The sequence below is a fragment of the Marinomonas gallaica genome (assembly GCF_049821165.1).
Classification (GTDB): Bacteria; Pseudomonadota; Gammaproteobacteria; order Pseudomonadales; family Marinomonadaceae; genus Marinomonas; species Marinomonas gallaica.
This window is the reverse complement of sequence record NZ_CP187511.1, coordinates 3,986,543-4,041,465: the sequence shown is the minus strand read 5'-3', so window position 1 is coordinate 4,041,465 and position 54,923 is coordinate 3,986,543. Positions and strand designations below refer to the sequence as shown.

The window sequence follows — 54,923 nt, the reverse complement described above, 5'->3', positions numbered from 1 at the left end:
GGGATTAGGCGTGTTACTGATCTGGTTGGGCTGGATTGGTTTTAACGGAGGTAGCACGTTACAGCTGAGCGAAGCCGTTCCACATATTTTATTGAATACTTTTATGTCGGCAGTATGGGGCGGGATTGGGGCGACGGCCTTATTCTATACATTAAGGCGTTATATTAATGTTTCTCAGTTGCTCAATGGTGTGATTGCCGGTTTGGTTGGTATCACGGCTGGCTGTCATGTCGTTACGGTCAATGGCGCAATTTTTATTGGTTTTACCAGCGGATTGATTACTGTGCTTGGCAGTATGTTGATGGAGCGTTGGAAGTTAGACGACGCCTTAGATGTGGTGCCGGCACATTTATTTGCAGGGATTTGGGGGACTTTAGCCGTCTCATTGTTTGGTGATCTAGATAAGATTGGTACTGGCTTAAGTCGCTGGGAACAGTTTGAAGTTCAAGCGTTGGGCATTGTTTCGATTGGTCTTTACTGTGTTGTTATAGCGAGTATCGCATTGTATCTATTGCAAAAGGTGATGGTTCTACGTGTGACTCAAGAGGAAGAAGAGCAGGGTCTTAATATTGCTGAACATAGGGCCACCACAGAGCTGATTGATCTTTTGAATTCAATGCACGATCAAGAAGATGAGGCTGACTTTTCCAATCATGTGCCAGAAGAGCCGTTCACAGAAGTTGGTCAGATTGCGAAACAATATAATCGGGTGCTTGATAAAGTTAGCCAAGAAATTAGCGAGCGTGACCAAGCTCTGTTCTGGTTTAAAGAAAGTGAAATGCGAAAGTCTGCGATTCTTGATGCTTCAATGGATTGCATTGTCACGATAGACGGTGATGGCCATATCATTGAATATAACCCTGCTTCAGAGCGTACGTTTGGCGTGTTAAAGCGCCAAATTAAGGGAAAAAGCTTTATTGACAGTTTTGTCCCAATTAAAGAAAGACAAAACATTCGAAGTAGCTTGGCCACTGGTTTTTCCAATTCTGGAGGTTGGCTGATTAATCGACGCAATCATTTTCAGCTACAGCGAGGCGACAACCAGATTTTCCCAGTGGAAATATCAATTACCAAGGCACTGAATGACCAGGGAAGCTTTCAAGAGTTTACGCTCCATATCCGTGATGTAACGCGCCATGTAAAGCTCCAGCAGCGTTTACGCTTGCTTGCTTACAATGATCCACTTACCAATCTCTATAATCGCGCCTACATGTCAGAGCAGCTTGAGCGTGCACTGGTGTATGCGGAGGAACATCATCAGGCTGTGGCGTTGTTATTTCTCGACTTGGATAAGTTTAAAGTGATCAACGACTCTTTAGGCCACAAAGCTGGTGATGAGTTGCTGTGCGAAGTGTCCGTTCGGCTTAATGATGTTGTCTTAGCGTCCGATATCATCGCGCGCTGGGGCGGCGATGAGTTTCTGATTATGTTGACAGAGAGTGTCTCTCCAGAACGTGCAATGACGCTTGCACAGAAAATTTTAGCGAGCATGGTGGAGCCAATGTTGCTTGCGAATAAGCCTGTTAAAGTAGGGACGAGTATCGGTATCGCTATTACGGAACATCTTTATGATGCTGAGCAGCTGATTCAGCAAGCTGATATGGCCATGTATTGGGCCAAAGAAAATGGTCGAGACCATGCTCGGTTTTTTGAGACTCATATGGCCAATGAGATAACCGATCGTTTTCGATTGGAACAAGAAATCAAAGATGCCATTGGGGCTCAGCAATTTTATTTAATGTACCAGCCACAAATGAATACGCTAACGCAGTCGATCATTGGGTTTGAGGCCCTGATTCGTTGGGAACATCCAGAAAGAGGTTTTGTGTCTCCGGTGGAGTTTATTCCGTTAGCGGAAGAGTCGAATGTAATTTGTCGTATTGGCGAATGGGTGTTAGAGCAAAGTATCGCCAAGCTTCACCAGTGGCGAAATCAAGAGCTCAAAGTGTTACCAGTCGCTGTTAATATCTCCGGTAGGCATTTTGTTTCAGAGGGTTTCAGTCAGCATATTGAGACGCTGTTAGAACGTTATAAAGTGCCGGGTGATTTACTCAAGATAGAGATCACAGAAGGTGTGTTTATCCACGATATGAACCAATGTATCGAGATCATGGAAGGATTAAAAGCGCTCGATGTCGAGATTTCAGTCGATGACTTTGGTACAGGGTATTCGTCGCTGCATTATCTTAAAAAACTACCGCTGGATATTCTAAAGATAGATAAATCGTTCGTTTGCGAGATTGGTGATCATGCGGAAGGTGACAAAATTTGTGAGGCTGTGATACAGCTGGCGCAGAATTTAGATTTACAGGTAATCGCGGAGGGAGTAGAAACAGCGGAGCAAGCCAGTGTATTGAATGCGCTTGGTTGTTATCTGCATCAAGGCTACTTCTATGCTAGACCGTTACCAGAATCGGAAGTCATCGCACTGTTGCACCATGAGCTTCCGATTCTATCGAACTAGCTAGTCTTCTTCTTGCGCATCAGCCGGCTGGCGTGTACGAATCTTACTCATCAATGATTGTCCAGTCGTTCTAGGAATGGCCGGGTTGTCACGATGCAGGGCCGTTTTAGCAATCATATTGGCCGCTACCGGAGCGGTGATTAACAAGAACAAAGTGATTAATAACTCTGAAACCGAAAAACGGCTTTGAGTAATCGTTTGATAAATAAGTGATGATAGCAAGATACCTGTAATGCCCAACGTAGTGGCCTTTGTCGGGCCATGCAGGCGAGTAAAGATATCAGGTAAACGTGCCAAACCAATAGATCCGACCAGCAAGAAAACCCCACCAATAACGAGTAATACCGTAATCAATAGCTCGGTGTAAAATGACATGTTGCTCTCCTATTACTCGATGATATCGCCGCGAAGTAAGTACTTACAAAGAGCGGACGTACTAACAAAGCCTAACATTGCAATCAATAAAGCCGCTTCGAAGTACAGACTGGTTTGCATATAAATACCGTAAAGCATCAACAATGCAATCGCATTAATGTACATGGTATCCAATGCCATGATTCGGTCCGAAATATGTGGTCCAACCAACAACCGCCATAAGTTGAGAAATAAAGCGATACAAATACAAATAGTGACGAAGAATAACGCCCAGCTTAGCATCCTAAGATCTCCTTAATTGGGCGCTCATAGCGCTGTTTAATTTCATCAATCAAGTCTTGTTCATTATCCAAGTGTAGGGCGTGAACATACAGCCATTGCTTATCTTCTGAAATCTCTACACTGACGGTACCTGGGGTTAATGACACCGTGCTTGCCAAAAGCGTAATGCCAACATCCGACGTGATATCTAGCGGAATGGCGACAAAGCCTGGATTAAGATTTTTGATGGGACCAAGCACTAAGACAGCGACTTGGATATTGGCCACCAAGATGTCTTTTAGCACCATAAAGAAATAGCGAATCGCAAGCCAAGGCTTTTTGATTTTGGGCTGCTCGTTGCGCATGCTGTTTACCAGCAAGGGAATACTGATCGCAAAGAATGCAGCGAGTAAAATGTGCCCTGGGCTGATGGAACTGTTCAGCAGTAGCCAAACAACAAACAGTAGAAGGCTATGGAATGGCATAGGCAAAAATGACATTAAAAGCCTCCTTTAGATAGCGGTGCAGTCAGTAGCGCATCGACCGATAAACTTGGGTTAAATAAATAAGCAGCGGCTTCGTTGGTTAACTCTGTCAGCGGGCCTGCAAACAATGCCAAGATAGGTGAGGCAGACAGTAGCAATACGATGCCCAGCCACTCACCCAAATGAATAGGCTGACTGTCTTCGTTTGACTGCTTGTTGGTAGAGTAGCGCCAGAACAGTGTAGTGCCTGCACGAGACAACGCTATCAAAGAGCCTAGACTGCTTAGCAGTACAATCGGCCATACCCACATTTGCTCGGTCGCTGATTGCACAGACTGAAGAATCATAATTTTACCGATAAAGCCTGAGAACGGTGGCATACCGATAACAGCAACAGCGGCGATTGAGAAGAATATAGCTAAGAAAACAGGGTTATCCATGGCTTTCGCCATGACAAACCGATCTTCGGCTTTACCACGTTGGCGACCGATTAAATCGGCTAACAGGAACATACCGCCCGCCACCAATGTACTGTGTATCATGTAGTACAAAGCCGCACTCGTTGCCGCTTCATTTTGCAATGCAGCACACACTAATAAAGTACCGGCCGATAGCACAACAAGATTGGCAGTAACCAGTTTGAGGCTAGGGCTGGCCAACACGCCGATGGTACCGACGACGATCGTCATTAACGCTAACGGCCACAACCAAGATTGAGCAATATGGGCTAGCTCACCCGCCTCATCGCCGAATACTACACCATGAATACGCAAGATACTGTAGATACCTACTTTGGTCATAACAGCAAAAATAGCCGCTACCGGCGCACTCGCGCTTGAGTAAGTCTTTGGTAACCAGAAGTGCAGCGGCAACATGGCAGATTTCATGCCAAATACCACCAGCAGCATCAATGCACCGATCTTCGTCAGAATCACCACACTGCCGTCTAGCTCAGATACCTTTTGTGCCATGTCAGCAATATTGAGTGTGCCTAATGTACCGTACAAAATCCCTAAGCCGAATAGAAACACACTCGAACCAGCTAAGTTTAAGATGACATAATGAACGGTTGCCTGTGTCTTTTGTTTGCCACCGCCGTGTACGAGTAACGCGTAGGACGCGATCAGTAGAATTTCGAAGAATACGAATAAGTTAAACGCATCACCGGTTAGAAATGCACCGTTGATCCCCATCACTTGGAACATAAAGAGAGGGTAGAAGTAGCCACCGGCGCGGTCATAAGACCCTGTCGCGTAGCATAACGCTCCAAAGGCCAAGAAGTTCGTTACGGCCACCATCACCGTAGACATCGAGTCAGCAACAAGCACGATACCGAAAGGTGGACGCCAATCGCCTAGAATGTATTGCGTTACGCCTTCCGTTTGAACGTGTGTAACCAAAGCAAAACCAACGACGACTTGCGCAAACATTGATAACAGCGTGGCAATACGCTGGCGTTTAATATTCTTTGACAGCGGCGGTAGTAATAACAGCGCCCCGGTAATCAACGGCAACAGAATGGGTAAAATACTAAGATGTTGCATTTAGCGTTGGCCTCCGGCTTTCTGGCGAGCTGATTCCTTGGTCTGTGGAATTCGACCATCCACATGATCATTGCCTAAATCGGCACGGGCACGCATAGCCAAGATAACGGCAAAGGCCGTCATGGCAAAGCCGATTACAATCGCCGTCAACACCAAAGCTTGAGGCAAAGGGTCACCATATTCTTCAGACATCCCTAGAACCGCAGCGGCATCCAGTTTCAAGCGTCCGCTTGCAAACAGGAATAAGTTCACGGCGTAAGACAGCAGTGTTAAACCAACCACAACCGAAAAGGTACGGCCGCGAAGAGTTAAGAAAATACCGCAGGCCGTCATTAAGCCCACACAAAAAGCGTAGATGCCTTCCATTATGCTTCCTCCTCATACACAGCACGTTCACTCGTGGTCAACTGACCAAGATTTGCCAAGATCAACATGGTTGCCCCTACGACAGTTAAAAACACGCCTAAATCAAACAACATGGCGCTGGCCAACTCAAATTTACCGATGACCGGTAAATAGAAGTAGTCGAACCAAGACGTTAAGAACGGACGGCCAAACAGCCAGCTGCCTAAGCCCGTCAATGTAGCAATACCGATACCAGAGCCAATCATAATTTGGTAATCCAGTTTCAAACGGTCTTTAATCCAATCGACACCATGCGCCACGTACTGCTGAATAATGGCAACCGACGTAATCAAGCCCGCGATAAAACCACCCCCAGGCATGTTATGACCGCGCAGGAAGATGTAAGCGGATACTAATAATGCCAATGGCAGCAAACTTTGAGAAACCACAGACAACATAAGTGGATGGCGATCACTCGACCAAGGTCGACCTTGTTCGTTGCTGGATGGCATGTACAGGCGCATACGAGCAATCAGCTTAAAGATACCCAGAGCGGCGATGCCCAATACCGTAATCTCACCTAACGTATCAAAGCCACGGAAGTCGACAAGAATCACATTGACCACGTTCGTACCACCGCCACCGGTTTTACTGTTTTCGGTGAAGAAGTCAGAAATTGTATCCAGCGGACGCGTCATCAAGGCAAAGATTACGGTACCTACGATACCGCCAATCATGGCCGAGATGCCTAAGTCACGCACAACGCGACGAGGGCTCGACTCTTTCGGGGTTTTCTGGGGTAAGAAGAACAACGCCAGCATCAGCAAGATGATGGTCACGACTTCAACCGATAACTGAGTCAATGCCAAATCTGGTGCCGAAAAACGAGCAAAGGCGAGGGTGACAATCAAGCCGACAACAGACAATGTTAACAAAGCAACCATACGGCGGCGATGCCAGATAACGGTAGCGAGTGATGCCAAAGACAACAGTACCGCGCCCGTAATGGATAACGCATCCAGAGGAATCTCCGGGCGATGACCAGCAGTGGCATCAAGATCTAACAACGGATACGCACTGACGACGATCGTCAGCATCATTAAAAAGTACATATAACGCTGCAACGAGCCGTTCTCAGTGAACCCTATAAACCATGTTGCTTTACTCACCAATTGTTGAATTGCACGTTCAAACAAAATTTTAGGATCGTTAGTCGGGAACTGAGCTTGGAATTTGAATAAGTGTTGGCGGTTGTAATACACCACCAGACCACCGACTAAGGCGATCGCACTCATCAGAAGAGGAATGTTAAAACCGTGCCAAATGGCCAAACTATAGCTAGGCACATCGCCATTCAGGGCCGCATTCGACGCACTGTACAACAGATCGCCAACAATAAAGCTTGGGAAAATACCCACGGCCAAACACAGCGCCACAAGCACCTCTACCGGTACACGCATATAGCGAGGTGGTTCATGAGGCGTTTTCGGCAAATTAATCGGCTCACCGTTAAAGAATACATCGTGAATAAAGCGAAGCGAGTAAGCGACGGACAGGACACCGCCCAGTGTGGCCAGTACAGGTACCATCCAAGATATGGAGCCTAATGAGTTCTGATGCAGCGTTTCATTAAAGAACATTTCCTTGGATAAGAAACCGTTTAGCAGGGGCACACCCGCCATCGCCATCGATGCGACCATCGCTAGCGTGGCGGTATACGGCATGTATTTCCATAGACCGTTGAGCTGACGCATATCTCGGGAACCAGACTCGTGGTCAATGATACCCGCCGCCATAAACAGAGACGCTTTAAAAGTAGCGTGGTTGATAATGTGGAAAATGGCGGCAACCAAGGCCAGATCAGAACCCATACCCAGTAGGAGAGTGATCAAACCTAAATGACTGATAGTGGAGTTAGCCAGCAAGCCTTTTAAGTCGTGCTGGAACAAGGCTAAATAGCCGCCCAATAGGAATGTCGCTAGCCCCGTCATGCTGACCATTAAGAACCAAAGATCGGTGCCGGCCAAAGACGGGTAAAAACGCGCCATCAAAAAGATACCCGCTTTTACCATAGTGGCTGAGTGTAAGTAAGCACTTACTGGAGTCGGCGCCGCCATGGCATTCGGTAACCAGAAATGAAACGGAAATTGTGCGGATTTAGTGAACGCACCGATTAGAATCAACACAGTGATAATTGGGTAGGTACTGCTCGCACGAATCATGTCGCCGCTGTCTAAAACGGTTTGCAGCTCAAAGCTGCCGACCACATTACCCAGCATGAGTAGGCCTGCTAACAAGAACAAGCCGCCTGTGCCGGTAATGGTTAGCGCCATTCGTGCCCCTTTACGAGCATCGCTTTTGTGGCCCCAGAAACTGATCAACAAGAATGAGCTAATACTGGTTAACTCCCAGAACACCCACATCTGGATCAAGTTATCAGACATGACCACGCCAAGCATGGCAAACATAAACAGAATCAGGTAACAGAAAAACTTACCGATGTTGTCATTGCTTGAAAGATAGTAGCGGGCATAGAGAATGACCAAGAGGCCAATGCCTAAGATCAGCAAGCTAAACAGTAGAGACAGACCATCCAATCGAAAGGCTAAACTCAGTCCGAGACTGGGGACCCACTCAATGGCGGTTTGAAAACGCTGCCCATCTAAAATGGCGGGTGCTAATTGCAGTACTAAAAATAAGGCCACTGCAGGTAAAGCAGCCGTTAAAAATGCACATGCGGTTCGGCTATAGCGGGTACTACATAAGGGGACTAAGGTTCCCAGTAATACTAATAGGGGAATGCATAGTAGAGTATTCAACGGATCTGCTCCTTCATAGCATTTTTAACAGTTAGCCCTACTAAAGGCATGACTGTTTCCATTTATTCGGCATCATATGTGAACAAATCGATGCTTATTCATCTGTATCCTGTAAGGATAGCGTGATAGAACAACATTTTCTTTAAAAAATTGACGAAAAAAAGTAACAAAAATAACGTCTTGCACCCTCATCAAAAAAAAGCGCCGAATTCAATTCAGCGCTTCTTAATAGACTCAAATCAATCGATTAAGTTCATTGACTCTTAATTTCTTCCATCAACGACTCGATGCTCACCACCACATGTAAGCTAGCGGTTTCCATCTTATCTAGATGATGCAACATATCGGCAGACTTGCCTTGCTCAGCAGCGGCAACGGCCGCACGACCAGAGTCATGAACGGTCTTATGTGGCGCTTCAATCGCACGGAAATTATGCGAATGCTGAAAATGCTTCTGTCCGTAACCCTGATAGTACCATTTACCAAGGCGACATTCCGTATGTGCGTTAACCGCTTCACGGAAGTCTTTTTTATCGATCTTGTTATACACCTGATTTTTCCAAACGGAATGGTCAAGTTTAACCGTATCAAGGAAGGCTTGTGTTGCCGCCATTTTGATTACGTTCTGCATTTTCTGAGACGTTGTAATCACGGTTCCAACAATGCTGTCGATTTGTCCTGCCGAGGTCGCAACATCTTCGGCGCTGGATTGGTTTTTGTCCACCATGCCTTTAATTTTTTGTGTTTGATCTAGAACTTTTCGCACTAAGTCTTCTACTTGCTCACTGGCGGCATGGGTTTTACTGGCAAGATTACGGACTTCGTCTGCAACCACAGCGAACCCACGCCCCGCTTCACCTGCACGAGCCGCTTCAATCGCTGCATTCAAAGCCAATAAGTTAGTTTGATCTGAGATTTCTTGGATGCTGGAAACCAATTGACTGATGCCACTGGCGGTTTTATCCAGCACAACAGCGGCGTCCATACTGGAGCTGGCTTCTTGATTGATGATTTCAGCACGATCGTTTAAACGAGACAGTGCGGTACGCGTATCAGCAAAAAGCGTGTCGACTTCTTTTAGTTGCATACGTTCATGGATTAATGTCTCGGCACTCTCGGCTAAGCCTTGTCGAATAGAATTGAGCATGTCGCCACCACGCAGCTGGTAGCTTAATAGCTCTGAGCAGTAATCGTCGGCCGTATTGATAGCGGCGTCTTGCTTTGCTTGGAGTAGTTCAGTCTCAAGTGCTGAAATACGTTGCTGGCTTTGCGAACGTTCTTGTTCTATTTGTTGCTCTAGATCGGCAATACGGTTTTTATGTGAAGAGAAAAACATCGTCTAAGCGGGCTCCGCAATGGCTTTTTTATAAATAACACAACGATATAGTGTGCTTAATGCGGTCAGGATAAAAGATATTTATCTGTAGAGTGTATGAAATTTGTAAGCGACATTAAAAAGCCTGCTTCGGATCAATAACCAAGGGCTATTTGAAGCAGGCTAATGTAACGAGACTGTTCATTGACGAGTATTTATCCGAAGAATGCCCATAGTGGACTGTGTTCAGAGCCCATGCTCCACAACAGCACCACGACGGCTAACAAGAACTCAAGAATCAGAACACCAATACCAAGTGTCCCCGTGGATAGAATAAAACCTTCCTTATGACTGATGCCTAAGAATCGTGGCGTTCCTTTATAAAGTAGGTAGCCTGAATAAACGACCCCCAAACACACGGCTAACACGCAAAGCCAAGCAATAGGATAAATCGCAAATAAACCACTCAAAAACATGGGTGTTGCAATATAACCTGCAAAGACAATGCTTTCAGCACGGCTAGGGCGATGAGAGTACTGGCGCGACAGTGCATGAATCGCCGACCCTACACCTGCAACCGCTAATAAGATCAAACCGTAAAATAACACCCCCAGACCTAGAGCCGTCATCAAACTAAGCTTCACGCCTTCTTCACCGTTCAACGTCCAACCCACTTGCGTCGTACCGATGAAACTACTAACGACAGGAATCGCCGCCATGATCAGCACATGATGTGCATACATATGACTGACAGATTCGTGTTCTCTATTGATTTCTCGCCATTCTCGATCAGGATGGTGTAACAACCCCCAAACATGATTAATCATGCTGTCCTCCTCGTTATCGACTATATGAGTTAGAGTTTACTTAAACGTTTAATTACGTACACAAGTAACGTCTACAACGTTCAGTATAGATGCATACGAGCAAGTAGTCGGACCGGATGATAATGATTTCTTATAAGCAGGTGATTTAATAGACGGTTACGCTATATTAAAACGCACGAGCGTAGGGTCAACGGCTTAGTTGAAGCTGTCCGTGCATTGATACGTTTCTGGCATTTCGATATGAAATGGCTGGTCAAGTGGTGCCTTGTGATCCAGTCTCTGAAGACTGTTTGACACCAAAAACTCATACAACTTCCATCGAGAACAGTCTTTATTTTCCACAGTACTGGTGCTGTGCAGTACGACCTGATTGTCTTGATTTACCAGCTCTAAACGAAAAGTCGCTTCTAACAATGAGTACGGAATTGTTTCGTAACCCACCACGTAAGGCATGACGTGATAATCGGTGTCACAGTAATGATCACCGTCTTTATTTTTATAGCAATGTGTGCTGCGCCCCGTTCGTACATCTTTATAAATAGGCGCTTTTTCTTCACGCTTAACCGTTTGACTACTTAGAGTAAAGCGTGCAATCAGATCAGGATTATTTAACTGCGGACCAACGTAATGAAAGCCATTGGCTTGAAAGGCCTGCACCACTTGAGGCAGATAGCGTTTCTGGGTTAACGCATCGCCTGATGGCATGGCCTCCACACGGATACGAGACTCAGAAGTGATCACAGCCGTTGGGTCCACATTGCTGACTTGGCGACCTGACATCACCACATTTGAGGAACAGCCGGTGACGGTTAACAGTATAACTATACTCAAAAGCGATTTCATGGCTCCTCCTTAACGTTGGTTTCGTTTTATTATTCTAATCGAAAACCCAAGTAATGCGGGTTATTAGAGATATGACACATTCGTCAAACGTTCTGATAAAAAGGCTCGATTATTGTGTCGCCTGAGAAGCAATCATCTGTGCTGAGCGTTCAAGGGACATCGAAATGCGCTCAAAGCTACCGCGAATAAGCTCTAACTGTTCCTCAGAAAGCGCAGACTGTGGCAATTGCGTTAGAAAGTGCTGTGCCGCTTGATCAAAGATCTCTGTTTTTTGGCCGTGATAACTGCTTACAAAGCCTTTCGCCAAAGCCTGCTGTAGAGTATGAAGTTCGGTGTTCAGTTGTTCGCCACAACGACTTCTGACCAAGCTGTGTAAATGCAATGAAACATGACCTAAATTTAACCCTGTTAGCGCAAGATCGATCAAATTACGGGTATCCATCATGCCTTTTTCATAGGTAGCAACGCGCAGTAAGCGGTCCCCCATACGGGCGTTGAACCACATATCGGCTTTTGAACGGTTGGGTAAATCGACCAAGTCTTGATAGGTATTCTTGATCAAACGGTGCATCATGATGTTAAGGCTAGGCCCCGTAATTAACTTAAACAGCCAATACAAAAAACTGACGCCCACAAAAATCGCTAAGGCATTACTCACCGTCGAATCGATCTGAAATGCACGTGTCATATCCGGCCCTGGCATAACGAAGATAGTAAAGGGAATGGAAATGCCCAGACCTAAGGGCAGGGTGGCGCGATTGGCAATGCAGAGCAAACCAACGAAATAGGGGCCAGCCAACACCAGAATCAACAGCTCATAATCACCACTGCTTTGCGCCAATAAGGGTAAGGCATAAAACACCGCTAACACGACAGCGATGACCACACCGACAAGGATGCGCCGCAATGCTAACGTCAACAAAGTCAGCGGAAACCGCGCCATCATAATCGAAAATACCACTGGTAGAATCATCATCATAAGCACCGCTGAGGCGCCGGTAGAAAGCCACAGCACCGCCCCCACCGAAAACATCACAGCACTGCGTAACCCCGTGGCCAATCCAACCAAGGGGTCATGGTGTGATTTAATGCGTGGTGCATTCAAGCGTGGTTGACGGTGGCTGGTGAGCGCATCGAAGCTTTTAATAATGACAATAAGCTCAGCACTCAGCTCTTGAGCAATTTTAAATAAACGTAGGCCAAGGGCCGATTCATTGACTGCGTCGTTAGCATACTGACTTTGGCGACGACGCAAAGCTTGCGCAAGACGATGCGTCTCAGTAAACGTGGTGGCGCTGGCCATCTGCCCAAAGGTGTCGTGCATGTCGTCCATCATGGCACGCATAGACGGTGAAATAAGCTCAGAATGGTTGCGCTGCAAGCGACCAAAGATTTGAATTAATGCCAGCAAAGACAGGGTTTTATTGGTTAACAAATTCGAAGCGCGACTGCGCCCGGGGCCATGTGGCCCTTCAAAGCGGACTGCGGACGAGTCATCGTTCAGCGCTGCCAGAGACTCTAAAATACCATCGATCGACTTATGGCGACTGTCATGGGAACCGTTCGAATCCAGCTCGACCGCCAAGTAATCAAGCGTCATATTAATCGTAGTACGCGCATTGGTGCGCAAAACCGTACTGACTTTATTGGGCCAAATAAGCGTACTGACCAACGCGGCACACACCACGCCGACGATAATCTCACTGACCCTCGCTTGAGCAATATCAAAAATCATCGCACTGCTGGCTTGGGTGGGCTGAACCATGACCAACAGCACCACAAGGCTGGCGGTCATACCGGCCATGGCAAACGCATAAACAAGGTTGACGCGACGCACCAGCGCCGATAGCCCCGAATTGAGCCCCAACCAAAGTGCCAGAATGCTCATCGCCAGTGTTGGCTGACTGGAAAAGTTGTTCAGCAAAAAGATGCCAAAGGCACCGCCGACCACCGTACCTACAATCTGATACAGGCCTTTTTCAATCACCAGCCCACTTTCAGGGCGCATTTGTAAAAAGATCGCCCCGATCAATGCCCAATACGGGCGGTCTAAATTAAAGAACATCGCCACATACAAGGCTAAGGCCATTGCTAGCACACCTTTAATGGCAAACTTGATCGCATCACTTGTGGGGAACAGAATACTGTTGAGCAGTGCTTGCATAATGTGTCCGCTACTCAGTCGCTAGATGAATCGTCGCCGACATACCCGCACTCAACTGCACGCCATCAAACGGATCCAGTTCAATGTCCACCGGAATACGTTGCGCTAAGCGAACCCAGTTAAACGTCTGCTGTACTTGAGGCAAAAGCTGTCCGTTACTCGTCGTGTTGCTGTCGGCAATGGCTCGACCAATACTAGTGACTTTTCCTTTCAACGGTTGTCCACCGCTCATAAGGTGAACGTTGGCTTGTTGACCAACATGGATCATCGGCAGTTTGGTTTCTTCAAAGTAACCTGTCACATAGAGCGAGCCTTTTTTTACCAGCGATAATACGGGTTTTCCTTGGCTAACATAGTTACCTTCGCGCAAGTTCAAGTTCACAATATAACCATCTTGTGGCGCTGTGACTTGCGAGCGTTCTACATCCAACTTAGCCGCGTTGAGCTTTGCTTGGCTGAGTTTTAATGTCGCCTCGGCCTGCTTTACCGTAATGCGAGCGCTTTCAATCGTCTCGTCAGACACCAACTGGTCTTTTTGGCTTAGCTGGCGGCGACGCTCATACTGATGTTGCGCTAACTCTAGCGCGTATTGATTGCCGGCAACTTGTGCTTCCAACTGCTCCACCATGGTTCGAGCGCGGGCGTCGTCGATATTAAGAATGACATCGCCTTGCTTCACTTCTTGATTATCCGTCACATTGAGCGAGGTAACCCAGCCCGACACATCGGGGGCAATGGTAATCACCTCTGCACGAACACGGCCGTCACGAGTCCAAGGGGAATACAAATAGTGCTGCCAAATCCAATAGCCCGCTAAAATCGCCAGCAGCACAACAGCGACGGTCAGGGCAACGCGTAAGGAATGCTTCATAACAGTGATTGGTTCCCAAGTAAGTAGACAACGAGCGCGAGATAGCAGATGTATAAGCCCACCTCAAACCATGCCACGCGCCAGATTTTCACATAAAGGCCCGTTTTGTAGAGCACAAACCGAGTGAGCCAAGATAGGATAAATGCCAACGGCGCAAACAAGACCAACGGGCTAAACAGCAAACCGCCCAGTGCTAATTCTTGAAACATATCGCTAAATATCCCATATCGTCGAAGTGATGATCTCAAGCTTGCTACGCCAGCGTATCGTGAAAAGACCTTTGCTGAGTAGCTTGATGTCTACCAGTTTAGCAGACTATAAAACAGAAAATGGCGTACATACTGAGGCATTACAGCGCAAACTCAGGGCAGAAGGGGAGAGAAAAGCCTCGATCTCAACGCTTAGAAACCGCTGCACTATAAAAAGTAATGAACTAGATAATAAGCTATTAGGCGAGGCGATAGACGCAACGATGTAATATGCGACAGGCTGTTGATAAAGGTGTGGTATCGGAAGGCACAAAAAAGGCTGCTTATTGCTGAGCGGCCTTTTTAGAATGTGGTGGAGATGCAGGGCTCGAGCATACTTTGTTCTTTTTTAACCAAACAATAATTGAGCACGATAATCATCGCTCCAAGTAGCTCTTTTTAGCTTCTGCCGTTGGCTCGGTGAATCATCATTACATTGCCTAAGTATGTTCATCACAAAACGTTTGAATAGAGCCATATGCTCTACCGCATCATCCATCACGATTCTTGACTTATCTTCATTAAACACGACATCCAGAACATAGTGCTGACTGTTTTCAATACGCCAGTGTTGGCGTATGTAATGATGCAATGACTTATGTTTAGGCGATAAAGAGCTCACATAAAACGACGTGTCTATCGTTGTTTTTCCTTTGACCGTTCTAAGCCTCTCTACAGCGATGATACTGCGTACAGTGGGCCACTTCTCAGACAACTCCGGCGGGAATTTCGCTTTCAGTTGAAAGACATTTCGCTCTTCTGTTCGCCCATGTCCTTTTTCTTTCAACTCTATAACAGGCGTGGCTTTCGGCTTTTTAAAGTACGCCTCAAATTGCTGTTCAATCGCTTTTTTTAGCTGCCCTTGATTGCCTTTAACCTGAACCACAACATGACCTTTTTGCTCCCTAATTTGCTCTAGCGTTTCTCTCTGGCAATGCAGTGCATCAACCGTCACCACAGCCCCTTGAATATTTAACACACTCAACATATCTCGTACTGTCGTGATTTCGCTTGTTTTCGTGGCCGTAGCTTTCTGACTTAAAACTAAGCCATTTTCAGTATCGTAAGCTGTGACAAGTTGAAGAGCTGATTGCGGGTTCCCTCTATAAGCTCCTCGTAGCACTTTTCCATCCAATGCGATCAAGGGTTTTCCTTGTGATTTCCGGTTCTCATTAACCCAATTGATTAATGCTTCCAGTAAGGTTTCTGGCACCAGGCCCTTTAGAATGCGAGCAATAGTGTGGCGTCTTGGGATACCATGTTTAAATGCTCTATACTGTTTCAGCCATTCAGACTTCCCATTCCCATACGTTTCGATATCTTGCCAACCTTCGGCGCCAGCCATAATGGCGGTGATAACGAGAAACATGACATCCACTAAATCATGTTTTTGGTTAATATCAGAGCGAGTTTCTTTAATAACAGATAGATGTTCGATAAGAGTCACGGAATGAAGCCTGTTTGATGAACTACAAGCGCTACAATACAGGTTTTGGCAGGCTTGAAGCTAGTTCTTCAAAGTATGCTCGCGCCCTGGGTGGAGATGGGGAGTCGAACCCTATTAAAAATAACATTTAAAACAGTAAGTTATTGATTTAAAAAGCAACTTTAACTGTTTTTATATACAGTGTTTTTGGGCTTTTTGAGATTATTGGTGTGTCGAATGTGTGTCTGATTTCAGTAGGTTTTTAACTCGGATAAATATCAGGCTGGCGACAGAAACTAAGTATCCTAGTATGAAGGCAGATAACAGATTTGGAGTGTCTTCAAGTTCTAAGCTAAGTAAAGTTAGAGGGACTAAGATTCCCATAATTAGTAAGTTTAATGAAGCTGTTTTGGCTATCCCCATAAGGCTAGAAACTGGAAGAGAGTCTAACTTTTCTAGTTTCTTATGTACATAAGAGCATTCTCTAGAAGACGTGATAGCGGCAGATATTTTATCCTCATTGTTTAGGAAGTTTTTATGAATTTTATTGTAAATACTATGCATTATGTACTGAATGAAGTTGTCTTTAGTAAGGATAGGGTGTTCCGATTTTAATTTTTGAGAATGTTCTTCAAATAGAACGGATATCTCTAAGAATATATCATTATTTAAATATACTTCTTTATAGTATTTACTTAGAATTTTCTCTTGGTTTTCAAAGCTAAGGTCTTTTAGGTTTTGGAGCTCAAGGTTAGATTGAGTTGAAAATTCAGAAAGTTTTTTCTGTATTAATTCATATGGCAAAGAAGTTAATTTTACCTCGGTGCTATAATGTGAGGCAATTATGTTGGATTTTATTATTTTTTAATGAAGTCATATACGTCATCATAATTGTTGATGTTATTGCTTGTTTTTTTTAAAGGGTTTATTTGTTCTATTCTTTTTATGTTTTCTTCTTCGATTCTTTCTTTTTCAATTTCATAGTTAAGTTTTTTTTCTTTTATTAACAAATATCCTGCAAATAATGCACTCCATAAAATACTTAAAAAAGTAACTGATAGGCTTGCTAAAGTAGTTAGAAAATCCATAGTTAAAATTCTGCCTTATTTGAAAGCGGATTAAGTCTTGTGGCTTCTTCTAAATAGTCAGGCGCTAGGTGTGCATAGCGCATGGTCATTTTGATGTCTGTGTGGCCGAGTATTTTTTGCAGGGTGAGTATGTTGCCGCCGTTCATGATGAAGTGACTCGCGAACGTGTGGCGTAGTACGTGGCTGGCTTGGCCTGCGGGTCGCCTAGCTGATCGGCAATCATCAGCATTTTTGCTTTGCGGCGTTTGCCATCTTTCAGGAAGTGCCCGTGCAACTCGTCCCATGTTTTGATCAGCTCCGATAACTTGCGGCTGTCCTTTGGCTTCTCTAACCAAGGCTTATCACCCGACTGGGTTTCATGTTGGGCAATGGTGAAACGCATAAAGCGCTCACACTCGCCCTTTGTGGGGAATGTCTTGCGATATGAACGGCTACCACGTCCAGCGACACGAAAGCGGACTTCATAGCCTGAAGTGACTTTCTTAATTGACATAATTTACCTTGATAAACATCAAAGGTGAGTATTCTTCTATGGACACTGGATATCCAGTTTTATCTTTATTTTTAGTATTGAAAATAGCTTTGTAGTGCTTTGTATGTGATGAGTTTCTTTTGTCAATGTATGATATTTCAAATAATATTTTAAATTCTTCGGTTAGTTCTCCTGATATTACTTTCCAAAAATCAAACTCATGATCCAAAATAAAATCTAGCTTTATTTCTTCTTCACCTCCTTTTTCAAGTTGATCAATCATATACATTTCGCCAAGGCTCTTATGATGGATTTTAATTAATGATGCAGATTCAGAAACATTTTTAATATTAAATATTAAGGATTGATTTAATTTGTTTTCGGTGAAGTGAGGGTTTTTGAAAGTGAAAACAGGTTGGTTGCTCGCTATAGAACTTTTTCTTTCATCTTCTAACCACTGAAATGATTTTTTTTGATGGTATGAATTAGAGATAGTTCCTATTACTAACCATAGAAAAGCTACTGGCGAAAAAACTCCTCCTAAAACACTAGATATATCTTTTATAGAACTAAATGACTCATTTTTTACGGTAAAATCGAAATGAGTGTATAGGATATAAAAATATGAAATGGTTAATATTACCCCTAGAGACTCTAGAGTTAATATTTTTTTTTAAAACTAATCTCTTTTTTCTGTGCGTATTGGCGTTTGCAGTTAAGAATAAAGTCTTCGGTTTAGGGTGATATTTTATTCTCTTCATTTTTAGCTGCCTAAATCATCGGATGACCAGACCAGATAACGCGGCCTATGATCTTTAGTGTGTTGAGGTCGGCGGATGCTATGACTATATCGCCGTAGTTTTTGTTGTCTGATGTGATCGCTACGGTGCCATTCAGTTGCTTTTGCACTCGCTTCACGAACAATTCCCCATCGTAGTTGATAACGTATATCCCGCCGTCATTGATCATAGTGTCCATATCCTTGTTCATTGCTTAAGCCAACATCTGCAAGAGAGTATCATGCCATTCTTCTAGTGGAATTGTGCCAAGCTGTGATTTAAGGCGCTTTTTATCCACAGTGCAAATTTGGTCTAATAAGATGCGTCCGGGCTTACCATCAATGATGAGTTCTGGCCGACATCCTAGCGGTTGACCCTTGGAGGTAATCGGGGCAACGATAACGCGTGGTAATGCTTGGTTCATGTCATCCGGTGAGACAATCAAACATGGGCGGGTTTTACGAATTTCGGAGCCTACGGTTGGGTCAAGCTCGACCCAGTAAACGTCGCCACGTTTTACCATTCCCAATCCTCTTGCTCAGACTCTAGCTCTTGTAAATCTGCCAGCGGTTCATCATCTTTGCTGGCATCATAATGATCGAACCAGCCTTGGCGCGGTTGTTGGCTGGGCTTCAGCACCAGTGCGCCATCTTTGATGATGATTTCTACCTCGTTGTCGATATGAAGTGCCTCGATCATATGGGCAGGAATGATAATGCCTTTTGAGTTGCCTATTTTGCGTAGTGTGGTGTGCATAGTGTGTCACCAATAGTAATAACAATGTTATTACTATTGTAGGAGGGTTTGCTGCTGGTTGCAATTTGTACAGATAGGCATTTCGATTATTTTTTGCAGGTACAAAAAAAGGCCGCTCATTGCTGAGCGGCCTTTTCAGATGTTTGGTGGAGATGGGGGGAGTCGAACCCCCGTCCGCCAGTCCTCTGCCATTGGATCTACATGTTTAGTCACTTCTATTATTTGACTGTTTACCGCCCGAAGGACAGGGTGTAACCAGCGAGCCTGTTTAGTCTTATATCCTTATCCCCAGGCAGGGCATCGGATAGCATCTCGTAATTTATGATACTGCGGAATCCTGGGCTACAAGCAACCTAGGGGCAGCACACTAGCAGGGTATTAAGCTGCTAGTGAGTAGTTTTCGTCGTTTGCGACTATATAATTGATACATGTGGATTTACGAGATCACGTATCACTCTCGACATGCACCTCAGGTTTTGTAACCGGCGTCGAAACCATGTCATCCCCGAAGTTGCGGCCATTCTATCTAATACTGTGACGTTTAGCTAGTGGACCGCTCTGTTTCCACAATGTGGAAATTAAACGCTGTGTTTCATTAGACGTTCTTTATCACGCGCCCAATCACGTTCTCTTGCGGTATCGCGCTTGTCGTGGTCTTTTTTACCGGTTACCAGTGCGATCTCACATTTGATTTTGTTGCCTTTCCAATACAACGCCATGGCCGCACAGGTTTTACCTTTTTGCTCGGTAATCTGAATGATGCGGTCAAGCTCGCGTTGGTTCAGCAGCAGTTTACGCTGGCGCAAGGGTTCACACACAACGTGTGTCGATGCGCTCAAAAGTGGAGTGATGCGTGCGCCGATGAGGTAAGCCTCGTTTTGGTGGATGATGACGTAGCTGTCCACCAGTTGTGCTTTCCCTTCACGAAGACTTTTGACTTCCCAGCCTGATAGCACTAAACCGGCTTCAAACTTCTGGTCAACAAAGTACTCGTGGCGTGCGCGCTTGTTTAAGGCGATTGTGCCAGTACTGTTTGATTTTTTCTTTGCTTTACTCATAGGAAAAATTATACGGTCGATAGGGCGAAAAGCCTATGCTTTTCTTGAGGTATGCGCCCTAATATAAGAAAATTTAGAACTTTAAGTAAATTCGGCGCAGGCAGTTGATTGGTCTGCCGCATGTTTAAAATTCGCTTAACTCATTGAGAGCTTAATGTATGCCCGAGAGTCGCTGTTTACAAGGGATTTGGTCTAGCCCTTGGATATTTATTTTTGCCGCCGCAGGTTCTGCAATTGGGCTAGGTAATATTTGGAAGTTTCCCTACATGTTGGGCGCCAACGGCGGTGGTGCCTTTCTATTAATCTACTGCTTGTGTTTGGTTGTGGTGGGGTTGCCGATGTTAATGGCCGAGGTGGCGCTGGGGCGCACAGTGCGATCTAACCCAGTCGATACGGTGAATGACTTAGCCGAACGCCACGTCGTGCCTAAGTATTGGGTGGCCGTGCCTTATTTGGCGGGTGTCACGGGGTTGCTGATTTTGACGTTTTACAGTGTCATCGCAGGGTGGGCGTTTGCTTATTCGCGACGTGCTGTCACTGGTGCGTTAGAAAACTTAGACAAAGTTCAATCAGAGGCCTTGTTTCAAGACTTCTTGCAAGCGCCCGTTGAGATGATCTTCTGGCATACGCTGTTTATGGCGATGGTGGTATTGGTTGTTGGGCAGGCGGTGACACGCGGGTTGTCCAGTGTCGTGAAGCTGTTGTTACCTGCGTTGATCTTTTTATTATTGCTGTTGGCCGGATATGCGCTAGTGGTGGGCGCAAGCAGTGAAGCAATTAGCTTCTTATTGCGTTTTGATTGGGATCAGGTGACTTTTGAGGTGGCATTGTCTGCGATTGGCCACGCGCTGTTTAGTCTGGGCGTTGGCTTAGGGGCGATGTTTTCTTATGGCGCGTACATGAGTAAGCGGATGTCGATCGCTAAGGCGTGTACCATTGTGGTGGGGCTCGACTTGCTGGTATCGATCTTGTCGGCGTTGATTATTTTCCCGCTCACCTTTGCCTTTGGTATCGATGTCGATTCTGGTCCGAGTTTGCCATTTGTTACGCTGCCTATTATTTTTGATCTGTTGCCCGCAGGGCAGGTGATTGGCTTGGTGTTTTTTGCATTGTTGGCGCTTGCGGCGCTGACGTCGGCGATTGCGTTGATGGAGCTGTTTGTCTCATGGCTGCATGAACGCTTTTATGTGGGGCGTTTAAAGGCGTCGTTTATTATTGGTTTGGTGATTTGGTTTTGTGGCATTGCGATAGTGCTGTCGTTTAGCCACTGGGATGCCAAAATTGCATTCGGCTTGAATTTATTCGAATTGGTGGACAATGTAACCTCTTTAATTATGTTGCCCGTTGCAGCCATTGCCTTATCTGTTTTAGTGGCTTGGGTCGTGCCTGAGCCAATGTTGAAAAACGAAATGATTGCGAAGAACCCCAGCCATTTTCGTTGGTGGTACACTACGCTGAAATACGTCAGTATTCCTGCGGCTGTTTTGATTACGGTTGCCGGATGGATAGGAGTTTAGTTTGAGTCATATTCAGAAATTTGCTCATGTTAATTATAGTCAAAAACAAATGTATGACTTAGTAAACGATTTCGAGCAATATCCAGTATTTCTTCCAGGCTGTATTGGAGCCCGCACGATTACCCGTACGGATCGTGAAATTGTCGCGACATTGGAGGTTGGTAAAGGGCCAGTACGACAGTCTTTTACGACGCGTAATGTGTTGACTGAAGCGAGCCGTGTTGAGATGAGCTTGGTCGAAGGGCCTTTTAAACGTCTGCATGGTGTGTGGACATTTGAGCCTTTGTCAGAAACAACGTGTAAGATTGCATTAAGTATCGATTTTGAGTTGAGTGGTATGCTCAAATTCGCCTTTGGTGGTGTTTTTGGTCAGGTCGCCAATGCGATGGTTGAAGCCTTTAGTGAACGAGCGAAAGTGGTGTATGGCTAAGATTCGAGTTGAGGTAGCCTATGCGCTGCCTGAAAAGCAAAAAATAGTGGCGCTTGATGTGGAAGAAGGCTGTAGTGTGATGGATGCAGTACGGATGTCGAACATTGATGCGTTTTTCCCTGAGCTGGATTTGACCGCGCCTAAACTGGGGATCTTTGGTAAATCGGTGCGTAAGCCAGAAGAACAAGCGCTTCGAGCCGGTGAGCGTGTAGAAATTTACCGCGAATTAAAGGTTGACCCGAAACAAGCTCGGGCCAACCGTGCAGCGAAAACCGACAAATAGAAAATTATTTTTCCTGAATGTCTTGTAGGGCGCCGTTTTGGAATGTCAGTACAAGATGTTTTACTTCGCTCAGCTTACTTTTGTTGTCTGTGTAAAGGCTGCTGAACAAGTAGTGCCACTGGTTTGAATTGAACGTGCTCTGTACCATTGGTGTGCCGAGTACGTACATGACCTGAGATTGTGTCATGCCAAGCTGGAGTTGCTGCACTTGTTCTGTTTTTATGACGTTACCTTGTTCAACCGGTGGTTTGTACGGTGAAGGCAGTAAGCTACAGGCGCTAAGTGTAAAAAGTGTCGAAAGTAGGAGAATCGTTTTCTTCATTGGTCTTATCCTATATTGGTTAGGTCAATGATAAAGTAATTATTAACGAGATCGAAATAGAGAATGACTCATGAGCAGTGAAAATCAAGAACTTAAAAAAGCGGGACTGAAAGTAACACTTCCACGTGTGAAAATCCTACAAATCCTTGAAAATGCCGGCGACCATCATATGAGTGCGGATGATGTTTACCGCACACTATTGGATCAAGGCGAAGATGTGGGGTTAGCAACGGTATACCGTGTTTTAACACAATTTGAAACGGCTGGCTTAGTTGCGCGTCATCACTTTGAGGCTGGCACAGCGGTATTTGAATTAGCGAAAGGCGATCACCACGATCACATGATCTGTTTAGAAACGGGCAAAGTGGTTGAGTTTGTAGACGAAGTGATCGAGCAACGTCAACACGAAATTGCAGAGGCTCACGGTTACGACATCGAAGATCACAACTTGATCATTTATGTTCGTCCAAAGAAGAGCTAAGCAACTTCAGTCCTAAGATTACTGAAGTTGAACGTTGCCGAGCATCTCTTGGGCATGAGCCAGAGTTTGCTCGGTAAGTTCTATTCCGCCTAGTAATCGTGCGATCTCCTGCGTACGGTTTGTTTCCGCTAGAGACTCTACCTTCGATACGGTAGCCTCATTAAAGACTTCTTTGCTAACGCGGAAGTGCTGATGGCCTTGTGCGGCCACTTGTGCCAAATGTGTGACACAGAAGACTTGCCCTCGATTACCCACAGAGCGCAACATACGGCCCACCACTTCGGCGGTACCGCCACTGATGCCGACATCGACTTCATCAAAGACCAAAGTCGGAATCACTGAGGTATGCGCAGTGACTACTTGAATCCCCAAGCTAATACGAGACAACTCACCACCTGAAGCAACTTTGCGCAATGGCTGAGCTGGCTGGCCTGGGTTTGAGGCAATCATGTATTCGATTTCTTCATAGCCATGCGCGCTGATTTGATCCAATGGATCGCAATGAATGTAAAAGCGAGCGTAAGGCATACCCAAACCGTGAATTTGTTCTTCCACCCGTTGGGCCAGTTCTTCTTTGGCTTGGGTGCGTTTTTCTGTCAACAGTGTGGCGCTACTGGTAAGTTGCTGATACGCCTTTTCTTCTTTAAGTTTCAGTGCTTCAAGGCTCTCTTCGCCACCCGACAACGCTTCTAGTTCTTGGTCCACCGTTTCACGCAGTGGTATCAAACCTTCTGGCAGTACTTTGTGCTTGCGGGCGGTGTCGTAAATATCACTTAGGCGTTGCTCGACGTCTTGGAGTCGGCCAGGGTCTTGCTCCAGTGTGTCTTGGTAATGACTTAGGCTAGTGGCGGCTTCTTCGGCTTGAATCAGTGCCTGCCTCATCATTTCCAGTGCATTATCAAGCTCTTTTGTCGCAGGATGAATGGCGCTCGCTTGTTGAATGGCTTTGTGTAATGAAGAGCAGACGTTGCCTTCATCGCTGTCACGCAAAATACCCGCTGACGCGTAGGCTTTAAATTGAGCATCCGCAATGTTGGATAAGAAGGCTTGCTCATTTTCAAGCTCTTCCAATTCGCCTACTTTTAAATCTAGTTGAGCGAGTTCGTCTGCTTGATAAGACAAAAGTTGAATGCGGGCGTCGAGCTCTGCCGAACGATTTTGTTTGGCATGCAGTTCGTCTTTGAGTTTACGCCAGCTATTGTATTCCTCACGAACTTGGCGTGTTAAATCAGTCAGTTGGCCGTATTCATCCAGCTGCTGACGCTGGGCACTGCGCTTCATTAGGGATTGGTGTTCGTGTTGTCCATGAATATCGACCAAAAAGCTACCGGCTTCTTTTAGATCAGCCAAAGTACAAGGCCGATTATTGATATAGGCTTTGGAGCGACCTTCTTTGCTAATGACGCGGCGTAAAATACACAAGTGATCGTTTTCTAGGTCGCGTTCTTCTAGCCAGCTCTGCACTGCAGGATAGGCGCTAATGTCAAACGTTGCGCTAATGTCGGCCTTTTTTTCACCGTGGCGAACCACGCCTGCATCCGTGCGCCCACCTAGGCACAACGATAAGGCGTCGACCATGATGGATTTACCGGCACCGGTTTCCCCTGAAATGGCTGTCATGCCGGATTTCAGTTCAAGTTCTAGGGATTCCACAATCGCAAAGTTTGAAATAGCAATACTGGTTAGCATGGCCCGCTCCTGATAAAGCAAATAAAGGTATGGTTATTTATACAGTACTTTATGTGTATCTTTATACAGTATTTGTTTGTTTTTTGACAAGTGTAGTCAAAAGAAAAAAAATGCGCACATTTAATAGGGATAAGGTGTTGAAAGCCTCAAAGGCATCCCCATATATCGATCACAGACAGGTTACTTTCTGTTATTTGGAGATAAAAATGAGTGATCAAACGAATAAAGCACAGCAAGAAGAAGAGCTGCTGAATGAAGCAGATGCGGCCATTGCTGAAGAAGTGTTAGAGGGTATGGTGGATGACACTGCCTCTGATGAACTAGCTAAAGCGCAAGAAGAAGCGGCTAATTACCGTGAAGCAGCGCTACGTGCTCAAGCCGATGCGCAAAATGCTCGCCGTCGTGCAGAACAAGACGTAGAGAAAGCTCATAAGTTTGCGCTTGAGAAGTTTGCTAAATCGATTATTACGGTAGCGGATAACTTAGAACGTGCTTTGTCTTCGACAGATGAAGGTTCTGAGAAAGATCCAATGCGCGAAGGTGTTGAGCTAACGTACAAAGACCTAATGGAAACGTTGGCACGCTTTGAAGTAAAAGCAGTGACACCTGAAGGCGAACCATTCAACCCTGAATTGCATCAGGCGATGACAATGGTGCCAAATCCGAATATGGAACCTAATACTGTAATGGATGTGGTTCAGAAGGGTTACACCCTGAACGGACGCCTTTTGCGCCCTGCAATGGTAGTAGTTTCGAGCGCCGCTTAAAAATACTGTCATTTTTTTGACAGTCAGAGCTTGAAATACAAATTGCAGCACCCAAATACAGAATTATCTAAACGAACAACGAATTTTTACTGGAGATAAAACCATGGGCAAAATCATTGGTATTGACTTAGGTACAACAAACTCTTGTGTTGCTGTCCTAGACGGCGAAAAAGCTCGCGTTATTGAAAACGCTGAAGGCGATCGCACAACCCCATCTATCGTGGCATTCACAGAAGACGGTGAAACACTGGTAGGTCAATCAGCAAAACGTCAAGCGGTAACAAACCCAACGAATACTTTGTTCGCTGTTAAGCGTTTGATTGGACGTCGCTTTGACGACAAAGTCGTTCAAAAAGACATCTCTATGGTGCCTTACAAAATCATCAGCGCTGACAATGGCGATGCTTGGGTAGAAGTGAAGGGCGACAAAAAAGCGCCACCACAAATTTCAGCTGAAGTTCTTAAGAAAATGAAGAAAACAGCAGAAGACTTCCTAGGCGAGAAAGTAACAGAAGCGGTTATCACAGTTCCTGCTTACTTTAACGACTCTCAGCGTCAAGCAACCAAAGATGCGGGTAAAATTGCAGGTCTTGATGTTAAACGTATTATCAACGAGCCAACAGCGGCTGCGCTTGCATACGGTCTAGACAAAGCAAAAGGCGATTCAACGATTGCTGTATACGACCTTGGTGGTGGTACATTCGATATTTCTATCATCGAAATCGCTGATGTAGATGGCGAGAAGCAATTCGAAGTATTGTCTACGAACGGTGATACGTTCCTAGGTGGTGAAGACTTCGATATGCGCGTTATCGAATTCTTGGCTGCTGAGTTCAAGAAAGAAACGGGCATCGATCTACACAATGATCCTTTAGCACTACAACGTCTAAAAGAAGCGGGTGAGAAAGCGAAAGTTGAGCTGTCTACTTCTAGCCAAACAGAAGTAAACCTACCGTACATTACGGCTGATGCGTCTGGTCCTAAGCACCTTAACGTTAAATTGACTCGCTCTAAACTTGAGTCTTTGGTTGAAGAGCTAGTGGCTAGCTCTATTGAGCCTTGTCGCCAAGCGCTTAAAGATGCAGACCTTACTGCGGCGGACATCGACGAAGTTATCTTGGTAGGTGGTCAAACACGTATGCCATTGGTACAAGCGAAAGTAACAGAGTTCTTCGGTAAAGCGCCTCGTAAAGACGTGAACCCAGACGAAGCGGTTGCTATCGGTGCATCGATCCAAGGTGCGGTACTAGCGGGTGACGTGAAAGACGTTCTTCTTCTAGACGTAACACCTCTGTCTCTTGGTATCGAGACAATGGGTGGTGTGATGACACCATTGATCGAGAAAAACACGACGATCCCAACTAAGAAGTCGCAAGTATTCTCAACGGCGGAAGACAACCAAAACGCTGTAACGATTCACGCCCTACAGGGTGAGCGTAAACAAGCGTCTCAGAACAAGTCTCTAGGTCGTTTTGACTTGGCTGACATTCCACCTGCGCCACGTGGTGTGCCTCAGATCGAAGTGAGCTTCGATATCGATGCCAATGGTATCTTGAGCATCTCTGCAAAAGATAAAGCGACAGGTAAAGAGCAGTCGATTGTCATCAAAGCCTCTTCTGGTCTAAGCGATGAAGAAGTTGAACAAATGGTACAAGACGCAGAAGCGAACGCGGAAGAAGACCGTAAGTTCGAAGAGCTAGTACAGGCTCGTAACACTGCAGACGGTATGATTCACGCAACACGTAAAACATTGACTGACGCAGGCGACAAAGCGACAGCAGAAGAGAAAGAAGCGATTGAAAAAGCGATCACGGATCTTGAAGCTGCGCTAGAGTCTAACGACAAAGATCAGATCGAAGAGAAAACGAATGCGTTGACTCAAGCGTCTGGCTCTCTGGCTCAAAAACTATATGAGCAGGCTGATGCTGCTGAAGCTGAAGGTGCTGAACAAGCGTCTGGCGCGAAACAAGATGACGCAGTGGATGCTGAGTTTGAAGAAGTAAAAGACGACAAAAAATAAGCCCTGTGCTTAGTTAAGTCGTCGTCCCGATGGGACTTATGCAAAACACGGGACGCTACCGTGTTTTGCTGTATCTAGGGATTAAACTCACACTACATATTCAGGAACACCTGCAATGAGTAAACGTGACTATTATGAAGTGCTTGGTGTAAGCCGAGACGCGGATAAGAAAGATATTAAAAAAGCTTACCGCTCGTTGGCGAATAAGTACCATCCGGATAAGAACCCGGACAATGCCGAAGCACTGGATAAATTTAAAGAGTTGGCAGAAGCCTACGAAGTATTGTCTTCAGAAGACAAGCGTGCAGCGTATGACCGTTTTGGTCACGAAGGTGTCAATGGCCAAGGTGGTCAGGGCGGCTTTGGTGGTGGCGCTGGTGCAGGCGGTTTCAGTGATATATTTGGCGATGTATTTGGCGATATTTTTGGTGGCGGAGGTGGTGGCGGTCAAAGCCGTACTCGTCGCGGTTCCGATTTACGCTACACGCTAGAGCTTGATCTTGAACAAGCGGTGTGGGGCTGTGAAGAGAAAATTCGCATTCCAACTGCGGTTGATTGTGAGAAATGTGAAGGTTCTGGTGCCAAGCCTGGTACGAAGCCGACAACGTGTCCAACCTGTAATGGTGCTGGGCAAGTGCGCATGTCACAAGGCTTCTTTTCGGTTCAGCAGACCTGTCCTCAGTGTCATGGGCAAGGACAGGTTATTTCTGACCCTTGTAACTCTTGTCATGGCCAAGGCCGTAAACAAGAGTACAAAACGCTTAACGTTAAGATCCCTGCAGGGGTTGATACCGGTGATCGCATTCGCCTAACGGGTGAAGGTGAGGCGGGGACTTTTGGTGGTCCAGCAGGTGACTTGTTTGTTCAAGTCTCGGTCAAGCCTCACTCTATTTTTGAGCGTGATGGTTCCAATTTATACTGTGAAGTGCCGATTAGCTTTGCAACGGCGGCTCTAGGTGGCGAGATTGATGTACCGACTTTAAATGGTCGTGTGCGATTGAAAGTGACCGAAGAGTGTCAGACTGGCAAGCTATTCCGTCTACGTAATAAAGGCGTGAAGCCTGTGCGTGGTGGTCCAGTAGGAGATTTGATTTGTAAGGTGATGGTAGAGACACCAGTGAACCTAACGGATCGACAAAAAGAGCTGCTGCAAGAATTGGCTGAAAGCATGGGGGAGAACTTAGATCACTCTCCTAAGCAAAAAAGCTGGTTTAATGGGGTGAAGCGATTTTTCGAAGAGATTAAAAAATAAGGTAATCTCTTTAGTAAGACAAAAAAGGAGCCATTAGGCTCCTTTTTCTATCAGTAAACTCTCAATATATTGACGTAGCAGATTGGCTGCATTGGTAAAGCTATTATTATTAGGGATGATGAAATCTGCTTTGTTGCGGATCTCGATGGTTTTGAGTGATGCTTGACGAACATGTCGCATGTAACGGCTAGTCACTTCATTAACATCACGGGCGCGTTCTGTGATGTCACGCTTTAAGCGACGTACGATTGCAATATCCATATCGGTATCCACAAATAACAGGTAATCTACCGCGTCGCGGATGGCAGGGTCTTGAAACATCATGTGACCTTCGACCAGAACGACTTTGGAAGGCGCCAAATTACGATAGCCTACGCGCTTATGTTGCGAATGATCGTAAACGGGAATTTCATTGGGTTGCTGTTGGTTTTTACAATTGTGTATAGCGAGTGTGATGCTCTCTAAGTCTAACGAGTTAAGATCATCGAAGTTATAGACATCCGGGTCAATGTTGCCGCAGCCTTTGTAGAAACTATCCTGACAAATGACGGTCAACTTATTTCCTAGGCCTTCTGCTAGCAGTGAGCATAGACGGCTTTTACCGCTACCTGATATACCGGTGATGCCGATTACGAGCGCCATGGGTTACCTCAAGAAAATAGAATTTGCATTATTGAATGGTAGAATTAGGCTCTAGTTTAACAGAGAAGTACTAAAATCGCTTCCTGACTTATTGGTTAACATTACGAACATTGAGATTTTCATGTACTTAAATAATTTGGGCTTTAAAAGGGTTTGCATCGCTTTTGCTATGCTAGGTTCTTTTGCGAGTGTTGCAGAAGACTTGGCTCAAGCCGACTCAGCCGAGGTTGTGGAAGAAGTGCAGCCTGCTGCGCCAAGCTATTCAAAGGGAGCTGAGCTGTTTGGGATCGGTTTTAATAACTTGTCTAAAGCAGAGTTTGAGGCGCATTTATCTAAAATGGGTCTGGAGCCGTATCCATCCTATCGAGAAGGTATAGCCAGCTATAGCTTAGGAGCGACTGGGATTTTAGGTATTAAAGAGCTGACTGTGGTCTACAACCATTATGAGTATGTAGAGCGTGCAACAATGTCAGGTGTCGTAGAGGACCCTGAGCTTAGGTCAAAATTAGGCAGTGTACTAGAGCGCAAATATGGCCCACCTACGGTTGGCTTTATTCGTGATGGTTATGGCCGCGCCCGATGGATATTGCGGGATGGAACTGAAATTGAATTGCACAATACGACCTTTGATGTATCCGTCAGTTATGTGGATCGCATACCGAAGCGTAAGTCATCTTCTGGCCGTATTGATGTGGAAGCCTTACTTAAACGAAATCAGTGATCTAAATGGACTTATTACTCAGCTTTAATTTAGATATTGCGCGTAAACTGTCTCCTCATTTACATGATATCTCACTAGCATTGGTGGCGACGATGCTGGTTATCTTTGGTGACCATGTGAACCGAACGCTTAAGCGTGCTGTGTCGAATTGGATGTTTTTGGCGCGTATCACGGCATTTGTACTGATGTGTACCTTTGGCTACGGTTTACTGACGTTATGGGGGCAACCTCTTGTCTATTGGTTGTTGACTCACCTTGCACCCATGTTTAGACCGTCTGTCATTCTTGTCTGCTTTGTATTCTTGGGTGTATTGGCCGAAAGAAAACGATATTTATAAAAAAAATAAAGAAATTTTCCCTCATTTTCTGTAGTGAAATTACGTAAATTTATTAGAAAATGCCGATATAAAAACAGCGCTTAATGCAAATGTTGTTATTTTATAACAAGCCTTAATTAGTTACGTTGCTTTCATAAAAAAATGCCTGTAACCCCTGATTTTGCTGGCTTTTTGTTGCCGGGTTACAATTTGTTTTTAGGTGATTGTGTCGGTAAACTGCGCCCAAATAGTTATGAAACGTTTGTTTTTCTCGGGGGCAGTTAAATGGCAAACACTTGGTTAGAAACGGTAGCCAAAGTTGAATCAATGATTCCACTTTTGGGCAAGTTAGGTCGCGAGCAGTCAGTGAAAGTTCAGCTAGCTGGGCAAACATTGATGTCTGACTCTGTAACAGGTTTAGTGGCGTTATTTGACCAGTATCCTGGTGTAGACCTAGCGCGTGTGTATCAAGTGTTAGAGCAGTTGATTGCAAAGAAGACATCAAATGCAACAGTTGAACTTGAGGAAGCGCTAGCAGATGCTGATCTTGCATCGTTGACAAGCTTTGCGCAAGCGGGTGCAACAACACCTGTCGTGCTTTATGGTTTTGGTCGTATTGGACGTTTGTTAACACGTCGTATGTGTACGCTTGGTCACACAACACCTGGCATGCACTTGGCTGCTATCGTTGTTCGTAAGGCGGGTGATCGAGATCTTGCGAAACGTGCTAGCCTACTGAAATTTGATTCAGTTCACGGTACGTACGAAGGTGTTGTTAAAGCAGATGCTGAGAACGAGCAACTGATCATCAACGGCCAGCCAGTTAAAGTTATTTATTCCTCTGATCCAAGTGAAATTGATTACACGAAACATGGCATCAATAACGCGTTATTGGTTGATAACACAGGTCGCTGGCGTGATCACGATGGACTGAGTGTTCATCTTAATCGTCCGGGTATTGATCGTGTTGTATTGACGGCGCCTGGCAAGCAAATGAAAAACATCGTATACGGTGTTAACGATTCTGATATTGAATCAAGCGATCAAATCCTTTCTGCGGCATCTTGTACAACCAATGCGATCACCCCGATCCTGTCTGTACTAGAAGAGCAATTCGGCATCGAGTCTGGGCACGTTGAAACGGTTCACGCTTACACGAATGACCAAAACCTAATTGATAATGTTCATAAAGGTGATCGTCGTGGCCGTGCTGCGGCAACAAACATGGTAATGACTGAAACAGGTGCTGCAAAGGCTGTTTCCAAAGCGATTCCTTCTCTAGAAGGTAAGCTAAGTGGTAGTGCAATCCGCGTTCCTGTTATCAATGTCTCGATAGCAGTATTGAGCTTGAACTTAAAAGCTCAAACAACGGTTGAAGAAATTAATGAACTGCTTCAAAAGGCGTCTGCAAGTGCAGCATTGACAGGCCAAATTGGCTTCAGCACTGAAGCAGATGCGGTAAGTTCTGACTTCATCGGCAGCGAACAAGCCGGTATTTTGGATTCTCTATCTACAAAAGTACGTGGTAACCAAGCGACATTGTATGTTTGGTACGACAACGAATACGGCTACAGCTGCCAAGTAGTGCGACTAATGGAAAAATTAGCGCAAATGGCTCTGGCTGATAGCAATGCAGTAGAGACTGCAGCAGCGTAATAGATCGGACACCTTTAAGCATGTGTGTTAGTTCGGCGACCTTCGGGTCGCCGTTTTTTTTGCCTAAAAACTAACTAGATCGCGCTTTTAGGTAATTCAAGGCAAAAAAAATCGGACCGAGGTCCGATTAAATGTAACTAGCAGTTGCAGTGATGTGGCGCTCACCAACATCACGCTAATACATGGCTGTGGGGACATGTACTAGGGAAGCATCTGATTGCTCAAGACGCCGTGTTTAGGAAGCAGTACTACCAAAACATGGAGCCTATTCTACGCGTTGATTGTTGGGCGACAAACGATATAAACTGCGCTTTTGGATTAGCCTTACTAATGCAAGAGTGACTCATGAATAAAGCATCTCTTCCTTTTTTACATACTTTCGTCGTCGCGGCTAAGCACTTAAGTTTCACTAAGGCTGCGCAAGAGCTTTTTTTAACTCAAGGGGCTGTAAGTCAGCAAATGCGGCAGTTGGAGCAGCGCTTAGGCTTTGCTTTATTTGTCCGCTATCATCGCAGTTTAGAGTTGACATCTATGGGAGCAAGATTGGCGTTGCATTTGCGCCATGTCTTTTCTGACCTAGACGCGCTTATCGAAGAGTTACGTGAAGAACGTGACTCCAATATTATTACGCTATCTGTTATGCCATCGTTGGCAACACGTTGGCTGATGCCGCGTTTAGGTCGTCTGCAAGAGCGGCATCCAGGCTTGCAGTTGCGAATTCAAGCGAATGATCGAGAGGTGAATTTCACCCGAGATCGCATTGATGCAGCGATTATCCATAGTCATTTACATACTGGCAGTGCTTATACCGCGCCTTTGTTGAGGGACAAGGTTTTCCCTGTATGCAGTCCTGCCTTTGCAAAACAGAATCAATTACATGAGCCAAGTGACTTAGTGAGGGTGCCGCTAATTAATGATGATTCAGAGTGGCGTTTTTTCAGTCCGTATGCGGAATGGGAAGCTTGGTTAGCCAAAGCGAATGTGAAGGGTGTAAGGCCCAGTCGTGCGATGAGTTTTAATCGGGGCGACCTTGCCGTTCAAGCTGCACTGTCAGGACAAGGCGTTGCGTTAGGAAGAACGCCATTGGTTATGGATGATATTCGCGAAGGGCGTTTACTAAAACCATTTGATGAGATCTACGATAATGGTCATGTGTACTTGTTTGCCTGCCCAAATGAGTTTCGTGAGCGAGAGTCGATCCAACAAGTACTTAGTTGGCTAATCAGTGAATGCCAATCCTACGCGCCAGATGAGGCATTAGCTTGATGTCAGTAGCTTTATAGACAAAGCGATACACATTACGATCACCAGTGGCCTGATTAACTGTTGGCCTCGGCTGATGACGAGCCGCGAGCCAATTTGAGCGCCAAACCATTGCCCAATTCCCATAACAATTCCGATGCCCCAAAGTACATTGCCAGTAAAGCTAAATAAGATGAGGGAGGCAATGTTGCTGGTGGCATTTAAGATTTTGGTATGGGCAGTGGCTGAAATAATAGAAAACCCCATTAAGCAGATGAATGCAGTGGAAAAGAAAGCGCCAGTCCCCGGCCCAATCAAGCCATCATAAAAACCAATCGAGAAGCCAGCGAGAAAGGCGAACTGAGTCATATTGATGCGAACAAGCTTCGCGACTAGAGGTTGTAATGTGGGCAGCAAGTAAAAAAAGATCGCTACCCCAATGAGAATGGCAGGAATCATTTTGATCAAAATACCGCTGTCGATATAAGAAACTAATAGAGTGCCACTAAAACTACCGAGCGCGGTCATTAAGATCGGAATGCGCATAGACGACAGTGAGACTTGTTTGGTGCGGACAAAATGATAGGAAGCCGATAACGTGCCAGCGCAGCCTTGTAATTTGTTTGTTGCGAGGGCTTCAACAGGTGATGCTCCTGCAGCAATAAGGACGGGAACCGTGATTAAACCACCACCACCCGCGAGGGCGTCGATTAGACCAGCAAGGAAAGCGGCAGCAAAAAGCCCAAGTACAACCCAGATAGAAAAGTCAGAAAACAGCTCCAAGCTTAGTCCTTTATTAAATAATGATGGTAACCAACGGTCATATTACAGTATGTTAAGAATATTAAGCTAGCAAGCCATTATGGATACGCAGAGTTACGTTTTTAAACGCTTACCTGCTTGAGGTTATTGCAGATTCTGGCTAACTTATGACTTTATTATTGGTTATTTTTTGAGGGATTGTATTGATGGCTAAACAATACGCAGAAGTACATCAAGATGACTTTATGAAATTTGGTGGAGATCGTTTGAGCTACCTAGATATTGAAGATGACTTGATGGCGTTGGCTGGGCATGGTGTTGCTGGCAACAACTTTAAGAAGGAAATTCTAAAAATGGCAGGTTGGACAGGTGGTGCATTAACCACTTATGCTCAACGACCTGTGGTTGCAGCAAATGCGTTTAACAAAGTACGAGAAGGTTTAGCGAAGGTGTCGACTGCCGAAGAGCTGAAAGCTTTTTTGCAAAGCTAAGCTAAGCTAACTCTCCATAGGCCCGTTTCATTGCTGACCTATGGAGGGTTAGGTAGTTACTTCCCTTCGGCGTCCGCTATCTCGCGAATACCGTATTCTTCATCGAGAATTTTCCCGATGATGTTGTCACCTGCTAAGTGATGCGCATATTGCATGTGTAAGCAGCGAATCTGATCCCAGTTTTTAATGCCACCAATCCCTAGTGTTTCAAATAAATGGGTAAAGCCTTTTTCTTCAATGATACGCTTATGCTCATCGCTCATCGCTTGCCAACGACGGCTAACGTAATCTTCATGTGATTTATGGTACGCCGCGCGAAGTGCTTCATCATCTCTAATGCGCTGTTCTAATTCTTTTACGACACCTTGGCTTTCGATGCGTGCAAGCGCCTTATCAATGGCGCTGCTGGACAACCAAAATAGAGTCGGGAATGGTTGATCAAATACCCAAGTTTCCATTTCTAGAACTTGCGGTACGCCGTTTGGTGAATAGTGAGCAACTTTACGAATGCCGCTTGGAGCGCGACCTAGCTGCTGAGTGATGATATCGATATCAGCTTGAGATAGGGGATTTGTCATTGGGTACTTTAAAGGGTAAATGCTGGGAAACTGGCGGCGAACTGTTGGATCCATTCAGCGGCGGCTTCGTTATAGTTTAAGCGTCGGCCTTGATGCTTAGCTTGTCGACGATAGTGTTCTATCTGCGAGAGTTGCTCAATCATACGAACACAATAACAATCATCATTGTTGGGGAACTCAATCGCAATACGATATTCGTCTTGCTCTTTGTCACACCAGACAATTCGCCCCGTCACACAGAAGTGAGGGTCTATTTCTTGCAGAGTGATACGCACAGAAGTGCCTGCATGATAGGCATATGGCGCCAAATAGGTAATGCCTACGAAGCCAAGCCGATCAGTACCAACAGTAGGAAAAAACTGATCCTCGATAATTTTTATATCTAAGGGTAAGTCTTTCGGATGTGCAACAAATTCCATCGCAACAAGCCAGTTTATGTTCAGTTAATCAGTCTATCGGCCGGACAGCCAGATGGTTTAAAAAGAAAGCGAATTGTACGCTTTTTACTCTGGCTGTACAGACGAAATTTAGGATAAATTTCAGTCAATACATAAGTTTTAACTATTAAATTCACTTGGCCTAGTGTTTTGCCTTACAAACCACACATTCCCTTCACTCTGTCGTTTCTTAGGTCAAGCGAGTGAGCATTTCATTGCCCGTTATTAATAAGTCTTATGCATAAAACGCTCCAGATTTCTAATTTCTTTAGTCATGCACTGCAGTATTTGTCTTACGTAAAGTTGGAACAGGGCTTGCACCTTGTTCAAATAACAGGCAGTATTTTTATTAAAAGGTCATTTAATAAAAAGTTGCTTTATTTGATCTGCACGAAACACGTTATTTAGAGTGGAATGGGAGGCGTCAATGTCGTTATCAGTGGTGCAGCGAGTGCTGCTTGGGTTTGTAGTGCTCCTACTGTTGCTATTTATTGTGGCATGGTCAGGAGTAGGTGGCTTGAATTCGGTGCAAAACAAGATTGAGACAGTCACAGGTGAAATCGCTTCCATTTCTGACAGCAGTACACAAGTCAGCGCGACCTTAGCGCAAACCAGTAGTGCCGCGTTGCAATACTTAATTGCCTCTTCGGACACAATGTTAGAGAGTGCTCAGAGCCAATATCAAGCGGGCAAAAAGAATTTTCAAACAGAAGCTGAATCACTCAAACAACAGGTTTCTAATTTTCCTGATGTGTTGGCCACGGTGTCTGAAATCGAACAACTTTCTACAAAATTTTTCTCTATAGCGGATGCGGCTATTGCTGACCATAATCGAATGGTTCAGCTTGAGCGTGCCATGGCGGACAAAAAACTCGATCTTAAGGATGAGCTGAGTTACGTCGTGGAAGACTTAGAGTCGCTTGCTGGTTACCCAGAAAGTGAAGAGCAAGCGTTTGCCGCAGGGCTTGTTAAAACACAAATGGAAAGTCTGCGCTTGTTGATCGGTGACTACTTTGATTCAACCAGCGTCGCGGCGTTAGAAGATATACGTAACGAGATGGGGAAAGCGTTTGCCCCTGTCGACAAGGTCATCGGCAAATTGGGGGATGAGATGATCACGGATAATATTAATGTTATCCGCCAAGCCTTTGAGTCAGATGAGGGGGTTGTGAATGAGTTTTACGAATATAACCAACTACAAGTCGCCGCCGAAAAAGCCGCTGCGTTACTGCTGAGTTCGTTGCAGTCGATGCAAGGGGAGCAAGGGCAACTTACAGCATTGGTCGGTCAATTACGCGAACAAGCGAAAGAGAATGCCTTTGCGGCGTCTAGTAATGCCAAACAAATATCATATCTAGTCGTGGCGATTTCTGTGGTGATTGCGGTCATCATTGCCTATTGGGTCAGTATTAGTATTCGTAAGCCATTGGCGAAAATTTTGAAGGTACTGGACCAAATTGCCAATGGTGATTTAAGTCAGCGAGTTGCGGTGACGAGTAAAGACGAGTTTGGCCAGCTGTCTTATTGGGTCAACAGTTTGGTGGAAAAGCTCAGCAGTGTTATTAAGCAAATTGATCAGGCCTCCGATCAAGTGGTGACTTCTGCTGATACGGTTTTTCAGTCAACCTCCCATACTCAATTGATCATGAAAGAGCAGAATGATAAAACCACGTCTGTTGCTACCGCTATGGATGAAATGTCAGCGACCGTGCGTGAGGTGGCGCATCATGCGGAAGTGTCTTTAGAAAAAGTACAGCAGGTCGACAATAGCGCGGACGCGAGTTTACAGCGTATGACAACCAATATTTCTCAGGTAGAGCAGCTAGTGCGCCAGTTAGAGTCTTCGTCTCAGGTGGTATTAAAAGTAGAGCAATACTCCCAGAACATCGGCACGATTTTAGAGGTGATCCAAGATATCGCTGAGCAAACTAACCTGTTGGCTTTGAATGCGGCCATTGAGGCGGCTCGTGCGGGCGAGCAAGGTCGAGGTTTTGCTGTGGTGGCAGACGAAGTACGAACACTGGCTAACCGTACCCATACTTCCACAGAAGAGATTCAGCGGGTCATTGCCGAGTTGCAAGGTGGTGTGAAAGCAACGGTTAATACCATGGATCAAAGCTGCCAACATGCTCGAGATAGCATGGTTGAGGCGCAAGGTGTGGGGAGTTCATTGTCTGAATTACGTGGCTTTATTGTCGAAATTCGTGATTTAAGTATGCAAATTGCCACGTCGGCGGAGCAGCAGTCACATGTTGCTCAAGAGATTAATCGTAGTATTCACGAGATCTCAAACAGCTCTGAAGGGGCTATGGAAGAGGCGTTGGCTGGGCAGAATAACTGTCAACATATGAATGAGTTGGCTCAGAATCAGAGAACCTTAGTCGGACAATTTAAAACGGCATAAAGATCGCTGTTGGAAATTATTCGCGCTATGATGCGTTGAAAATACCGGATAGGGACACAGTCATGAGTGTACAAATTGGGGATGTTTTGCCTTACGGCAATTTCTTGGTGATGTCTGAAAGCGGTCCTCAAGAGATTGATGTAAAGACATTCTTTACGGACAAAAAAGTCATAATGTTTGCTGTGCCGGGGGCGTTTACGCCAACCTGTAGTGCGAAGCATCTGCCCGGCTTTGTCGAGCATTACGCAGCCTTTAAAGAGCGTGGAGTGGACGATGTCGTGTGTCTATCCGTCAATGATGTCTTCGTGATGGATGCATGGGGTAAAGCTCATGGTGCAGACCGCATTGTTATGGCCTCAGATAACTTAGCGGAGTTTACCACCGCGTTAGGGTTAGAAGTGAATGTTGCGAAGGCTAAAATGGGCTTACGCAGTCGCCGCTATGCTATGTTAGTAGAGAATGGCATTATCCAGCAGCTATGGCTTGAAGAGCCTGGGGTATTTGGAATAAGTGCCGCTGAAAATGTGCTAAATCAGATATAACGATGAAGAAAGCCGCATTAGCGGCTTTTTTTATGTTTGTTGGGTTTACAAATCAACCGAAGAAATTCACTTGCTTTTTTATTTTCTAAGATCAATATAGTTATAAGACAAGCACATAGATAAGGAGGGCGATCATGCTGTATGAAGATCGCGTTGACGCGCTGGTATCCCCCAAAGGCGCATTGGAAATGTTATCCCAGGAAGAAATTGCTCGTATGTCGGAAGACAGCGGTGATTTGCATGAGTTGTTTCGTCGTTGCGCACTGGCTATTTTGAATTGCGGTAGTGATTCTGACGACCCTGCGGAAGTGATGTCTATTTTCAAAGACTTTGAAGTCCGTATTATTCAGCAAGAGCGTGGTGTAAAACTGGAGTTGACCAATGCTCCGAGCAGCGCTTTTGTTGATGGGAAAATGATTAGCAGCGTACGTGAAATGCTGTTTAGTGTGTTACGAGACATCATTTTTACTTACCATGAATACAATGTGGCGCGCGGCTTAAACGATGCGTCGTCTGACAAAATCACCAACGTCGTATTTGAATTGCTGCGTAATGCTAATGTATTCCGTCGTATTCAGGACCCAGATATGGTGGTGTGTTGGGGCGGGCATTCGATTGCTCGACACGAATACGATTACACCAAATATGTTGGTCATGAATTGGGCCTACGTGAATTGAATATTTGTACAGGTTGTGGTCCTGGTGCAATGAAAGGTCCTATGAAAGGGGCGGCCATTGCTCATGCAAAACAACGCATTAAAAATGGAATTTACCTAGGTTTAACCGAACCCGGTATTATTGCGGCGGAATCGCCTAACCCGATTGTTAATCAACTGGTGATCATGCCAGATATTGAAAAACGTTTAGAAGCCTTTGTGCGTACTGGACACGGTATCGTGGTGTTTCCTGGTGGTGCAGGTACGGCGGAAGAAATTCTGTATATTCTTGGCATCTTGCTACACCCGAAAAATGAAGGGATTCCATTTCCGTTGGTACTGACTGGGCCAAAAGAAAGTGCTGCGTACTTTGAACAGATTAACGAGTTTATTGGGGCGGTGTTGGGTGAGAAGGCCCAATCGTTGTACCAAATAGTCATTGATGATGGCGTTGAAGTGGCGCGCATAATGAAAGCGGGTATGGAAGAAGTTCGCTTGTACCGTAAAGCGCATCAAGATGCGTTCTACTATAACTGGAAACTACACATTCCTGATGAGTTTCAGCGTACCTTTGAGCCTGACCATGAAAACGTAGCGGGGTTAAACTTGTTCTTTGGGCAAGAAACACACTTGTTGGCGGCTGACTTACGTCGAGCGTTCTCAGCGATTGTTGCAGGTAACGTCAAACCACAAGGCGTTGCGAGCATTAAAGAGCATGGCCCATTTGAAATTCACGGCGATAAAGGGCTGATGAAGAAGCTGGATGCGTTATTAGAAGCGTTTGTGAAACAGCAACGAATGAAGCTTCCTGGTACTGCTTACGTGCCATGTTATAAAGTTATTACAGACTGATAACTTTATTTGAGCATTAAAAATGCCGCATCTAATGCGGCATTTTTTTGGACTGTAGTTAAGAAACGGTTACTTATCTGGCGTGTCATTAAGTGCGTTGGCTTGATTCTGAATTAACAGCTGGTGAATAAAACCAAGTTTTTCGCGTACTTTAGGCACTATGACAAATGGGTACAGATCCGGCTGTCCCATGCTGCGGTTGAGGTTATTAGCCGCAAACGTCAGTGGCAAATATTGATTGAGAAGCTCATCAAAGTTCTGATGCTGATACGGGTCGAGCGTAATCTGAGTGACTAGGGATGGGTGTGTGCCATGCACTGGTTGAATTTGAATACCAAATTCGTAGGCCGTTTCAAGCGTATCCAGTATATGAAAATAGTGCGCCCAAGTTTCCGCCCAGTCTTCCCATGGATGTGAAGATGCATAGCTGCTGACAAAGTTCTCCTGCCAATTCGCTACAGGTGTTTCATAGTGTTTTTCTAGGGCTTCACCGTAGTCTGCTCGCTCATCACCAAACATCTGGCGACAGTTTGTTAAGATCGGAGCATTTTCTGCAATCAGGTGGTCCCAATAGTAATGTCCCACTTCATGGCGTAAATGGCCGATTAATGTCCGATAGGGCTCATTCATATCCTTACGCATTTGTTCACGATCAGCACTGTCAGCTTCGGCGGCATTGATTGTTACTTGACCTAGCGCGTGCCCTGTTGTCGTTTGCGCTCCGTCGGGTACAACGTTTTCCTCTGAAATAAAATCAAAGGATAGGCCTTCTTCAGGAGCGTCTTTTTTGCTGACAACCGGTAAGTTTAAGCGTAATAAAGAATACACTAGGCGATGCTTAGCGGATTCTAGCTCCTGCCATGCTTGCTGTTGCTCGTAATTCTGTAAATTGGGGATATGGCGGTTTAGGTCACAGGCTTCGCAGAGTTCACCTTGCTCTTTAACCATCCAATTACAGACATTGTGTTGTTTGTTCTGGCAGTAATACCAGACACTGTTGGAATCATCTGCTAAAGCGTTAAAGCCACTTTCTAAAGGGGTAAGAGCGCTTAATGTCATCAGCTCAGGTAAAAAGCCAAGTTCTGATTGGCAGTTTTCACATAAGTTATTTTCAAATAAAAGCGTTTGCGAGCATTGTTGGCAATTAAAAAGTTTCATTCAGAGTATTACCTGTCATAAGCCCGAAGGCTGCTTTTAATGAAAGAATGCGTCAGCTAAGCTGACTCATTGGCTATGATATCCGCATGGGTCAAGATTAATTGACCTGAAATACTGGTTGGGTTAGGGGTGTTAGGTAAATCATCGTAGCGCCACCACCCCGCTTCTGCGATTTCATCTGGCGCCGGAGTGATTTCACCAGATTCGTATTCGGCAAAAAAGCCGACCATAAGTTGATGGGGGAAAGACCACGGCTGGCTGCCTTGGTATCGAATGTTTTTGACTTTGATACCGACTTCCTCAAAGATTTCGCGCTGTACGGCCTGTTCAAGGTTTTCCCCCGCTTCAACAAATCCCGCGATATTGCTGTAGCGGCCTTCTGGCATCACGAAGGAGCGTGCCAGCAGCAGCTCATTACCTTTGCGTACCGATACAATAATACAAGGTGAGATTCTAGGGTAATGGCGAATATTACATTGCTGACACAGCTTAGCGTGTTCTTTCTCATGTTTCTTTATTAAAGGTGTGCCGCAACGCCCACAGAATTGATGATCAGCATCCCATGTGGCAAGTTGGTGAGCACGACTGAGTAAATCAAACTCTTGCTCGTTGCTGTCAAAGAGCATGTCTCGTAGGCCATTTTCGGTAAACCCTTTTGGAGGGTGAGGAAAACGACAAACAAAGATATCGATACCTTCATATTGGCCGATGAAGACGCTGCGCATGTCAGAGCTTGGATGGAAGTCTGAAAGGCTGAACAGAAAGTGCTTATCGAGCGTTAACACTTTCTGTTTAGCAATTAATATATAGCGCGCATCGTTGTGAGGGCTTGGGTGAGTATTAGTTCCAATTTCTAGCATGTGAGGCTCATTTCAGCAAAAAGTTCTATTACAATATGCTACGCTACTCTGAGCTTAAAGAGTGTGCAACTGCCTTACAAAGAATCCACATTAAACCGACATTTGCCAATCAATGATCACTTTTCCAGATTGACCGGAAAGCATTGCATCAAAGCCTTTTTGATACTCTTCTAATGTAAAATGATGAGTAATTATAGGGCCAATGTTTAGACCGGATTGAAGCATGGCTGTCATTTTGTACCATGTGTCGTAAATCTTGCGTCCATAAATGCCTTTAATAGTAAGCCCTTTAAAGATCACTTGGTGCCAATCAATTTGAGTGTGTTGCTCAGGAATACCAAGTAGAGCAATGTTGCCTCCGTGAGCCATATGCTGCAGCATGCTGACAAAGGCACTGCCGTTGCCTGACATCTCTAATCCCACAGAGAAGCCTTCTGTTAACTTTAATTCTGTCATCACGTCTGTTAGGGATTCACGTTGCACGTTGACGACACGTGTGGCGCCGAGTTTTTGCGCGAGCTCTAGACGGAAATCGTTAATGTCACTGACAACGATGTTGCGTGCGCCAATGTGCTTGGCAATCGCGGCGGCCATGGAGCCAATAGGTCCCGCGCCTGTGATGAGTACATCTTCCCCAGTAAGGTCAAAGGTCAATGCGGTATGAGTTGCGTTACCAAGTGGATCTAAAATAGCGGCGATATCATCACTGATATGCTCCGGCAGCTTAAAGACATTGGCCTCGGGGATGCTTAAGTATTCTGCGAATGCGCCTGGTCGATTAACCCCCACCCCCTGGCTGCTATTGCATAAGTGGCGTTTACCTGCGCGGCAGTTACGGCATTGTCCACAAGTGATATGGCCTTCTCCTGATACGCGATCACCAATACTTAGACCTGTGACCGCAGAGCCTATGGCAGCGATGGTTCCCACGAACTCATGACCAACAGACATTCCTATGGGGATGGTTTTTTGCGCCCAGTCGTCCCAATTAAATATGTGAATGTCTGTACCGCAGATCGCGGTTTTATGAATTTTGATGAGTACTTCATTTTGATCGTAATGAGGCCGCTCAGTAGTAGTAAGCCAAATACCTTTTTTTGCGTACTGTTTTGTGAGAGTTTTCAAAGTGCCTTCCTTACAACATATTCAACTGCTGGGCGACCTTATGGAAGGCTTTGGTGGCCTTATCAAGGTCGTTTTGACTCAGAGTCGCGGACATTTGTGTGCGAATGCGGGCTTGCCCTATGGGTACAACAGGATAGGAAAAACTAACGACTAAGATTCCTTCCTCCAATAATGCAGCTGCCATTTTTTGGGCGAGTTGAGCATCATGAACCATAATGGGAATAATCGGATGCTCTCCTGTAATAAGATCAAACCCAAGTGCTGTCATTTGGGTTCGAAATAATTGAGCATTTTTTCTGAGCTGATTGCGTCGCTCGGATTGGTTTTGTAAGCGTTTGAGTATGCTTAAGCTGGTTGCCGCAATCATCGGCGCAAGGCTGTTTGAAAAAAGGTAAGGACGAGAGCGTTGGCGTAGCCATTTAACTATAGACGATGATGCACTTATATAGCCTCCTGAAGCACCTCCTAGCGCTTTACCGAGAGTACCGCTAATAATGTCGACACGACCCATAACATGACAGTGTTCAACTGAGCCTTTTCCATTGGCGCCTAGAATACCCACGGCATGTGAGTCATCGACCATTACCAATGCGCCATAGTGTTCCGCTAAATCGCAGATGGCGGCTAGGTTGGCGATGGTTCCATCCATAGAGAACACGCCATCTGTCACAATGAGAATAGTGGCATCTTGATGGCTGATGGCCTGTTCAAGGCATTGTTCTAAAGCATTCATATCGTTGTTTTTGTAGCGTAGACAGGTCGCTTTGCTTAAACGGATACCATCTATGATGCTAGCGTGGTTAAGGCTGTCGCTGATAATGACATCATTTTTACTGAGTAATGTTTCAAATAAACCTGTATTTGCATCAAAGCACGAGGAATAGAGGATTGTGTCTTCCATCTCCAAAAAATGACTGACCTGATTTTCAAGTTGTTGATGGATTGTTTGAGTGCCGCATATAAAGCGCACTGAGGCCATACCATAGCCAAATGTGTTTAAAGCGTTATGTGCCTCGGCAATAACGTCGGGATCATTGGCTAAGCCTAGGTAATTGTTTGCGCACAAATTTATTAAGCACTCATATTGATGAGTTGTGATGTGTGAAGACTGTGCGCCCAACAATGCGTGTTCTGATTTATATAGACCGTTTAGCGAGAGTTCTTTTAGTTGCTCATCCAGTTGTGATTTGAAGCGGTGCGATAGCATGATCATCTCCTCCCTTCTTTTTTAATAAGTGTAGTCTGCTGGTGGGACAAAGGGGGGGTTGCTGTTCGTGATTGGTTGAATCGCGTACAATATAAGTAAAGAAATACTTGTTAAGGTTCGCTATGACGTTTAAAAAATCGTTGGTTGCCGGTGCGGTTGTGCTCTGCAGTGGGGCGGCGCTGTCTCAGGATTATTTGCCAATCCTTCAGTATCACCATGTTGACGCCTCGACGCCTCGTTCAACCTCTGTTTCACCAGCTGAGTTTCGTGAGCACATGGATTACTTGAAAGACGCAGGTTTTCAAGTGCTGGACTTGGCGCAAGCGCTGGCAGATATAAAGGAAGGCGTAGCGTTACCAGAGAAAGCGGTAGCGATTACGTTTGATGATGCGTATCGCAATATTTATCAAAATGGCTTTCCTATCCTAAAAGAACATGGCTTTCCATTTACTGTCTTTATTAATACAGGTCCGATTGAACAGCGCCACCGTAACTTCTTAACGTGGCAACAGATGCAAGAGATGCAGCAGTCTGGGGGGATGTTTGCCAATCATACCGTGAGTCACCCTTACATGTTGCGCTTAGAAGAAGGCGAAACGACAGAGCAGTGGCAGCAGCGTATGACAGATGAGGTTAATACTGTTGAACAGTTGCTGGTCGAAAAACTTGGGCAATCGCCAAAAATGCTGGCGTATCCGTATGGTGAATCGAATCAGCAGATTCGAGAACAAATGGCGGAGCTGGGCATGATCGCTTTCGGTCAGCAATCGGGAGTAGTCAGTGGCCATTCGGACTTTACTAACTTGCCTCGTTTTCCTGCCGCTGGGAACTATGCCAAGTTATCGACGTTGAAAACAAAGCTGAATGCGCAGCCGATGCCTTTGGTGTCTTATCAAGATGGCGGCGATTTTGCAGGTAATGAGCCTGTTTCAATGACGTTAAATTTTAAAGAAGGGCATTATCGCCTACAAGAATTGTCGTGTTACGTATCAGGGCAGGGCAGAGCTGCCTTAGCGTGGCAGAATGAGACAACGCTAACAGTAACTGCGAACGACGCCTTCCCTATTGGACGCGGTCGTATTAACTGTACGATGCCAGATAAAACAGGACGACACTATTATTGGTTTTCCAATGTTTGGATCCGTGCAGCGGCGGATCAGGCCTATGTGACGGAAAAAGTTAAAAAAAGTTAAAAAAAGAGTTGCACAGAAATTCAGAATCCGTAATATACACCTCGCTCGCAACGGAGGGGTGGCAGAGCGGTTGAATGCACCGGTCTTGAAAACCGGCGAAGATTAATAGTCTTCCGAGAGTTCGAATCTCTCCTCCTCCGCCATTTCCTATTTGGATCTGGTTTGTAGCGAGTTAAAAATTAGTAATTCCCTGATAGCTCAGTTGGTAGAGCAAATGACTGTTAATCATTAGGTCACTGGTTCGAGTCCAGTTCAGGGAGCCAATCGGAGTATAGCGCAGTCTGGTAGCGCGCCTGCTTTGGGAGCAGGATGTCGGGGGTTCGAATCCCTCTACTCCGACCACTAATTTTAAAATGTAATGGCAATATGGTGGGCGTAGCTCAGTTGGTAGAGCTCCGGATTGTGATTCCGGCGGTCGTGGGTTCGAGCCCCATCGTCCACCCCATTTGCCACATAGTTTGGGTCGTTAGCTCAGTTGGTAGAGCAGTTGACTTTTAATCAATTGGTCACTGGTTCGAATCCAGTACGACCCACCAAACTATGATACAGGAATTATATTTCTGTTTTTTGACTGTTCCCTGATAGCTCAGTTGGTAGAGCAAATGACTGTTAATCATTAGGTCACTGGTTCGAGTCCAGTTCAGGGAGCCATTCGGAGTATAGCGCAGTCTGGTAGCGCGCCTGCTTTGGGAGCAGGATGTCGGGGGTTCGAATCCCTCTACTCCGACCAAGTCGAAATGTGTAAAATTCAAATGTGCGGGTCGTTAGCTCAGTTGGTAGAGCAGTTGACTTTTAATCAATTGGTCACTGGTTCGAATCCAGTACGACCCACCACTTTGATGTACGGAGGGGTGGCAGAGCGGTTGAATGCACCGGTCTTGAAAACCGGCGAAGATTAATAGTCTTCCGAGAGTTCGAATCTCTCCTCCTCCGCCATTTTACCTGCCTAGTGCGGGCACTGTTGTTCCCTGATAGCTCAGTTGGTAGAGCAAATGACTGTTAATCATTAGGTCACTGGTTCGAGTCCAGTTCAGGGAGCCATATCTAGCACTATATGGTGGGCGTAGCTCAGTTGGTAGAGCTCCGGATTGTGATTCCGGCGGTCGTGGGTTCAAGCCCCATCGTCCACCCCATTAGTTGCCTATTTAATATTTCCTTCCTTTCGCTTTCTCCTCAGTATTTTCTACATTTCTACATTTCTACATTTCTACATTTCTACATTTCTACATTTCTACATTTCTACATTTCTACATTTCTACATTTCTACATTTCTACATTTCTACATTTCTACATTTCTACATTTCTACATTTCTACATTTCTACATTTCTACATTTCTACATTTCTGTTATTTGTCGTTCCTTGAGTGGTTGCTATGAATAGCCGTAGGTCTTGAGGGGGTTTCTCTGATAGCTTTTCGAGCCGTTTTGTTGTCCAGGTGTTGTGGTTGCTTTGGTGTTTGATAGGTCGGTCTGCAAAGTATTTCTAAGCTATTGAGAGGGGTTATCTTGCTTGCTCCTTGTTGAGTTGTGCTTATAAAAGTCTGCACCAATCGTGGGTCGTAGATTGACTGGTTTGGGTGGGTTGTTGCTGCTTGCTAGAGTTTTCTTTGTTGTGCTCCCATTATTACGTATCAATAACAAGATTTTTCGCTGTGGTTGGTCTGAGGTTTTATCGGATGATTCGATGCGGGTGCAGGCTTCATGTCATGGGTGAATATAGCCAGTCTTGGTGTGTTTGGCTTTGTAGAGTGGGTTGATCGCTGAAGGGCTGACTGGTGCTTCGTTAAGTGGTTCTGTGATGTATGAGCCTAGGAGAAAGCTTGTGTGGGTGCTCGGTATCAGTGGTTTCTGTGGTGTTCCGAGGTTTCTTAGTTGCTTGTAAATGGCTATTGATATGAGAGTTGTATAGCTAATAGGTATCTGAGCTGGTCTAGTGGTTATTTAGTTTGAGAGGGTTGGGTGTCTGGATTTATTGATGGAGAGGGTTTGAAGGGTTTTCTCTGATATAAATAATATCGCTATGTTTGAAGTGCTTAAATAATAATAGAAATGGATTTTGTTGTTCAGTTAAAGTGTTTTTAATTACTTAAGTCAGAATGACTTGATAGATGAATTTTTAATTTCGAGCGATTTTTATAAATAAAAAATCGAGAAAAGAAAAATGGTGGAGGGAGGTGGATTCGAACCACCGAAACTTTCGTGGCAGATTTACAATCTGCTCCCTTTGGCCACTCGGGAACCCCTCCACAGCAGCGAGGCATATATTACGTATAGCCCCGCCTCTTGTAAACCCCTTTTTTAACTTTTATTCGTTAAAAGTGCTAATTTAGCTTTCATGCGCTCTTCAGGCGACAGATTATCGAATTGAGGGTCTTGTTTTGGTTGGTTGCGCTCTTTGTTTGATGAGCGTGGGTTTGCTTTGCCTTTGCTTTTATTTGCTTGAGGTTTGTTGTCTTGAGGACGTTTGCCTTTGTTGTGTTTAGGCATTGGCTTTTTCGCCTCAGGTGCAGCAGTAGGCTTCTTAGTGTTAGGAAGTGCTGGTTCATCGCTTACCGCGATGCCTTCTAGGTCAATACGGGGTTGGCCCGACTGTAGACACTTCTTGTAACGGTCAGAGCGTGTGTAAGCGGCCATGGCGCGCTTTTGTTTGCTGGCGTTAAACTCTTCGTCCAAGGTCATATCTTTATCGATCCCAACCTTAAGTGGGCGAGGGTTATTCCAATCGAATGCTTTGGGGTAGCGATCTTCCAACATCTTAATCAGGCGACGATTGTTCTTCTGATTTTTCTGACGACGCTTCTCCTCGGCACTGAGTGATGCTGTTTCAGGAGTTTCGCTAGGCGTAGAGGTTGTTTCAGTATGCTCAACTTCAGTCGCAGCAGTCTCTTGGATGTCAGCGGTGATCGTTGTTTGTTGTTCAGTAGTCATAGGAGAGTCTTTTGTTTCTTGAATGTCTTCAGTTGGTTGATCTTCCAAAGCAGAGTGAAGAAGGTCAAAGTTTAAAGTGGTCTGGTTGTTGTCTGTTTCTGGCTCATCTGCCTCTGATTCAACAGGATTGAGCAGGTCTAGACTGTCTTCAATGTACAGTTGTAGCTGTTCTTCGGTTGAACGGCGCTGGCTCATTGAGGAAAGTAGATCTAACGAGGCATCACTTGGCGCGCTGCTTTCATTAGAGTGGGTGTGCTCTTTTAATTGCTCAATTTCAAGTTTAGCGAGTTCTAACTGATTCACTAAATCATCGATTTTGCCTTCTAAGGCTTTGATTAAGCGGTCCATAAGTTAATTTCCTGCATCAGCAAGCCAAAGTGGTACACGCGGAGCGTCTTCAAGGCCAACCATTTTATTTAGCTGCTGGGGGGTAGGCAGAACAACCAGAGAAGGTGTGCTGTTTTCCAACCAGCGATAGACGCTAATCAGAGCAATACAAATAATAAGAATCGCAAACAGTTTCATAGCGTTAGAATGTTAGACCCACGCCGATGGTAGCATGGCGATCGTAAGCAGTGTCGTTAGAGTTATACACCTTCATAAAAAGGTCGATACGAGTGTCATCGGTAAGACCGATGCGAAAGCCGGCTTCTGGATAAAACGCAACATCATCTAATACATTAACGCCAGCACCTAAGTAGCTCCAAACAGGAGCGGAACCATTGACATAAAATAGTGGTGTTGGCGTATAAAAGCGCATGCCAACGTGGCCGCCCGTTTCAAAGCTGTCTCGTAAAATGAAAGACACACCACCATATACTGATAGGCTACGAGGGTAAGTGTATTCCATTGAAGCATTTATAAAGCTTGATGTTGTGCCTGTTGCTGTTGTCGGCTTGCTGAAAACGCCTTCAAAGCTGAATAGAGGAGAAAATTGTCCAGCGGCAAATGCGCTGGTGGCCCCTGCAAGAAGTGCCGCTGTAACAAATTTTTTCATAAACGTTAATTAATCCAGTTGGTTAAGTTTGCTCAGCATTTGGTTCAAGCTGCTTTCCCAGTTTGTGGTTTGCTCAGCTTGTTGTGCCAGTTGTGCTTTTGTTTCGTCACGCTCTTCTGATAGCTCGTAGTTCTGCATCTCCAGTTCAGAGATGCGTTGACGAAGTGTTGAAATCTCTTCTACTGCTGCATTGATGCGCTGTTCTAGGTGATGTAATAATTCGTTGTTCATGTAACTTCTATCCTGATCATATAGGTTGTTGTGGCTTGATTTTATTCAATTACCAAGCGATCACAACATCTTGTTGTTGTACGTTTAGAATTCTAGCTTCGACAGCGAGCTCGCCAATAGCAAAGTTCGGTTGAACTTGCGTAATTGTAACATTGATGTTGGCGTTATTAAGCTGTGTTTGCGCATTCTGCAATTGGTCAAATATCTCATAGCGACGAAAAACTTGAAACTGGTCGCCTTTCTTAATTCCAGCTAAGGCTCCAGCGTTTAAATAGATCTGGTTTCCTTGTGTACGAAAAATGTTGGCAACAAATGGTTGGCAACGTAAATCATCGCTGGTATCGATAGACATTGCATTCAATGTCTGAGCCACGACTTTACCATAATGTAGCGCCCAAAACTGTGAAGATCCAAAGCCAACCTTGTTGTTTTCTTCGGTGTCCCAGTTACCAACTTCATCATAACGATGTTGAAAGATCAAAGCGCCACTAAATCCATCGTAAATATATAAATCGAGCACAAAACTACGTTGTCCATCCTCTTTGTTCGCCCAGCTGAGCAAAGAGTTAAGGGGAGTCTTGTCTTTAGGATGTTTAGGGTACAGCTCACTGATGTCTCGAATCACACCACTTATGACGTATTGCACGCCAAGATCTTCGCCGATGCGAGCCACATCTGTTAATGAACCGTCATTATTAGCTGAGGTAGGTGCATTGATTAAATCGGGATAAACACTCAGATGGGTTGCCGCCAAAGCTCTTATATAACCTTGCTGGTTGATTGCGTCGACCAAGTTTTTAGGTAATTGACGACCAATGTTATGTAATGCACCGAGTGTGGCTTGTTGTGGAGATTGTAAGGCAAAGCCTGTTACGCCAACGGACTTTCGATAAGGGTTAACGGTACCGTTATCGCACATGTCGTCTGTATTAATATTAGCCTCAATGGTAAGGCTTAAAATATTATCAAACACTTGCTCCGAAATGATATCGACATTGTCAGCTTGCCCTGAGGCTTGGATAGAAAGGTTCGAGTTTAGTGTGCCATTACTTAGACTGTCATTGCTTCGTACTAATGCGCTGGCTTGAAGCGTTGCCTGTTTAATTGCTTGTTGTGTTGCGCGGTAGCGAGCATCATTTATATCTTGATTATAAATAATGGCTTGGCCCTCTGCTTGAATGACTTGTGCAGGAAGGCTCAATGACAGAAGCAGTAATAGAGAGGAAACCAAAACTTTCATTATTGCACGCTATAAAATGAGGACGGTTGTTTTTTGGGAGCCGCCATAGTGCTCGAAGGTGTACTGCGTTTACGTAACTGGCAGTTGGGATTGGAGCGAATGGCCTCAGGAGAGCTGGCACATTGCCTAAAGTTTTCTTGCAATGCCAGTTCAACAACCGTTTCGAATGTACCGTCTTCCAGTTCTCGCTGTGAAATCACTTTGGCACCTACTAAATAAGCATTTACATAAGTTCGAAGTTGGTCATGTTCCATCATCATGTTGCTCAGGGAGCTGGTGCCATCCAAACTGATCCCATAAACACGTTCGGAAAGGTTTCGATAAGCTTCAAGCTTTGAGCCCCTCATGGACATAAGACGAGCTTGAGACTTCGACATGGACTTACTGGAAATTGGAGCAGAATAGCCGGTAGCATTAATGACAATAGGGTCTCTTTGTACGACATCTACGATTTCTACATTACGAGCTTGTTGCGATGCAGCTGGGCTGCCCGCTACGGATGCCATACCGTCAACACAAGGCGATGTTGAGGTGCAGATAGGCGTGCGTGGTTGCGTGGTGACACAGCCTGAAAGTAACAGCATTGATGTGCACGCCACGGTTAGCAGACCACCTTTTAATTTCATTGAAGCTCCTCCATGTCGGTATGCCTTGTTCATATTGCATCGCTAAATTCATATTCCCTATAGTGTACGGTGTTTACCACCCAATCTTGAAGTAAATTTGCACAAAATTGCATCATAAGGCTGTTATTCATATGAAAATCTTGTCTTTAGAAATTGTAAGACAGGGTAATCCATTCTGGTGAAAGTCTGATCTGTGTCTATACTTATCTCGATAAAAGTGGGAGGTTGCATATGATAAATGTCCTTGAACTTAGCTTGTTGAGTCAAGCTCATAACCTGCCAGCCTCATTAGCCGAGCGTTTGCGCTTTGAAGTCGAGCAAACTCTAAAGGGATTGTATGCTGATGAGTCCTTAGCAGACCGAATTGATGATCTTTTTTTACCCTTTGCTCGCTGGGTGAGCGACTGTTCCAAGCCTAAGCATGCACCGCTGATTCTTGGTTTAGGTGGTCCGCAAGGTTGCGGTAAAACCACTTTTTGCTCCGTTGTTAGTCATATTTTGGCTAAAGGCTTTGATTTGAATGCCGTTGTCGTCAGCTTGGACGATTTATATCTACAGCGTTCGGATCGACTGTCCTATGCTTCAAGAAAGCATCCATTATTTGGAACCCGAGGTGTGCCAGGGACTCATGATACTCAGCTGGCGCTTACTATTTTTAATCGTTTAAAAAACTTAAAAGCAGGTGAAGTAATGTACGTACCTACTTTTGATAAGTCTTTAGATGATCGTAAGCCTGTGCACCGCTGGCAAGAGGTGTCTGGCCCTGTTGATGTGATTTTCTTTGAGGGCTGGTGTGTTGGTGCTCAGGCCATGCCTGAAGAGCATTTAATGGAGCCAATGAACGTCTTGGAAAAAGACAAAGACCCTGATGGCATATGGCGTAGTGAGGTGAATAAGCATTTACAAACGGATTATCAAACGTTATTTGATTTAATTGATGTAAAAATGTGGATGCAGCCACCCAGCTTTGATGTGGTATATGATTGGCGCAATAAGCAAGAGCGTGTTCTCGAGGCGCATTTGTATGACATACATGGCGGTGTTTTAGATACGTTAGACATAAAAGTGATGTCGCCTGAAGTGTTAAAAGGCTTTATGCAATATTATGAGCGAATTACGCGTCATATGATTTGCTCGATGTTACAGCAAGCGGATGTTCAGTTTGTATTAGATGAACATCAAAAAGTGCTGGAAACAAAGTTGCCGAGCTCTCATTAAGCAGAGCAGAAATAACGCTGAGATATGATAGGCTATCGTGATAAACGATAGCCTATTTTTTTTTGGAGATACCCGTGGCAGAAGCACTTGAATATATAACAGTTGATACAGCAGAGAATCCACAATATGCCGTGATTTGGCTGCATGGATTGGGTTCAGATTGTCATGACTTTGAAGGTTTGGTTCCGCAGCTAGGGTTATCAGGAAAGGGTGTGCGCTTTGTTTTTCCTAATGCGCCCATTCGTCCGGTTACGATTAATGGTGGCATGAAAATGCGTGCTTGGTATGACATATTAGAAATGACGCTCGATCGTAAGGTTGACATGGACAATATTCATGAGTCGGCAGAGCAAATTGAAACCATCGCTACAGATTTAGCCGAGCAGGGGATTTCAAGTGAAAATGTCGTGATAGCAGGATTTTCCCAAGGAGGCGTAATTGCTTACCAAGTCGCCTTATTCGGTCAGCATCGCTTTGCTGGCGTAATGGCGCTGTCTACTTATCTTGCGGATCCAGACGTCATTGAAAACGATGGCTCGAATACAAACCAAGAAACACCATTTTTAATTCATCATGGCTCTTATGATCCTGTAGTGGCGCCTGTTTTAGCTGAGCGAGCTAAGCAACACTTGGATGAGTTAGGTTATGATTGTGAGTATAAAGTTTATGAGATGCCTCATGCCGTTTGCCCAGATCAAGTGCGCGATATCGCTTTATGGCTAAATCAACGTTTTTCATAAAAGGCTCGGAATAATGGACGAAGTAACGGTTGATGAGTGGCTAAGTTACGCTAAAAGTTGGGCGACACATGCGGGTGCAATGATACAGGAGGCACGCAATCTTGCTGACTTTTCTGAGCAATATAAGTCTGAGCACGAGTTAGTGACGTCAACAGATTTGGCTGTGGATGATTACTTGTGTAGACAAATTAAGCAGACTTTTCCTGATCATTTGATTTTATCTGAAGAGTCTTCTCCTGATTTAGCATTAGTGCAGAAAAGTGACGTCCCTGTATGGGTTATTGATCCCATTGATGGGACGATTAATTTTGCGCAAGGTTTACTTTACGTTGCGGTATCCATTGCCGTTTTATATCAAGGCGAGCGCTGGGTAGGGGTGGTGCATGCGCCGTTTCTAAATCAGACATTCAGTGCGATAAAAGGGCAAGGTGCTTGGCTAAACGGAGAAGAAATTCACGTAAGTAAACGTTCCGACATTCGCAATGCGATTGTGGCGACGGGGTTTCCTTATGACAAAACTGCCTTACCGCAGCTGATGCATTCATTAGGTTCCGTATTAGCGTCTTGCCAAGATATACGGCGCAATGGCTCTGCTGCATTAGATCTGTGCGCCGTGGCGAGTGGTGTGATTGATGCTTATTACGAGACCGTTAAGCCATGGGATATGGCTGCCGGGGCCTTGATCGCGAATGAAGCGGGTGCTTTGGTTGGCAGTTATACGCCACAAAATGACTCGTGGCCTTCTGCCATAAACGGCCACTGTCTACTGGTGGCGCCCCCTGATTTATATCATTCTTTATTAGATGTCTTGCAACTGTCGAAAATTTGACCTGATGTGCGTCAGTCTAGTTCATGACGTTTACTTCTAATCTGGTGATGAGTGTTTTAACCGAATAGGAGGTCGTTATGTTTTTAGATGATGTAGTTTTAGCGGGTGTTGTGACAGTAGGGTTGATGTGTGTCTTTTTTATTGGCTTTGGGATCATTGTTTATCGTCATATAACCCGTGACAAAAAGTGAAAACTCTGGGCATTGCAGTATTTGTGGTGCCCAATCCTCCTTCTTTTGCTGATCGTTTCCTGAACCCTGTGTAGAATAGATTCTGAGCACATGACCAGATCTCAGGAGACTTATGTCTACAACTTCATATTTTATTGCTTTGGCGGTTTGTTTACTTCTCATCGTCGCGTCTATTTACT

Annotated in this window: 60 protein-coding genes, 12 tRNA genes, 1 other RNA gene and 2 pseudogenes (2 of these 75 running past the window's edge); 34 read left to right on the top strand and 41 right to left on the bottom strand. The window is 45.2% G+C overall.

Annotated elements, in window-relative coordinates; translation table 11 throughout:
• Positions 1-2,464 carry the 3' portion of an ammonium transporter gene (gene amt / locus ACPUEK_RS19210; RefSeq protein ID WP_425641839.1) on the top strand. The gene continues 593 nt to the left of window position 1, outside the view, so the window shows 2,464 of its 3,057 coding nt (coding positions 594-3,057); the start codon falls outside the window, past its left edge; its stop codon occupies positions 2,462-2,464.
• On the opposite strand, the gene ACPUEK_RS19205 is transcribed toward amt, so the two are convergent.
• The 13 genes and pseudogenes from ACPUEK_RS19205 to ACPUEK_RS19145 form a co-directional block, all read right to left on the bottom strand.
• Positions 2,465-2,839, bottom strand: coding sequence for a Na+/H+ antiporter subunit G (locus ACPUEK_RS19205; RefSeq protein WP_067033449.1), 375 nt, complete (start codon positions 2,837-2,839; stop codon positions 2,465-2,467). It abuts the gene before it with no gap.
• A gap of 12 nt (positions 2,840-2,851) precedes the next feature.
• On the bottom strand, positions 2,852-3,121 hold the full coding sequence (locus ACPUEK_RS19200; RefSeq protein ID WP_067033452.1) for a K+/H+ antiporter subunit F: 270 nt from the start codon (positions 3,119-3,121) through the stop codon (positions 2,852-2,854).
• Positions 3,115-3,600 (bottom strand): Na+/H+ antiporter subunit E, encoded by a 486-nt coding sequence (locus ACPUEK_RS19195; RefSeq protein WP_067222925.1) that lies wholly within the window; start codon positions 3,598-3,600, stop codon positions 3,115-3,117. The genes ACPUEK_RS19200 and ACPUEK_RS19195 overlap by 7 nt, the downstream gene beginning before the upstream one ends.
• The gene (locus ACPUEK_RS19190) at positions 3,600-5,129 is read right to left on the bottom strand and encodes a monovalent cation/H+ antiporter subunit D (RefSeq protein WP_067222922.1); all 1,530 of its coding nucleotides are present in this window, start codon (positions 5,127-5,129) and stop codon (positions 3,600-3,602) included. The genes ACPUEK_RS19195 and ACPUEK_RS19190 overlap by 1 nt, the downstream gene beginning before the upstream one ends.
• Entirely contained in the window at positions 5,130-5,495 is a 366-nt protein-coding gene (locus ACPUEK_RS19185; RefSeq protein WP_067033460.1) for a Na+/H+ antiporter subunit C, read from the bottom strand. It abuts the gene before it with no gap.
• Positions 5,495-8,293 carry a monovalent cation/H+ antiporter subunit A gene (locus tag ACPUEK_RS19180; RefSeq protein ID WP_067222918.1) on the bottom strand — a complete coding sequence of 933 codons (2,799 nt, stop codon included), beginning with the start codon at positions 8,291-8,293 and terminating at the stop codon, positions 5,495-5,497. Before ACPUEK_RS19180 ends, ACPUEK_RS19185 begins: the two co-directional genes overlap by 1 nt.
• Before the next feature lie 253 nt (positions 8,294-8,546).
• Positions 8,547-8,906, bottom strand: coding sequence for a CZB domain-containing protein (locus tag ACPUEK_RS19175; protein WP_231872635.1), 360 nt, complete (start codon positions 8,904-8,906; stop codon positions 8,547-8,549).
• Between the two features lie 42 nt (positions 8,907-8,948).
• A pseudogene (locus ACPUEK_RS19170) lies at positions 8,949-9,278 on the bottom strand (methyl-accepting chemotaxis protein); the annotation flags it as partial.
• Positions 9,279-9,823: 545 nt separating this feature from the next.
• On the bottom strand, positions 9,824-10,435 hold the full coding sequence (locus ACPUEK_RS19165; RefSeq protein ID WP_082866270.1) for a Yip1 family protein: 612 nt from the start codon (positions 10,433-10,435) through the stop codon (positions 9,824-9,826).
• Positions 10,436-10,630: 195 nt separating this feature from the next.
• Positions 10,631-11,278 (bottom strand): hypothetical protein, encoded by a 648-nt coding sequence (locus ACPUEK_RS19160; protein WP_425641836.1) that lies wholly within the window; start codon positions 11,276-11,278, stop codon positions 10,631-10,633.
• A gap of 109 nt (positions 11,279-11,387) precedes the next feature.
• Positions 11,388-13,442: an FUSC family protein gene (locus tag ACPUEK_RS19155; RefSeq protein ID WP_425641835.1), complete on the bottom strand. Its 2,055-nt coding sequence runs from the start codon at positions 13,440-13,442 to the stop codon at positions 11,388-11,390.
• Between the two features lie 10 nt (positions 13,443-13,452).
• Complete coding sequence (locus tag ACPUEK_RS19150) at positions 13,453-14,313, bottom strand: efflux RND transporter periplasmic adaptor subunit (protein WP_425641834.1); 861 nt, start codon at positions 14,311-14,313, stop codon at positions 13,453-13,455.
• Positions 14,310-14,522 (bottom strand): DUF1656 domain-containing protein, encoded by a 213-nt coding sequence (locus tag ACPUEK_RS19145; protein ID WP_425641833.1) that lies wholly within the window; start codon positions 14,520-14,522, stop codon positions 14,310-14,312. Before ACPUEK_RS19145 ends, ACPUEK_RS19150 begins: the two co-directional genes overlap by 4 nt.
• Positions 14,523-14,608: 86 nt before the next feature.
• Here ACPUEK_RS19145 and ACPUEK_RS19140 point away from each other — a divergent pair, with 86 nt between their 5' ends.
• The gene (locus ACPUEK_RS19140) at positions 14,609-14,791 is read left to right on the top strand and encodes a hypothetical protein (RefSeq protein WP_425641832.1); all 183 of its coding nucleotides are present in this window, start codon (positions 14,609-14,611) and stop codon (positions 14,789-14,791) included.
• Between the two features lie 119 nt (positions 14,792-14,910).
• Here ACPUEK_RS19140 and ACPUEK_RS19135 read toward each other — a convergent pair whose 3' ends face one another.
• The 11 genes and pseudogenes from ACPUEK_RS19135 to smpB form a co-directional block, all read right to left on the bottom strand.
• A complete protein-coding gene (locus tag ACPUEK_RS19135; protein ID WP_425641831.1) occupies positions 14,911-16,008 on the bottom strand; it encodes an ISAs1 family transposase in 1,098 nt (365 codons plus the stop codon).
• A 201-nt stretch (positions 16,009-16,209) separates the two neighbouring features.
• Complete coding sequence (locus ACPUEK_RS19130) at positions 16,210-16,791, bottom strand: hypothetical protein (RefSeq protein ID WP_425641829.1); 582 nt, start codon at positions 16,789-16,791, stop codon at positions 16,210-16,212.
• A gap of 53 nt (positions 16,792-16,844) precedes the next feature.
• Entirely contained in the window at positions 16,845-17,075 is a 231-nt protein-coding gene (locus ACPUEK_RS19125; RefSeq protein WP_425641828.1) for a hypothetical protein, read from the bottom strand.
• Positions 17,076-17,077: 2 nt separating this feature from the next.
• A pseudogene (locus ACPUEK_RS19120) lies at positions 17,078-17,275 on the bottom strand (tyrosine-type recombinase/integrase); the annotation flags it as partial.
• Positions 17,218-17,457 (bottom strand): phage integrase, encoded by a 240-nt coding sequence (locus ACPUEK_RS19115; protein ID WP_425643042.1) that lies wholly within the window; start codon positions 17,455-17,457, stop codon positions 17,218-17,220. The pseudogene ACPUEK_RS19120 and the gene ACPUEK_RS19115, both read right to left, overlap by 58 nt.
• Positions 17,458-17,557: 100 nt before the next feature.
• On the bottom strand, positions 17,558-17,830 hold the full coding sequence (locus ACPUEK_RS19110) for a hypothetical protein (protein WP_425641827.1): 273 nt from the start codon (positions 17,828-17,830) through the stop codon (positions 17,558-17,560).
• Between the two features lie 488 nt (positions 17,831-18,318).
• The gene (locus ACPUEK_RS19105) at positions 18,319-18,537 is read right to left on the bottom strand and encodes a S24 family peptidase (RefSeq protein ID WP_425641826.1); all 219 of its coding nucleotides are present in this window, start codon (positions 18,535-18,537) and stop codon (positions 18,319-18,321) included.
• Positions 18,538-18,540: 3 nt separating this feature from the next.
• Positions 18,541-18,849, bottom strand: a complete 309-nt coding sequence (locus ACPUEK_RS19100) for a type II toxin-antitoxin system PemK/MazF family toxin (protein ID WP_425641825.1) — start codon at positions 18,847-18,849, stop codon at positions 18,541-18,543.
• Positions 18,843-19,082: an AbrB/MazE/SpoVT family DNA-binding domain-containing protein gene (locus tag ACPUEK_RS19095; protein ID WP_417507606.1), complete on the bottom strand. Its 240-nt coding sequence runs from the start codon at positions 19,080-19,082 to the stop codon at positions 18,843-18,845. The genes ACPUEK_RS19100 and ACPUEK_RS19095 overlap by 7 nt, the downstream gene beginning before the upstream one ends.
• Before the next feature lie 144 nt (positions 19,083-19,226).
• Positions 19,227-19,589: a transfer-messenger RNA gene (ssrA, locus tag ACPUEK_RS19090) on the bottom strand.
• Between the two features lie 71 nt (positions 19,590-19,660).
• Positions 19,661-20,140 carry an SsrA-binding protein SmpB gene (smpB, locus tag ACPUEK_RS19085; protein ID WP_067033480.1) on the bottom strand — a complete coding sequence of 160 codons (480 nt, stop codon included), beginning with the start codon at positions 20,138-20,140 and terminating at the stop codon, positions 19,661-19,663.
• Between the two features lie 158 nt (positions 20,141-20,298).
• Between smpB and ACPUEK_RS19080 the strand changes: the two genes are divergently transcribed.
• From ACPUEK_RS19080 to ACPUEK_RS19070, 3 genes are read left to right on the top strand one after another with little or no spacing between them, the layout of a single operon-like run.
• Positions 20,299-21,657 (top strand): sodium-dependent transporter, encoded by a 1,359-nt coding sequence (locus tag ACPUEK_RS19080; RefSeq protein ID WP_425641824.1) that lies wholly within the window; start codon positions 20,299-20,301, stop codon positions 21,655-21,657.
• Between the two features lies 1 nt (position 21,658).
• The gene (locus tag ACPUEK_RS19075) at positions 21,659-22,087 is read left to right on the top strand and encodes a type II toxin-antitoxin system RatA family toxin (protein WP_082866267.1); all 429 of its coding nucleotides are present in this window, start codon (positions 21,659-21,661) and stop codon (positions 22,085-22,087) included.
• Positions 22,080-22,370: an RnfH family protein gene (locus ACPUEK_RS19070; protein WP_425641823.1), complete on the top strand. Its 291-nt coding sequence runs from the start codon at positions 22,080-22,082 to the stop codon at positions 22,368-22,370. The genes ACPUEK_RS19075 and ACPUEK_RS19070 overlap by 8 nt, the downstream gene beginning before the upstream one ends.
• Positions 22,371-22,374: 4 nt before the next feature.
• On the opposite strand, the gene ACPUEK_RS19065 is transcribed toward ACPUEK_RS19070, so the two are convergent.
• Positions 22,375-22,692: an outer membrane protein assembly factor BamE gene (locus tag ACPUEK_RS19065; protein WP_067222858.1), complete on the bottom strand. Its 318-nt coding sequence runs from the start codon at positions 22,690-22,692 to the stop codon at positions 22,375-22,377.
• A gap of 70 nt (positions 22,693-22,762) precedes the next feature.
• Between ACPUEK_RS19065 and fur the strand changes: the two genes are divergently transcribed.
• Positions 22,763-23,173, top strand: coding sequence for a ferric iron uptake transcriptional regulator (gene fur, locus ACPUEK_RS19060; RefSeq protein WP_067033491.1), 411 nt, complete (start codon positions 22,763-22,765; stop codon positions 23,171-23,173).
• 18 nt (positions 23,174-23,191) lie between these two features.
• Here fur and recN read toward each other — a convergent pair whose 3' ends face one another.
• The gene (gene recN / locus ACPUEK_RS19055; protein ID WP_067222855.1) at positions 23,192-24,862 is read right to left on the bottom strand and encodes a DNA repair protein RecN; all 1,671 of its coding nucleotides are present in this window, start codon (positions 24,860-24,862) and stop codon (positions 23,192-23,194) included.
• 206 nt (positions 24,863-25,068) lie between these two features.
• Between recN and grpE the strand changes: the two genes are divergently transcribed.
• The 3 genes from grpE to dnaJ all read left to right on the top strand — a co-directional run bounded on the left by grpE (position 25,069) and on the right by dnaJ (position 28,901).
• Complete coding sequence (grpE, locus tag ACPUEK_RS19050; protein WP_067222853.1) at positions 25,069-25,629, top strand: nucleotide exchange factor GrpE; 561 nt, start codon at positions 25,069-25,071, stop codon at positions 25,627-25,629.
• Positions 25,630-25,732: 103 nt separating this feature from the next.
• Positions 25,733-27,649, top strand: coding sequence for a molecular chaperone DnaK (gene dnaK, locus ACPUEK_RS19045; RefSeq protein ID WP_425641821.1), 1,917 nt, complete (start codon positions 25,733-25,735; stop codon positions 27,647-27,649).
• Between the two features lie 115 nt (positions 27,650-27,764).
• A complete protein-coding gene (gene dnaJ, locus ACPUEK_RS19040; protein ID WP_067222847.1) occupies positions 27,765-28,901 on the top strand; it encodes a molecular chaperone DnaJ in 1,137 nt (378 codons plus the stop codon).
• Between the two features lie 33 nt (positions 28,902-28,934).
• Here the strand turns inward: dnaJ and ACPUEK_RS19035 are convergent, their stop codons facing one another.
• Positions 28,935-29,543, bottom strand: a complete 609-nt coding sequence (locus ACPUEK_RS19035) for a uridine kinase family protein (RefSeq protein ID WP_067222843.1) — start codon at positions 29,541-29,543, stop codon at positions 28,935-28,937.
• Between the two features lie 121 nt (positions 29,544-29,664).
• Between ACPUEK_RS19035 and ACPUEK_RS19030 the strand changes: the two genes are divergently transcribed.
• From ACPUEK_RS19030 to ACPUEK_RS19015, 4 genes are all read left to right on the top strand, one after another.
• The gene (locus ACPUEK_RS19030; protein ID WP_156489097.1) at positions 29,665-30,264 is read left to right on the top strand and encodes a uridine kinase; all 600 of its coding nucleotides are present in this window, start codon (positions 29,665-29,667) and stop codon (positions 30,262-30,264) included.
• Between the two features lie 5 nt (positions 30,265-30,269).
• On the top strand, positions 30,270-30,602 hold the full coding sequence (locus ACPUEK_RS19025) for a DUF3392 domain-containing protein (RefSeq protein ID WP_067033518.1): 333 nt from the start codon (positions 30,270-30,272) through the stop codon (positions 30,600-30,602).
• A gap of 264 nt (positions 30,603-30,866) precedes the next feature.
• Entirely contained in the window at positions 30,867-32,237 is a 1,371-nt protein-coding gene (locus ACPUEK_RS19020) for a glyceraldehyde-3-phosphate dehydrogenase (RefSeq protein ID WP_067222840.1), read from the top strand.
• A gap of 345 nt (positions 32,238-32,582) precedes the next feature.
• Positions 32,583-33,503, top strand: coding sequence for a LysR substrate-binding domain-containing protein (locus ACPUEK_RS19015; protein WP_067222836.1), 921 nt, complete (start codon positions 32,583-32,585; stop codon positions 33,501-33,503).
• On the opposite strand, the gene ACPUEK_RS19010 is transcribed toward ACPUEK_RS19015, so the two are convergent.
• Positions 33,495-34,262 (bottom strand): TSUP family transporter, encoded by a 768-nt coding sequence (locus ACPUEK_RS19010; RefSeq protein WP_067222833.1) that lies wholly within the window; start codon positions 34,260-34,262, stop codon positions 33,495-33,497. The two genes, ACPUEK_RS19015 and ACPUEK_RS19010, sit on opposite strands and share 9 nt — an antisense overlap.
• Positions 34,263-34,447: 185 nt before the next feature.
• Between ACPUEK_RS19010 and ACPUEK_RS19005 the strand changes: the two genes are divergently transcribed.
• Complete coding sequence (locus ACPUEK_RS19005; protein ID WP_083202827.1) at positions 34,448-34,732, top strand: hypothetical protein; 285 nt, start codon at positions 34,448-34,450, stop codon at positions 34,730-34,732.
• Positions 34,733-34,788: 56 nt separating this feature from the next.
• On the opposite strand, the gene ACPUEK_RS19000 is transcribed toward ACPUEK_RS19005, so the two are convergent.
• Positions 34,789-35,310: a DUF501 domain-containing protein gene (locus ACPUEK_RS19000; RefSeq protein WP_067033527.1), complete on the bottom strand. Its 522-nt coding sequence runs from the start codon at positions 35,308-35,310 to the stop codon at positions 34,789-34,791.
• Positions 35,311-35,318: 8 nt separating this feature from the next.
• A complete protein-coding gene (locus tag ACPUEK_RS18995) occupies positions 35,319-35,729 on the bottom strand; it encodes a PilZ domain-containing protein (protein WP_067033530.1) in 411 nt (136 codons plus the stop codon).
• Positions 35,730-36,174: 445 nt separating this feature from the next.
• Between ACPUEK_RS18995 and ACPUEK_RS18990 the strand changes: the two genes are divergently transcribed.
• From ACPUEK_RS18990 to ppnN, 3 genes are all read left to right on the top strand, one after another.
• A complete protein-coding gene (locus ACPUEK_RS18990; RefSeq protein WP_425641819.1) occupies positions 36,175-38,151 on the top strand; it encodes a methyl-accepting chemotaxis protein in 1,977 nt (658 codons plus the stop codon).
• A gap of 62 nt (positions 38,152-38,213) precedes the next feature.
• Positions 38,214-38,693, top strand: coding sequence for a peroxiredoxin (locus ACPUEK_RS18985; RefSeq protein WP_425641818.1), 480 nt, complete (start codon positions 38,214-38,216; stop codon positions 38,691-38,693).
• Positions 38,694-38,827: 134 nt separating this feature from the next.
• Positions 38,828-40,201, top strand: a complete 1,374-nt coding sequence (gene ppnN, locus ACPUEK_RS18980; RefSeq protein ID WP_425641817.1) for a nucleotide 5'-monophosphate nucleosidase PpnN — start codon at positions 38,828-38,830, stop codon at positions 40,199-40,201.
• Between the two features lie 69 nt (positions 40,202-40,270).
• Here ppnN and ACPUEK_RS18975 read toward each other — a convergent pair whose 3' ends face one another.
• The 4 genes from ACPUEK_RS18975 to ACPUEK_RS18960 all read right to left on the bottom strand — a co-directional run bounded on the left by ACPUEK_RS18975 (position 40,271) and on the right by ACPUEK_RS18960 (position 44,551).
• Positions 40,271-41,359 (bottom strand): zinc-binding metallopeptidase family protein, encoded by a 1,089-nt coding sequence (locus ACPUEK_RS18975; RefSeq protein ID WP_067033538.1) that lies wholly within the window; start codon positions 41,357-41,359, stop codon positions 40,271-40,273.
• Between the two features lie 56 nt (positions 41,360-41,415).
• Positions 41,416-42,219: an NAD(+) diphosphatase gene (gene nudC, locus ACPUEK_RS18970; RefSeq protein WP_067033540.1), complete on the bottom strand. Its 804-nt coding sequence runs from the start codon at positions 42,217-42,219 to the stop codon at positions 41,416-41,418.
• 90 nt (positions 42,220-42,309) lie between these two features.
• Positions 42,310-43,344 carry an L-threonine 3-dehydrogenase gene (gene tdh, locus ACPUEK_RS18965; protein WP_425641816.1) on the bottom strand — a complete coding sequence of 345 codons (1,035 nt, stop codon included), beginning with the start codon at positions 43,342-43,344 and terminating at the stop codon, positions 42,310-42,312.
• Between the two features lie 10 nt (positions 43,345-43,354).
• A complete protein-coding gene (locus ACPUEK_RS18960) occupies positions 43,355-44,551 on the bottom strand; it encodes a glycine C-acetyltransferase (RefSeq protein WP_425641814.1) in 1,197 nt (398 codons plus the stop codon).
• Positions 44,552-44,673: 122 nt separating this feature from the next.
• Between ACPUEK_RS18960 and ACPUEK_RS18955 the strand changes: the two genes are divergently transcribed.
• The 12 genes from ACPUEK_RS18955 (at position 44,674) to ACPUEK_RS18900 (ending at position 46,877) form a co-directional block, all read left to right on the top strand.
• Positions 44,674-45,744 (top strand): polysaccharide deacetylase family protein, encoded by a 1,071-nt coding sequence (locus ACPUEK_RS18955; protein WP_082866265.1) that lies wholly within the window; start codon positions 44,674-44,676, stop codon positions 45,742-45,744.
• Between the two features lie 52 nt (positions 45,745-45,796).
• A tRNA-Ser gene (locus ACPUEK_RS18950) sits at positions 45,797-45,887 on the top strand.
• Between the two features lie 44 nt (positions 45,888-45,931).
• Positions 45,932-46,007, top strand: a tRNA-Asn gene (locus tag ACPUEK_RS18945).
• Positions 46,008-46,009: 2 nt separating this feature from the next.
• Positions 46,010-46,086 (top strand) — tRNA-Pro (locus ACPUEK_RS18940).
• A gap of 27 nt (positions 46,087-46,113) precedes the next feature.
• Positions 46,114-46,189, top strand: a tRNA-His gene (locus ACPUEK_RS18935).
• 15 nt (positions 46,190-46,204) lie between these two features.
• A tRNA-Lys gene (locus ACPUEK_RS18930) sits at positions 46,205-46,280 on the top strand.
• A gap of 39 nt (positions 46,281-46,319) precedes the next feature.
• A tRNA-Asn gene (locus ACPUEK_RS18925) sits at positions 46,320-46,395 on the top strand.
• Positions 46,396-46,397: 2 nt separating this feature from the next.
• Positions 46,398-46,474, top strand: a tRNA-Pro gene (locus ACPUEK_RS18920).
• Between the two features lie 28 nt (positions 46,475-46,502).
• Positions 46,503-46,578, top strand: a tRNA-Lys gene (locus ACPUEK_RS18915).
• Positions 46,579-46,589: 11 nt separating this feature from the next.
• A tRNA-Ser gene (locus ACPUEK_RS18910) sits at positions 46,590-46,680 on the top strand.
• A 29-nt stretch (positions 46,681-46,709) separates the two neighbouring features.
• Positions 46,710-46,785 (top strand) — tRNA-Asn (locus ACPUEK_RS18905).
• Positions 46,786-46,801: 16 nt separating this feature from the next.
• Positions 46,802-46,877, top strand: a tRNA-His gene (locus ACPUEK_RS18900).
• Positions 46,878-47,906: 1,029 nt separating this feature from the next.
• On the opposite strand, the gene ACPUEK_RS18895 is transcribed toward ACPUEK_RS18900, so the two are convergent.
• The 7 genes from ACPUEK_RS18895 to ACPUEK_RS18865 form a co-directional block, all read right to left on the bottom strand.
• A tRNA-Tyr gene (locus ACPUEK_RS18895) sits at positions 47,907-47,990 on the bottom strand.
• Positions 47,991-48,042: 52 nt separating this feature from the next.
• The gene (locus ACPUEK_RS18890) at positions 48,043-49,020 is read right to left on the bottom strand and encodes a ProQ/FINO family protein (protein ID WP_067222948.1); all 978 of its coding nucleotides are present in this window, start codon (positions 49,018-49,020) and stop codon (positions 48,043-48,045) included.
• Between the two features lie 3 nt (positions 49,021-49,023).
• Entirely contained in the window at positions 49,024-49,197 is a 174-nt protein-coding gene (locus ACPUEK_RS18885) for a hypothetical protein (protein WP_156489098.1), read from the bottom strand.
• A gap of 4 nt (positions 49,198-49,201) precedes the next feature.
• A complete protein-coding gene (locus tag ACPUEK_RS18880; RefSeq protein ID WP_067033553.1) occupies positions 49,202-49,669 on the bottom strand; it encodes a hypothetical protein in 468 nt (155 codons plus the stop codon).
• Positions 49,670-49,678: 9 nt separating this feature from the next.
• Positions 49,679-49,900 carry a cell division protein ZapB gene (locus tag ACPUEK_RS18875; protein ID WP_067033555.1) on the bottom strand — a complete coding sequence of 74 codons (222 nt, stop codon included), beginning with the start codon at positions 49,898-49,900 and terminating at the stop codon, positions 49,679-49,681.
• 49 nt (positions 49,901-49,949) lie between these two features.
• Positions 49,950-51,140, bottom strand: coding sequence for a flagellar assembly protein FlgT (locus ACPUEK_RS18870; protein WP_067222951.1), 1,191 nt, complete (start codon positions 51,138-51,140; stop codon positions 49,950-49,952).
• Positions 51,140-51,766, bottom strand: a complete 627-nt coding sequence (locus tag ACPUEK_RS18865; RefSeq protein WP_067033561.1) for an LPP20 family lipoprotein — start codon at positions 51,764-51,766, stop codon at positions 51,140-51,142. The genes ACPUEK_RS18870 and ACPUEK_RS18865 overlap by 1 nt, the downstream gene beginning before the upstream one ends.
• A 231-nt stretch (positions 51,767-51,997) precedes the next feature.
• On the opposite strand from ACPUEK_RS18865, the gene ACPUEK_RS18860 reads away from it, so the two are divergent.
• The 5 genes from ACPUEK_RS18860 to ACPUEK_RS18840 form a co-directional block, all read left to right on the top strand.
• Positions 51,998-52,984 (top strand): hypothetical protein, encoded by a 987-nt coding sequence (locus ACPUEK_RS18860; protein ID WP_067033563.1) that lies wholly within the window; start codon positions 51,998-52,000, stop codon positions 52,982-52,984.
• Positions 52,985-53,058: 74 nt separating this feature from the next.
• On the top strand, positions 53,059-53,724 hold the full coding sequence (locus ACPUEK_RS18855; protein ID WP_425641812.1) for an alpha/beta hydrolase: 666 nt from the start codon (positions 53,059-53,061) through the stop codon (positions 53,722-53,724).
• Positions 53,725-53,737: 13 nt separating this feature from the next.
• Positions 53,738-54,553: an inositol monophosphatase family protein gene (locus ACPUEK_RS18850; RefSeq protein ID WP_425641811.1), complete on the top strand. Its 816-nt coding sequence runs from the start codon at positions 53,738-53,740 to the stop codon at positions 54,551-54,553.
• Between the two features lie 77 nt (positions 54,554-54,630).
• Positions 54,631-54,744 carry a cytochrome c oxidase subunit CcoM gene (gene ccoM / locus ACPUEK_RS18845; RefSeq protein ID WP_425641809.1) on the top strand — a complete coding sequence of 38 codons (114 nt, stop codon included), beginning with the start codon at positions 54,631-54,633 and terminating at the stop codon, positions 54,742-54,744.
• A 112-nt stretch (positions 54,745-54,856) separates the two neighbouring features.
• Positions 54,857-54,923, top strand: the 5' end (the start) of a protein-coding gene (locus ACPUEK_RS18840; RefSeq protein ID WP_425641807.1) for a DUF2489 domain-containing protein. The gene runs 395 nt beyond the window's last position; 67 of the gene's 462 nt are visible here — the first part of the coding sequence; it begins with the start codon at positions 54,857-54,859; its stop codon lies beyond the right edge, outside the window.

Bases quoted from the DNA above. Each gene is read 5' to 3' on its own strand.
- ACPUEK_RS18995 (WP_067033530.1), bottom strand. From the start codon at position 35,729: ATGGAATTTGTTGCACATCCGAAAGACTTACCCTTAGATATAAAAATT.
- ACPUEK_RS19125 (WP_425641828.1), bottom strand. From the start codon at position 17,075: ATGGATTTTCTAACTACTTTAGCAAGCCTATCAGTTACTTTTTTAAGT.
- ACPUEK_RS19200 (WP_067033452.1), bottom strand. From the start codon at position 3,121: ATGCTAAGCTGGGCGTTATTCTTCGTCACTATTTGTATTTGTATCGCT.
- ACPUEK_RS18865 (WP_067033561.1), bottom strand. From the start codon at position 51,766: ATGAAATTAAAAGGTGGTCTGCTAACCGTGGCGTGCACATCAATGCTG.
- ACPUEK_RS19020 (WP_067222840.1), top strand. From the start codon at position 30,867: ATGGCAAACACTTGGTTAGAAACGGTAGCCAAAGTTGAATCAATGATT.
- ACPUEK_RS19140 (WP_425641832.1), top strand. From the start codon at position 14,609: ATGTCTACCAGTTTAGCAGACTATAAAACAGAAAATGGCGTACATACT.
- grpE (WP_067222853.1), top strand. From the start codon at position 25,069: ATGAGTGATCAAACGAATAAAGCACAGCAAGAAGAAGAGCTGCTGAAT.
- nudC (WP_067033540.1), bottom strand. From the start codon at position 42,219: ATGCTAGAAATTGGAACTAATACTCACCCAAGCCCTCACAACGATGCG.
- ACPUEK_RS19155 (WP_425641835.1), bottom strand. From the start codon at position 13,442: ATGCAAGCACTGCTCAACAGTATTCTGTTCCCCACAAGTGATGCGATC.
- ACPUEK_RS18880 (WP_067033553.1), bottom strand. From the start codon at position 49,669: ATGAAAAAATTTGTTACAGCGGCACTTCTTGCAGGGGCCACCAGCGCA.
- ACPUEK_RS19080 (WP_425641824.1), top strand. From the start codon at position 20,299: ATGCCCGAGAGTCGCTGTTTACAAGGGATTTGGTCTAGCCCTTGGATA.
- ACPUEK_RS19005 (WP_083202827.1), top strand. From the start codon at position 34,448: ATGGCTAAACAATACGCAGAAGTACATCAAGATGACTTTATGAAATTT.
- ACPUEK_RS19025 (WP_067033518.1), top strand. From the start codon at position 30,270: ATGGACTTATTACTCAGCTTTAATTTAGATATTGCGCGTAAACTGTCT.
- ACPUEK_RS19145 (WP_425641833.1), bottom strand. From the start codon at position 14,522: ATGTTTCAAGAATTAGCACTGGGCGGTTTGCTGTTTAGCCCGTTGGTC.
- ACPUEK_RS19030 (WP_156489097.1), top strand. From the start codon at position 29,665: ATGTACTTAAATAATTTGGGCTTTAAAAGGGTTTGCATCGCTTTTGCT.
- ACPUEK_RS19150 (WP_425641834.1), bottom strand. From the start codon at position 14,313: ATGAAGCATTCCTTACGCGTTGCCCTGACCGTCGCTGTTGTGCTGCTG.
- ACPUEK_RS19165 (WP_082866270.1), bottom strand. From the start codon at position 10,435: ATGATTAATCATGTTTGGGGGTTGTTACACCATCCTGATCGAGAATGG.
- ACPUEK_RS18885 (WP_156489098.1), bottom strand. From the start codon at position 49,197: ATGAAACTGTTTGCGATTCTTATTATTTGTATTGCTCTGATTAGCGTC.
- ACPUEK_RS18890 (WP_067222948.1), bottom strand. From the start codon at position 49,020: ATGGACCGCTTAATCAAAGCCTTAGAAGGCAAAATCGATGATTTAGTG.
- ACPUEK_RS18975 (WP_067033538.1), bottom strand. From the start codon at position 41,359: ATGAAACTTTTTAATTGCCAACAATGCTCGCAAACGCTTTTATTTGAA.
- dnaK (WP_425641821.1), top strand. From the start codon at position 25,733: ATGGGCAAAATCATTGGTATTGACTTAGGTACAACAAACTCTTGTGTT.
- ACPUEK_RS19095 (WP_417507606.1), bottom strand. From the start codon at position 19,082: ATGCACACCACACTACGCAAAATAGGCAACTCAAAAGGCATTATCATT.
- dnaJ (WP_067222847.1), top strand. From the start codon at position 27,765: ATGAGTAAACGTGACTATTATGAAGTGCTTGGTGTAAGCCGAGACGCG.
- ppnN (WP_425641817.1), top strand. From the start codon at position 38,828: ATGCTGTATGAAGATCGCGTTGACGCGCTGGTATCCCCCAAAGGCGCA.
- ACPUEK_RS19185 (WP_067033460.1), bottom strand. From the start codon at position 5,495: ATGGAAGGCATCTACGCTTTTTGTGTGGGCTTAATGACGGCCTGCGGT.
- ACPUEK_RS18875 (WP_067033555.1), bottom strand. From the start codon at position 49,900: ATGAACAACGAATTATTACATCACCTAGAACAGCGCATCAATGCAGCA.
- ACPUEK_RS18985 (WP_425641818.1), top strand. From the start codon at position 38,214: ATGAGTGTACAAATTGGGGATGTTTTGCCTTACGGCAATTTCTTGGTG.
- ACPUEK_RS19065 (WP_067222858.1), bottom strand. From the start codon at position 22,692: ATGAAGAAAACGATTCTCCTACTTTCGACACTTTTTACACTTAGCGCC.
- smpB (WP_067033480.1), bottom strand. From the start codon at position 20,140: ATGAGTAAAGCAAAGAAAAAATCAAACAGTACTGGCACAATCGCCTTA.
- ACPUEK_RS19160 (WP_425641836.1), bottom strand. From the start codon at position 11,278: ATGAAATCGCTTTTGAGTATAGTTATACTGTTAACCGTCACCGGCTGT.
- ACPUEK_RS19190 (WP_067222922.1), bottom strand. From the start codon at position 5,129: ATGCAACATCTTAGTATTTTACCCATTCTGTTGCCGTTGATTACCGGG.
- fur (WP_067033491.1), top strand. From the start codon at position 22,763: ATGAGCAGTGAAAATCAAGAACTTAAAAAAGCGGGACTGAAAGTAACA.
- ACPUEK_RS18860 (WP_067033563.1), top strand. From the start codon at position 51,998: ATGATAAATGTCCTTGAACTTAGCTTGTTGAGTCAAGCTCATAACCTG.
- ACPUEK_RS19205 (WP_067033449.1), bottom strand. From the start codon at position 2,839: ATGTCATTTTACACCGAGCTATTGATTACGGTATTACTCGTTATTGGT.
- recN (WP_067222855.1), bottom strand. From the start codon at position 24,862: ATGCTAACCAGTATTGCTATTTCAAACTTTGCGATTGTGGAATCCCTA.
- ACPUEK_RS18960 (WP_425641814.1), bottom strand. From the start codon at position 44,551: ATGCTATCGCACCGCTTCAAATCACAACTGGATGAGCAACTAAAAGAA.
- ccoM (WP_425641809.1), top strand. From the start codon at position 54,631: ATGTTTTTAGATGATGTAGTTTTAGCGGGTGTTGTGACAGTAGGGTTG.
- ACPUEK_RS19105 (WP_425641826.1), bottom strand. From the start codon at position 18,537: ATGAACAAGGATATGGACACTATGATCAATGACGGCGGGATATACGTT.
- ACPUEK_RS19175 (WP_231872635.1), bottom strand. From the start codon at position 8,906: ATGGCGGCAACACAAGCCTTCCTTGATACGGTTAAACTTGACCATTCC.
- ACPUEK_RS19015 (WP_067222836.1), top strand. From the start codon at position 32,583: ATGAATAAAGCATCTCTTCCTTTTTTACATACTTTCGTCGTCGCGGCT.
- ACPUEK_RS19110 (WP_425641827.1), bottom strand. From the start codon at position 17,830: ATGATTGATCAACTTGAAAAAGGAGGTGAAGAAGAAATAAAGCTAGAT.
- ACPUEK_RS19070 (WP_425641823.1), top strand. From the start codon at position 22,080: ATGGCTAAGATTCGAGTTGAGGTAGCCTATGCGCTGCCTGAAAAGCAA.
- ACPUEK_RS19115 (WP_425643042.1), bottom strand. From the start codon at position 17,457: ATGCGTTTCACCATTGCCCAACATGAAACCCAGTCGGGTGATAAGCCT.
- ACPUEK_RS19100 (WP_425641825.1), bottom strand. From the start codon at position 18,849: ATGGTAAAACGTGGCGACGTTTACTGGGTCGAGCTTGACCCAACCGTA.
- ACPUEK_RS18870 (WP_067222951.1), bottom strand. From the start codon at position 51,140: ATGAAAGTTTTGGTTTCCTCTCTATTACTGCTTCTGTCATTGAGCCTT.
- ACPUEK_RS18850 (WP_425641811.1), top strand. From the start codon at position 53,738: ATGGACGAAGTAACGGTTGATGAGTGGCTAAGTTACGCTAAAAGTTGG.
- ACPUEK_RS19000 (WP_067033527.1), bottom strand. From the start codon at position 35,310: ATGACAAATCCCCTATCTCAAGCTGATATCGATATCATCACTCAGCAG.
- ACPUEK_RS19195 (WP_067222925.1), bottom strand. From the start codon at position 3,600: ATGTCATTTTTGCCTATGCCATTCCATAGCCTTCTACTGTTTGTTGTT.
- ACPUEK_RS19035 (WP_067222843.1), bottom strand. From the start codon at position 29,543: ATGGCGCTCGTAATCGGCATCACCGGTATATCAGGTAGCGGTAAAAGC.
- ACPUEK_RS18955 (WP_082866265.1), top strand. From the start codon at position 44,674: ATGACGTTTAAAAAATCGTTGGTTGCCGGTGCGGTTGTGCTCTGCAGT.
- ACPUEK_RS18990 (WP_425641819.1), top strand. From the start codon at position 36,175: ATGTCGTTATCAGTGGTGCAGCGAGTGCTGCTTGGGTTTGTAGTGCTC.